The sequence below is a fragment of the Pelagicoccus mobilis genome (assembly GCF_016595505.1).
GTDB classification, from domain to species: domain Bacteria; phylum Verrucomicrobiota; class Verrucomicrobiia; order Opitutales; family Opitutaceae; genus Pelagicoccus; species Pelagicoccus mobilis.
This window is the reverse complement of record NZ_JAENIL010000015.1, coordinates 55,372-113,042: the sequence shown is the minus strand read 5'-3', so window position 1 is coordinate 113,042 and position 57,671 is coordinate 55,372. Positions and strand designations below refer to the sequence as shown.

Below are 57,671 nucleotides of genomic sequence, written 5' to 3'. Positions count from 1 at the left end.
AAGTTGCCTAGGGGACCCTTGGCAACTGCTCGCGCTTTAAGTTTCTTGTCCTTTTTGACGATGATTTCTTCTCCGGGGATTTTGCCGTCGAGGGTTAGCTCGAGGATGGGGCCGTTGGTGACGAAGCAGTTTCCGTTTTTCAGGGCGGTGAACCATTCGTCTGCATCCAGAGTTTGGTTACCGGTGTAGCAGAAGATGCGAACCTCGCCCATCATGTGGCTGTAGGGAACATCGCTTCCGCCGCCTGCAGCGAGCTCGTAGCCTAGATTGAGGAAGTCGTAGTAAAGCTGGGTTTCGAGGATGCCGGACTGGTGGATTTCGCCGAAATCGCCGAGGTCTTGCGGCATTAGTAGGGCCATGTCTCGGACGATGTTGAAGGTACCGAAGATCATGTGGGCGAAGCCGTAGAGTCCGCCTTGCTCATGAATGGTGCTCGCGACCCAATCGTTGTACAGGTACTTAGACGTGTCTCGGACGAGCGAAGTGATGTTGAGCCCGAGGGCATGGCCGTTGAAGTAGCGTGGGTCTTCCTGGCCGGGGACGAGGAAGCGTCCGTTTTGCTCCACGCGGAACTCGGGGCCGAAGCCACGCTGAGGGTAGAAGGTGCGCAGGTTGTTGCCCATGATCAGAATATTGCCGAGGTCGAGGTCGGTGGCTTCCATGAACTTGAAGAGGCGCTCCGCGTCGTCATCGCTCATGAGGCGCGAGTGGATGTGGTCGTCGCCGGAGAACCAGCCTTGAGCGGCCATATCGATCCAGCGGTCCATTTTGAGATCGACTTCGGTGGTCTTGTCTTTGGTGACGACAAAGGTGCGCTTCGTCGGAGTGTATTCGACACCTTTCCAGACTTTAATTGTCCAGGTTCCGATCGGCAGTGCCATGTGGAATGGGCGGTCGATGCAGTAGTACATGCCCCATGAGTCGCCCGGAATAGAAGCGATGTAAGGGACGCCTTGGCCGGCGTCAGGTCGCGAGTGATGGCGCACTGGAGTGCCAGCGATGTGGTCCATTTGCTCGCTAAACTCGACGGCTGTTGCCGGACGATAAATGTGATTGGTGCGAGCGGAGCGGAGCTCGACCATTGCGGGAGTCGGATTGCCGAACTCGTCGCGCACTACGAAGTCGAGGGTGCCGGTCGTTTCGCTGATGACGGTGATGGCTCCGTTTAGGACGTGGTCGCCTGACTTCGAGTCTTCGAGATTGAAAGTGACGATGCAGGACTCCAGCGGTGGGCGGAGCAAGCGGAGCAGGATCCAGGATTCGCCGTCGTGCAAATAAGGCAGGGCGAGCTGATCGTTGTGCTCTTGGTGCGTCTCGAGGTTGTGCTCGAGGGTGAAGCCGGCACGCTTACCGCTGGTACCGGCTTTGACGTGTAAGAGGACGAAACCGTCCTCGCGAGGGAGTGGGTATCGCTTTTTCCAATCGAGATCGAGCACTCCGTTTTCCACGGGAGCTTCGATTGCAAATCCTGAAGTTTCGAGGAAGCGTAGCAGGATCGCGTCACCTGCAGCCGTGAGTTCATGAGTCCGGCCTTCGTCAACTGCGGTAGGCAAGGTCGCGGCTGTGTAGAAGTCGTGACTCTTTTGCAACATGCGCAGGCTCTCGGCATCGAAGTTGTAAGTGCCGTGCTGGAGCAGCTCGCGAGCAATGGCGTCGAAACCAGATATAAGCTCGGTGTGCTCCAGTTCGTGCTCGTGAAGATCCCAGTCGTGGAGATCTTCACCGATGCCGTGACCGTTGACATTGAGGGCCGCCGCGAAGGCGAAGATAGCCGCCGCGGCGATGGATGCGATCAATCGATTCATGGAGGATTAAGCGTACGCCTAAACTATAGTTGGGAGCGGTTTGTGAGCTGCTCGCACTCTGGATAGTCCCAAGGGATTTCTGGATAGTTTTGCCACATCTTGACGTCCTTGGTGAGGCGTCCGTAGAGCTCTGGGCGGCGTTGATGCATGGTACGGAGGTGTTTGCGGTGGTGACGTAGTCCAGCGAGGTCAATTTCCGCGTGAACGCAAGCATCGCCGGCTTCTTTGATGCGAGGGAAGAGGCGTGATTCCTCCTTGTCGCCTTCGCCGCTGACGAAGTTCTGGAAGGGACCTGCGAATCCGGTGTTCTTGCCGTTGCTGATGTTGCCGCCAACCGCGCAACCGAAGGCGGAAGCTGCGGAGAGACAGTGGAAGTCTTCAACCATGCCATCGCGGCCGTTGATCCAGAGGATGATCTCGGCCCCCGCATAGGAAGTGGATGCCCATGCTTCTGGGAAGTAGCCATCGTAGCACTGGAGGATGCCGATCGGACCGAAGTCGAGGTGGAAGACCTTGAACTCGCTGCCGAGGATCCCGCGGGCTTCGCCGTCCCAATCCTTGATGGGTGGCCACCAGTGAGGACCAGGACCTGCTGCTGGATGAGCCTTGAGGTAGCGACCGATGATATTGCCGAAACGGTCAACGAGCAGGGCAGTGGTTGCCCCACGGTTGTCGTGCTTTTCGACGCAGCCAGCGATGGCGTACATGTTGTGCTTTTGGGCCAGTTCTCGGAATCGGACGATATTTTCGTGGTCCTCAGTGATGCCTTGGCCGAGAGTGTACTCAGGGAAGACGATGAGGTCCGACCCGTTTTGCGCTGCTTGCTCGAAGAACGCAGGCATGCGCTCGATGCTAGGAGCCTTTTCTGGCAGGTCCTGTAGTTGGACCATGGTGATACGTGCAGAGTTTTTCATTGTCTGAAATGGATCGATTTACTCGGTATCCGGATTTGAAATACCGGTGAAGATGAACTGTACCGAACCGTTCTTTTGGTCGGGCGCAGCGTCAATGGAAGTGCGGTCGTGGATTCCGACTTGTGCTTTGAAGCTCTCGAAATCGCCTTCGAGTTTGTAGACAATCTTGTCGATTGAGTGACTGCTGATACCGTCTTCGAATGCGATCCCACCGACACTGAGGGCGTCGCCTTCGTAGTTGCTGCTGTTTCGTTCGATGTCGAAGCGGATGGCTGAAGCAGGGGCGTACTGGGTCAAGCTTACTAACTCGCCTGATTCTCGTATGAAGCCAGCGTTACCAATGACTGACTGGTCATAGTGAGGTCCGTCTTGGGCGTCGGTGATCTCAATGATCAATTCGCTCAATCCAGCGAGATTGATATCCACCGAGTCTGGCTTATCACGTCCGCGAGTGATCGGAGAAGCATAGAGCGGGAGTTCGACTGAGATTGCAGCCTCGCTGATGTCGCTCACGCGCTTGCCGCTCTTGAAGGCGGCGGCCTTAATGGTGGATCCTTTTGTGAGCATGAATGGCTCGGTGTAGCTTGTTGAGTCCATTGTAGGTTCGCTGCCATCGAGGGTGTAGCGGATGGTCGCCTTCTTGTCGGCTACTGACAGGCTGACTGGTGCGTCGTGGGCGATACGTCCGCTGTTCGGGAAGATGAGCGGTACGTTTGGACGCATTTCCGGGATAACGGTCAGAAGAACTGATTCGGAAGTGGCGGGTAGGGTAAGTTCTTGTCCCTTGCTCGCTGGGAGCTCCTTGAGAAATTGTCCTTTGTCGTTGATGTAAACCGCTCGGAACTTGTTTCCACGCTCGAGGATTCCGCTCTTCTTGAGATTGAGAGTGACGTCCGTGGCACTCTTGTAACGGATGTTCCAGGTCTCGTTTGGCATCTCGTAAGTAGCGAGTTGACCTTGAAGCTTGGCAGCTCCGATTTGGCGTGAAGCATCAGCGTTTGTGGACGCGTAGAAGAAGTCATCGGATTCGATCAGAGTTTCTGTTGCTCCATCGATCCAGAGCTTGGATTGCTTGAAGCCATCGAACTCGGTGAAATAGCCATAAGGGGCGAGAGTCGCCTGCTTACCATTTGGCAGATCCACCTGTTGTGGCTGAGTGTCGAGGTTGGCTTGGATTATCGCTCCGGAGGAAAACTCGGATTGCTGCACCATTTGATTCTCGTTTAGGAAGGAGTGAGAAACCATGTCGTCGAATGCTAGGCGCTCGTGGAGGCGTGTTGTTGTGTAGATCGTTTCCATCATGCGGTCGCGATCGCGGTGCCAACCGTAGCCGAGGTGGTCGAGCCAAACCAGCGGCATGGTGGCGTGCAGGACGTTGAATGTGTCCTTCATGTCGCTCAGTTCAGGAGCGATGTCGTAGAAGTAGCCATTGGAGTCGCCCCAGTACCAAGTGCTGGCGATCTGGTCGTGGTAGATGAGGGACCAGAGAGGGATTCGGAGCGCTGGATCCATTCCGAATTTCATGTATTCGGGAGGGATCTCCTCGCGACTGTTGAGTCGAATGAGGTGTCCTGTATCCGAAAACCAGTAATAGGATCCACTCATGTTACCCTCGGTGTAATCGACGAAAGGGACGGACCAACCTTTTGCAGCTTCTCCTCCGGCTACGAGACCGAGTTCGCCGAGGTATCCATATAGGTCCTGGCGGTATTTCATATCTTGGCGACGATCCATCGGGTAGTCTGGATGGTAGCTCTCGAAGAATTGAATAGTAGAGTGAACGTCGAAGAATCGAGCGGTGTATGGATATTTTTCCAGCAGGGCTGGAATTACTGCTTCAGCGGCGCGGCGGGCGAAGCGAGGGGAGCGGTTGTAGTACTGAAGACCTTCCTTTGTTTTCCAGCCGAGGATGACTTTTCCGTCAGGGCCGTAGAGGCCTGCTTCCTCGATGTTGTCCTTGCTGTTGCCAAGTTTGCCTTCGGTGATGTCGCTGTAGTTGTCGTATTCGCCTAGTAGATACCCGAGATCACGGGTTTTTTCCATAGCCTCAACAGTGAAACGTCCGTTAAGCATCATACGATGGATACCATGTACAGGGGCTTCGTCTACAATCCCTTCGCCGATGTTGCCCCAAACGACTGCGGCACCCTTCATCCAATTGATGCGGTCGATCTTTTCGGCTTTCTCATGTAGAGTCCGTACCATGCCTTGGTCTTGTTCCCAGGCTCGGTAGCGGTTCGCCATTTCGACGTATCCACCATCATTTACAAAGTGCATTGAAACGCGACGGTCGTAGGTGAAGCCACCGAAGGAGTCGAACCAGATGATGTCAGGTTCGATGATACCTTTGTCGTTAGGTGTGATGTCTACAGTGACTTCGGTTGGTGTCTCGAAGACGAGCATGAGACCGTCTGCATTCGCACTGTCTAGAATACCGAAGAGCGGAATGTCGAGGGCTCCAGTGTTCGCGTAGCTGACGAGGCGCTTGTGCGGGTAGTCGAGCGTGTCGATTGGAAGGCGGATGCCGGAAGCACGGTTGCAGAAGATGAGGTGTCCATCATCCAATGCTGATTCAGGTACGACCGGGTAGAAGAGCTCGGTGAAGGGAGCCTTGGGATCGTCCGCGGCGATGTCGAAACTTAGCTTATCCTCGGCGAGAGTGACCTTTGAGGTGTAGGTTATCTTGCTATGACGATCTAGGAACTCCACACTGATCGTATCATCCGATGCTTGCTCGGCCTCGAGCATCTTGAAACGGCTCTCGAGTGGTTTCGCTTCCCAAGTCCTACCGGTGCGCTTGTCCTTTACGGTGTACGCGTGGTTTTTGCTTTTAAGCTCTAGCTTTATGGAGTCGGACTCCAGCTCGAGAGTCTTCGCGCTCAAGCTAACGCTCAGGGAAGTCGCCGCTACGGTGAAAGCCAAAATCGGTTTTCTGGTGATTGCCTTGAATCGTGAAATCATTGAAAGTGCGTAGTTATAGTGTGGTCGTTTGATAAATTATATTAGTCCTCTTTTTTAGGATCCGATTGGACCTTCTTGAGGTGTTTAAACATGGAGCCAAGGTCTCTGAAACCGCCCCATAGGAACCATATTGTGGTGCCGATGCCGACAAAGAGGAAGGTGCCAATGTTGAACTTCCAGAAGCTAATCCAGTCTTGCTCGGTAGTGCCGACGCTGAGGTGATATACGTTCCCGAATATAAAGACGGCTAGCCAGAAAAGCGTCCATACGAAGACGGAAATTACTACGAATTTGTCGCCCTTTGAGTACTCCTTGTTGATGCCGAGGAGACGCCAAATTCGGTTCGGATGCGGGTCCTCTTGCGTGTGCTCACCTGCGATGGTGTATTCGCCGCGGTGCAATAGGCGGTCCATGTCGAATCCAGGGGCGGGTTTAGTGATGAGAGAAAGAACAATATATGCCGCAATTGCTAGAGCGGAGGCGAAGAAGAAGAGCTCCATGCCATCGAGCCAGAAGGCATCCGGCAGATCCTGTAGCCACTGGCTGTCTGGGTTTTGCTCCTTCCACTTGGGAAGAAGTTTTGGCCAAATAATGTTGTTTATCAGAACTCCGGATACAGAGAGGGTGGAGCCGATGATCATGCCAGCCCAGGCTCCTGCGGTAGTTCCTCGTTTCCAATAGAAACCGCCAATGATGACGGAGCCTGCTCCACCCACGTAAATGGCTCCGGTGATAGCCCAATACATGAAGATGTATTCCTGTAGTGGGAAAAGCATACCGAAACACCATACGAATATGGCGACACCAAGAATAGATCGTTTGAGCCATTTGAGGTGTTGCTGCTTGTCGAGGGCCTTTTTCTTGAAGGGGAGGAGCACGTCTTGGATAAAAATACTCCCCCAGGAGTGTAGGTAAGTATCGTCCGTTGAGATCGCGGCGGCGAGCATGGATGCGACGAAGAGTCCCAGTACGCCAACCGGCAACATGGACTTGAGTACGATCGGCACAGTGAGCTGACGTTGCAGACCTTCATTGTCGAGGGCGTTGATTTCCGCTTGGACGACGGCGGCTTCCTCGGTGAATAGATCGCTATTGAGGAAGGTGTAAGCGAAAATCGGTATCAGTAAAATGACTACCCAGGTGGCACCGTAGCGCCAAGCTGCGAGGATTTTTGCCATTTTCGCATCGTGTGGCGTCTTAGCGGATGCGTTGTAGGCCTGATTGCCTTGCCATGCCATGTAGGTGTAGATGACGTTGAAGGCACTGATAAGGAAGAACGGAAGTGTGAAGTTCGGAATGTCGGCTTGATCGTAAGGATTGATCATGGACTGCCCTTCCGGAGCTTTCTGCAAGGTTTCGACAACGTTGGTGATGCCGAACTTTAGCAGCAGGGAAAATACCAGTATTATGAATACGATGTTTATGAACTGGGCTTGAAAGAAATCCGTTATCATGATCGCGATCTGACCGCCGCGGAAGGTGATCAGCAAGGCGGTGGCGAGCAGGATGGCCATCACGATGCCCAAGGTGAGGTTGAAATCGAAGGGCCCGACCGAAATGTACGTTTCTGGGATTTCGCAGAAGTGGATGAAGAATCGAGCGGTGACTTGCGGGAAGACTCCGTAGTTCACAATACCCGCGACCCACGCGAGGATGCCGGCGAATACCCGAAAGTTCTTGCTGTAACGCTTCTCGTAGAACTCCGCGATCGTGAGTACTCTGGTTTCACGAAAACGATAGATGATGAAACCTGTCAGTGGTAGGAGCAGCATGAGTGGAGCCATGATTCCACCCCACCAGCCAGGACCGAAGCCCGCTGTGTAGTTCTGCTGGAAGGACGCGATGATGCCGATGGCACCGAGGCCAGCCATTCCGTCCGATAGAGTCAGAAGGTATCTACCCGCACAACGATCTGCCGCAAGAAAGCCTGCAACTCCCCGTACATAACGTTTGGTCACAATCGCGACCAGCGCGAGAGCCGCAAAGACTCCCAGCACAATCCCCCAATCAATTAGCTGCATTTTTTTCCTTCTCTAGAGCTTCGAGGAGTTCGTCGTAGAGTCCTCTGACGAGCTTGGTGCGCTCGAAAATTTCGTCTGCTTGCTGGGCGATCAGTAGGTTTGAGAATTCAATCTCCGGGAGAGTTCCGTTCGCGTAGCGTTCCGCCTGCTTTTGGGTTATTTTCTCTATTTCTTCTATGGTTGCAAAGCGATCTTGGATAAGGTCGTAAGCCTTGTCTCGATTCCAGTGTCGGTATCCTTGTTTGGATACGTAGACTGGAGTCGTGTGGGCTTGAGTGCCATCTATGCCCACGGCAGTGGCGGCGATCCAGCAGCCGGTGCCAGGATCAAGGTCGAGTTCGATTGAAAGGTTTCCTTGTTCGGGCGAATTCGCTTGGACGGCCTTAACAGTCTCGCCGTTCTTTACGATGGAAAGCTGGTAGGGGGCGGTTGCACCTGGGATGCCGTCAGCGGTGACTTGAACCTTCAGCGGTTTGTTGTCACTTATGGTAATTGATTCGCCCGGCATGCGTCCTTCAACCTTGAAGTCGAGCATAGGGCCGTTGGTAACGAAAGTGTGCCCTTTTTTTACGGCATCAAACCAGGCGTCGGCACTAAATGGCTTGTCTCCAATATACGCATACAGTCGGGTTATGCCGACTGCACCGCCATAGGGCGTGTCGCTGCCTGCTGACGCGGTTAGCTTGAAACCGAGGTTGAGGAAGTCGTAGTAGCGTTTTGTCCCAAGGATGTTTTGCATGATGCTCCCAAAGTCGGATTTGCCACGTGGCATGAGCATGGTCATGTCGCGATGCACCCCGAGACCTCCTTCGCCCACGTGGGTGTGGCCGTAGAGTCCGCCTTGGCGGTGGATTTCGTCAGCTACCCAGTCGTTTAGCATGTACTTGTCGAAGTCGCGGGCGAGCTGGGTAAGATTCATGCCGATGGCGTGGCCCCAGTGGGAGCGTGGGTCCTCTTGGCCTGGGACGAGGACGTGTCCGTTTTCGTGGAAACGGTACTCTTTTCCAAAGCCACGTTGTTCGTAATAGGTTCGCATAGGGTCGCCCATTTCTAAAATGTTGGCGACCTTGATGTCAGCAGCGCGTACAAAGGCCATGACGTCCTTAGCGTCTTCGCTGCTCATGATGCGGGCATGCACGTGGTCATCGCCTGAATACCAACCCCGCTCTGGCATGCTGACCCAGCGTTTCAATTGGATTGCGGACTTCGTGCGTTTGTTCGGTTCGATGGTAAGGCTTTTCTTAACTGGGATGTATTCGATACCGTGCAGAATGTGGAGATCCCAATTTCCCGAGGGGAGGGCGGTTTCGAAGGGGCCCGGCACTACCCAGTAAGGACCTCGAATGCTCATGTCTTTGAAGTAGTGCATGTAGGGCTGCACCGCTTCGGTACGAGGCAGTCCTCGTACTCCCGTCATTATGGGCCAGAGGTCGACTGCGTTTGGTGGTGCCCAGAGCTTACCGGTATCCTTATTTACGATACGGACGAGGGCTGGGGTGCTTCGATTGGTTTCGTCCGTTATGTGGACGTCGAGGTTGCCAGGGGTAGGTGTTTCGAGCTTGAGGCCTGTCCAGTAACTTGGGTTCGCGTCGCCTTGCTTGCGGAGCGCGAAGATGAGTTTGCTGACATCGTTTGGAATCTCTTCGAAATTGATGAGAAGGTAAGTGGTGCCAGAGTTCGCGATCTCGAGAGTCGGTACGCCTGCATCACCGCTCTTGGCCACATTGATAGATTGGACAATGAGGTGGTCTGGACCGTCGCTAATATGAATCTTGTAGAATACGGAACCTTCAAGTGAGTTTAGTTGGAGGGTCTTGTGGGTGACAGGAGCGCTCGGGCCGGGGCGGAAGTCCAGTTCGATCAGGTCGGGGAGATCATGGTTGAGAAACTCAAACAGGTGGGTTTGGGCGATACCACGTTGGAAGTCGGCGTCGATTTTGGTGAAGCCCTGAACGGTGCCATCGAGGATCTCCCTTTCGAAGCGCAGGTGTTCGTCGATTTCCGTTAGATGCTCGAGCTGGTGAGCCGTGAACTGGTTACGGGAGTTTTTTGCGATAGCGGCGACGAAATCGTGGAGTCCTGGGGTGGCGGCTGGAATGCGTGCGATTTGGTGCTGGGTCGGTTTCGCTGGCTCCTTTCCGTGAGCGAAGACCATCTCTGTAGCGGTTAGAGCTGCTAGTAGCAGCGCACACGGGGTAGTTAACTTTTTAAGAGGGAAATACATGTTTCGTGTACTAGGTGCTTATGGGGGCTGTTCTTAATGGACGCCTCGGCTTCATGTGTGTCGAGCGATTGCTTAGGGGGACGCATGTTTGGGAATCTGGGCTTGACGAGCCGCTTCAGTTTCAGTTTTCCTCCTTCAAAGGAATCGATACCTATTTGTCAAGAAAAGGCCGGTTTTAAGCGAAAATCAAACAGCAAGAATTTTGAGTATGAGTATGTTTAACCAGATGAAGAGGCGTGAGTTTTTGAAGAAGGGACTGTTTGGTTTGGGGGCGGCTTCCGTCGCTCCTAACTTATTGTTGGCCAGTAAGGTAAAGAGTGCAAGCGCACCATCGCTTCGGTTTGCGGTGATTGGTGTGGGAGACATCACTCAGGTTCATTTTCCGTGGGTAAAGGACGGGGGCCATGACGTTACGATCCTTTGTGATGTGGATCAGCGTCGGCTGGATCCGGTGAATCCGATGATTTCGATTCCGGAGCGGAGCTTTCCGAAGGGCTACCCGAATGCAAAGCGCATGATCGACTACCGGGAGGTGTTTGCCAACCACTCTGACGAGTTCGACGCGGTTTTGTGTGGAGCGGTGGATCATCATCACTTCGGTGTGGCAGAACTCGCTTTGAAGCACGGTAAGCCCATCTATTGCGAGAAGCCGCTATGTTGGTCGACAGAGGAGGGCTTTCGTCTTCAAGAGCTGACCCTGGACGGCAATGTTCCTACTCAATTGGGTAACCAGGGTAACTCTGCCAATGGCTGGCGTTATGCGGATGGCTACTATCGCCAAGGTGATCTTGGCGACATTGTGGAGGTGCACGGTTGGATTCACTACGACAATGCGAAAGGTTCGTTTGGTCTTTATGGCTTCCCTCCATTTAGCGCACAGGTACCTGAGTTTTTGGATTGGGAGCGTTGGTTGGGGCCGGCTGGCGATTACCCGTTCATGGAGCATGGTGTGCATCCGGGTGGTTGGCGTTGGTGGGTGCCGTTTGGCGGTGGCTTGATTGGTGACTGGGGTTGCCACGTTTTTGGAGGAATCTTTAAAACGCTGGATTATCTTGGTTACCCATCTAAGGTTGAGGTTATCAAGGCGACTGAGATTGTTGATGGACGTTTTCCTGTGGGAATGACCGTCAAGTGGCACTTCGATGCGGTGAACGGAAAGCCTCCGGTCGATATGTATTTCCACACCTGTGTAGAAAACGACCCTGCATTCTATCCGCCGCGTCCGAAGGAGTTGGAGGACGATCGAAGTTGGCCTCCTTCAAAAGATGGCTGTTACTGGGTCGGTACCAAGGGAACCTTCGTGATGCACGAGGGGCACAACATGTACGGTGCTCTGATTCCGGAGCTGAAGCGTCGCAGTGCGGGTCGTCCGCAACTTCATTTCCCGCTGATGAAGGGAAATTGCGGAACTCTACACGGGCAGGAGTTCGTCGAAGCCGCGACAGGACTGCGCGAGTGGGATGATACAATTTCCAATTTCGACTATGGAGCTAAGCTCAGTGCGATCGTGCAGATGGGCAATGGCGCGATGAAGGCAGGGCATGCCGTTCAAATTGATACGAAGACTGGCTGGCCGGTTGATCCTGTGGATCATCAGTATTTCAAACGACAGAATGCCAACAAGGAGTGGTATTCACTTTAAGGATATCAGTTAAAAATGAGCGCTGTCATGAAATCATATCTTTGCTTCGCGATCCTCGCTGCGGCAGCTTTGTATCCTGCCAGCCTGGCAGCTAAATACGGTGGGTCGCCTGTTGAGGCTGCTCAATATGAGAATCCTGCTGATTTTCGTTTGATGGGCGATTGGGAGGGGCGCTGGCTAAACGCTACTCGTGGGGCGGAACAAGGTGACCCGCGTCTTGCAGCTCAAGTATTGCCGATGACTGACGGGATATACCGCGTCGCCTTTTTCGCCGAGCTCTATAATCGAGCTGTCCCGTATGTCGATGCTGTGGTCCCCGGGACAAAGGATCGGGTAAAATTCAAGCAGGGTGGGTTCGACGTCGTGTTTTCAGGTACTTCTGTAAAGGGGACGGCAATGTTGCACGGAGTGCCGACTGAGTTCGAACTCACGAAGGTAGAAAAGGCTTCTCCAACGCTTGGACTCGAAGCCCCCGAAGGAGCGATTGTGCTTTTTGATGGTTCCAATGTGGACGCATGGCAGCACCTCGACGGTCGTCCATTCAGTTGGGCGATTGTGGATAACGCGCTCGAAGTGAAGTCGGGCTTTTGGAATTCGAAAAAGAACCGAGAAGAGGGGATCGGCGGATTTATCGGAACGAAGCAAACATGGGCGAGTTTTCGCATGCACTTAGAGTTTCGCTATCCAGTGGAGCTGGGAGAGTCTGGTCAAATGCGTGGTAACTCAGGTCTCTTTCTGCATCCTGTAGGAGAAATACAGATACTAAATAGCTATCTTGGTAATGGCTACTGGGATGAATGCGGGGCTGTTTATCGAAAAGCCCCTGCTAAGGTCAATGCGGCTCGCCCACCTCTGCAGTGGCAGACGTATGATGTTGTTCTAGAGTATCCAGAAGTAGACGGTGAGTTTTGCTATCTTTCCGTGGAACTGAATGGTCATCCTATTCACAAAAGGCAACGTCTGGAGGCGACGGCCCAGCAAGTGCAGATCCTTTTGCAGGACCACATTAACCGTATCCAATTTAGGAATATATGGCTGCAGCCGCTTTGATTGCGGAAGTGGCTGTATCTCGATTTAGAATACGAAGCGGTGCCATGTGTCCTGGCACTGTTCCGAATTATCCGAACTCTAGTCGGATTGCCCCCAAAAAACTATAAACTAGGAGAATAGAAGTAACATGGCATTTGAGGACTGTACCCCACTATTAGATAATCCCGAAGCCTTGCGCCTCAAAGCGGAAGAAGACGGCTTTTTGTTTTTTAAAGGATTTCTCCCGAAGGAGGAAGTTTTAGAGCTTCGCCGCGAGTTTTTGTCTATCCTTGATAAGCATGGATATTTGTCGAAGGACGCAGCGTTGATGGATGGAATAGGCAATTTGGATACGATCGCGGAAATCCCGGAGGGGGAGTTGACCTTTGCCGGTACTGGTTGCCCGCCAGCCGTGTATCAGGATGTACAGCGTCTGGAGTTGTTTCACTCTCTGCCGCATCACCCGAAATTTAACAGCTTGTACGAGGCGTTGCTCGGATCTCCGGTCATGCCGCATCCACGTCATATCGCACGTTTGATGTTACCTGCAAAGTCGAATTCGCCAACGCCCTCGCATCAGGACTTTATTCATATTCAAGGTACCAAGCAGGTTTGGACTTCTTGGACTCCAATTGGCGATGCTCCACGAGCGATTGGAAATCTGACCATTCTCAAGGGATCACACAAACGAGGAGTGCTAGATATCAAGGCTGCGAAGGGAGCGGGTGGAGCCGAAGTATGGCTGTGTGATGTATCCGAAGATTGGGTAGAAGGAGATTATGAAGCCGGTGATATCGTAACATTCAACAGTCTAACGGTACACAAGTCCCTGCCACCAACCGAGTTCGGACGAGTGCGTCTCTCCTGCGATTATCGTTTCCAATCTGCCAAGGATGTTATTGATCCAAGCTCTCTTGGCGTTCACCACGACGTTCTTGATTGGGAAGATGTGTATAAGGGCTGGGACTCTGATGCATTGAAGTATTACTGGAGGAAGCTCGACCTCGAGTATTCCGAATGGGATGAGTCGATCCGTTGGCAAAAGGAGAATATCTGTTAGGGGAGAGTTTTTAGGTTCGGTCAAAGTGACCGAAAAAAACACGTGTTTTTAAGGTCGCCTCGGTTTTCCGAAGCGGCCTTTTGATTTTCGCATATCGTTTGATAGTGCGGTGAATGTGGTATTTGAAAAATTAAGACAAGCTTACTCGATTTGATGTAATGGTGAATACGATGATGTGTGCACTATTTTGATACACTGAGTGATTTTGAGCGCTTCGATTTCTGGGTATCCATTCGAAGGATTGGGAACCGTAGGCCAGTTTTAGGTTGTTGATGGTGTTTGTGCGGTTTTGGCGCACCCGCTGCTAGTGCCAAATATGAAGCATAGGAAACGATTCCTTACTTCGAGGTTTTGATACCTGAAAGCGAATAACTAGCTACATCCAAATAAACACCATGAACCCAAAATCCCACGAGGTGAACGATGTTCCTATCGATGCATCAACTGCCAAACGAACAGCCATTCGAGTCCTTATAGCAGGCTTACTCTCAAATTTCAGTGTGGGAATTCTCTACACATGGAGCAACTTGAAGGATGCCATCGAGTACAGTTTAGATCCGGTTACAGGCGAGCGGGTTTACTCCGCTTGGGACATAACTCAACTGAATGTTCCTTACTCGATCGGCGGCATGGTGTTTGCCATTATCTTGATGTTTGCGGGAGCTCTACAGGACAAAATTGGTCCTCGTAAGGTCATGTTGGCTGGCATCGTGATGGTGGGTGGAGGCACTATCCTCTCTGGAGTAGTAGTGCACTCTCCATCACTGTTCAACATTACCTTTGGTGTGATATTGGGAGTGGGGCTGGGCTTTGTGTATGCCTGTCCGCGTCCGGCTGCGATGAAGTGGTTTCATCCATCGAAAAAGGGAATGGTCAATGGTCTTGTCGTCACTGGTTTTGGCCTCGGCGCGATGTGGTTGGGACCCTTGGAGGTCTTGCTGCTTAAGAATCTGGGATTTTCGCTCGAGCAAACCCTATGGATTCTGGGCACTATGATTCTGATGATTGGTATACCATGTGCGTTGAATGTGATCGATCCGCCACAGGGATATAAGCCTCCTGCGCCTGCTGTTAAGGAAGGGCAGGTTGTTGAGGAGCAATCGCCATCCGTTTCCTTGGCTACAACAGCTAAGACCCCGCAAGCGTGGATGTTGTTAACGATCTACGCGTTCATGTGTTCTGCGGGTGCGATGGTGATTTCTAATGCCACTGATATAATGCGTATCCAAACTGGCGGAGAGAATGGAGTGTATGCTACTGCGGTAGCGGCGATTCTCGCATTCATGGTGCCACTGACCTCGCTATCCAACGCGAGCGGACGAACTGCGGGTGGCCTCGTATCCGATAAGATCGGACGAAAAGGGGCTTACCTCTTTGCTCACGCGATCGCAGGGCTCAACATGCTGTGCTTCTACTTCTTCTTCAACTCTCCTTCGTTGGTGGTTGTGGGGATCATCTTGGCTTGTTTCACTTATGGGTCCACACTTTCGATTACACCAACGATTACAGCTGACTACTTTGGTTTGAAAAACTACGGGGCTAACTACGGGCTCATTTACTACGGCTGGGGCTTCTCATTGATTATTGGCCCAACCATTTCCCAGGTGGTGAAATCTAAAACTGGGAACTACGACTACGCCTATCTGATCGCGTTTGGCCTTATCGTTAGCTCCGCTGTATTGGTCTACTTCTTAAAGCAGCCGAAATTCGCCTCGGAACAGATTGTGGATTTGGAGCACGCTCCTAATTCCGGTCCATCGGGGGTAGGAGTCCCAGTTGCGAGTCAGGCCTGATTTTATAGGTTCATTGATCGGTTAGTATCCGCAGCATTCGGGGCGTGGCCTCGCTATAGTAGTGGATGCTTCAGAGCCGTGCGCAGAGGGCGTGCGGCTCTGTTCTCACAAAACGTCCCCAAAAAGTCGGACGTTTTATTTTTGAAGTGGCGGAGTCCCGAGCGAAGCGACACTTGAGGAAATTTGTGACGAAACAAGGGATTCCCCGAACGGAGCTAGGCACAAAAAAACGCCACTTGGAAAGTGACGTTTTTTAAAGTGGCGGAGAGAGGGGGATTCGAACCCCCGGTACGCTTTACACGTACGACGATTTAGCAAACCGTTGCCTTAAGCCACTCAGCCATCTCTCCGCTAAGGTCTTGGAACAGTGTAAATTCGGTTTTGGAGATCAAGCCCTAAAAACGCTTTGGAGCTAAGATTTTCCAATTCTCTTAAAGTAGCTGATGGGGAAGCTTTTGGCTTTGATTTCAATGGTCCTTTTGCCGGAAATCGAGGCATGAAAATTTCCTTCATGGGTACAGGGACTTCTCAGGGCGTGCCAATGATTGGCTGCGATTGTCCGGTGTGTTCATCTTCGGACCCGAAAAACAAGCGGTACAGAACTCATATCCACGTGGAAATGGGCGATTTGAACATACAGGTAGATGCCGCCCCAGAGTTTCGCTTGAGTGCGATCGAAATGAGAATTCCGAAGGTGGATCTTGTTCTTCTCACCCACGGGCATGCGGACCACATTCAGGGGTTCGATGATTTGCGACGCTATTGCGAAGGCCGGGATGGGGAGGCGATCCCTGTCTACTCGAATGAGGATGGGTTGCAGCGGCTGAAGGATATCTATCCCTATGCGATGCGGGATAAGGCGGTTTTTAAGACCTACCCGGCGTTTCGAGGCCTAAAGATGCCTGAGGTGTTGGATCTTGGCGATGCCGGCAAGGTGTATTCGACCGTGCAAGATCATGGGAATTTCGAAACCTTAGGTTTGGTTTTTGAGGATGGGGCGTCGGGCAAGCGTTTCGCCTACTACACGGATTGCAATTCGGTGAGCGAAGAGGCGGAGCGTCTAGCGAAAGGTGCGGATGTGGTGGTGTTGGATGGGTTGCGTCCGATGTCGCATCCGTCGCATATGACGATCGATGAGGCTGTTGAGGCGGCTGGGCGAATTGGTGGGAAGCAGAGCTACCTTATCCACATGACGCACCACATAGATCATGAGAAAGTGGATACAAGTCTGCCGGATGGGGTGAGCTTGAGTTACGACGGGCTTGTCTTGGACGTGTGAATTATGATGGTGGGTGTGTCCGCTGAGGACAGCGGGCGCTACCTTGCGATAATTCCTAGAAGTCGATTTCGAAGGGCTGGTTTTCGCGGGGGAGGGTGACGGGCCAATTGAATTGTTCGCGGATGCGGATGCCAAATGCTTCCGAGGCTTCTGGTTGGCCGTGGGTGAGGAAGACGCGTTTGACGGGTTTGTTGAAGGCCATGAGCCAGGCGAGCATTTCGAGGTAGTCGGCGTGGCCTGAGAAACCGTCGATCGAGCGGATCTGGGCTCGTACGTCGACGTATTGGCCAAACATCTTGATTTGCGGTTTGCCTTCTCGGATGGCGTGGCCGCGCGTGCCTTCGGCTTGGTAGCCGACGAAGAGCACGGTTGCGTGGGGATTGGGTAGGTGTTGTCGGAGGTGGTGCAGGATGCGGCCTCCGGTGGCCATTCCGCTTCCGGCAATTATGATGCATTGGCCGTTTTGTCTGACGAGGGCTTTGGAGTCGGATTGTTTGGATACGAGCGTTAGGCGTTTGGGGCTGAATATGTCGGTACCGGAGAGGTAGTTGCGGCGGCAGGAGAGGTTGAGGTCGCGGATGTGGTTTTCGTGGGTTTGCAGGGCTTTTAGGGCCATAGGCGAATCTAGGAATACTGGTACGCTCGGGATCTCGCCAGCTTCTTCGAGTTCACGGATTAGGTAGAGCAAACTCTGGGAACGGCCGACTGCGAAGGACGGGATGAGGATGGGGGCCCCGCGAGTGAGGGCCTCGTTCAGGGCATCGCGGAGAGCGGATCGGACGTCGTCGGGATCGTGCAGACGATCGCCGTAGGTGGACTCCATGACGAGGTAGTCGACGTTGTAGGTCTGGGATGGCGGGCGAAGAATGACGTCGTGAGGACGGCCGATGTCTCCGGAGAAGAGGAGCTTTCTTTGTTCGTCTTCTCGGTCGGCGGTTTTCAGCCCTAGGAAGGCGGATCCAAGGATGTGTCCAACATCTCGATACTTAGTGATTATGCTGGAAATCGGTTCGAATTCGTCGCCGTAAGAAACTCCCCGGAGTAAATCCGTGGCTCGCTCGGCGTCTCGCTCAGTGTAGAGGGGGAGGGCGGGTTGGTGTTTGGAGTAGCCTTTTTTGTTGGCCCATTTGGCTTCTTCGGTTTGGAGATGGGCTGTGTCGCGAAGAAGGATATGGGCAAGTTCGACCGTTGGGTGAGTCGCGTAGACGGGGCCGCGGAAACCTTCTTTGACGAGTCGTGGCAGGTAACCGATGTGGTCGATGTGGGCGTGGGTCAGGAGGATGGCGTCAATACTTGAGGCGTCGATGGGAAACGGGTCCCAGTTTTTTAGCCGGTTTTGCTTGGGGCCCTGGAAGAGTCCGCAGTCTATGAGGAGGCGTTTGCCTCGTGTCTCAAGAAGATGGCGGGAGCCGGTGACGGTGCCTGCGGCTCCTAGGAAGGTTAGGGTGGATTTCATGGGGAGGGTGTTTTTGTGCCCACTAAGGGCACGAAGTATCACGAAGGAGGGGGGCTTTCTTCCAAAGTGTGGCGTGCTTGCTTAGCGAGCAACTGTTTCGCGGGACGGCGGGCGTAGTGGTGGATGTGTTTGAGATTGGAAATGAGGTCCGATTCTAGGCGAAAGAGCTCCATCCTATCGGGGTCTCGACCGACGAGACGGGAACGCAGTTGGTTTTCCGCGTAGTCTGCGAGTTTGTTGAAGGGGGCTTTTGTGGCTTTGAGAAGTTTGGCCTGAGCGATATCCTCTTCTGTGGTGACTAGAAGGGAGAGGCGTAGATCCCGTAGAAGGTTTTGATGAAGCTGGGCGAGGAGGTCTTTCGTTTCGTCGCTTATGGATAGGCCTGTTTTTAGTCTGTCGTGGCCGAGTGGCAGGACGTGGGAATCAAGGAGGTCTCCTACGTTTTCCCAGCAATTAACGAGGGTGATGACTTGGTTGAGGGCTTCCTGGTCTTTGCTGATGAGCTCGTCGGAGTCGATGCGGGAGAGGTAGTTTAGGATCGCGGTTTGCAGGTCGTCTACATCGTCGTCCCTTGTTTCTAGCTTCTTGAGACTCGCCTCGTCGCCTTGGATCGCGGCGATTGGGATTTCCTCAGCCATGCCGATTGCCAGAGTAGCGAGTCGTCCGCATTCCATGCGGGCTCGGTCGATCGCGAGGCTTGGGGTTTCGAGGAAGATGGCATCGAGGTAGATCGGCTGGGCGGCGTTGCTGGTTGCCCTTTGTTTTTCGGGGACGAGCTTGGTGGCAAGCTTTGCGAGCGGTCCGGTGAATCCTATGAAGAGGACGAGGTTGATGAGATTGAACGCAGTATGGGCGATGGCGACTTCGCGGCCGACGGAAGGATCGTGAAGTATCTTGTCGGTGATGATCTCGCTCGCGGAAGCGAGTTGTGGAATGAAGGCGAACCAGAGGGCGACGCCGAGCAGGTTGAATACGATATGGATGAAAACGATTCTCCAAGCCGCGGCGGGGCGGCCGATGGCAGCGAGGGCGGCGGTGATGCAGGTGCCGATGTTGGCTCCGAAGGCTATGGCTATGGCACTTTCTAGGGTGATGAGTTCGCCATTGGCGAAGATGATCGCTAGGCCGATGGTCGCTGCGGAGCTTTGTACTATGGCGGTGAATACGAGTCCGATTACGATTCCCCAGATCGGAGTTTCGATGGTTTGCATCGCTTCGAGAAATGCGGGGTAGCTGCGGAGCGGTCGGGTGGCGTCGCCCATCAGTTGCATGCCGAAGAAGATGGCTCCTAGGCCAAGCGTGAGGACTCCGAATTGAGAGAGGCGTGGGCGGTTCTTGGCGAAGGAGATGGCGAGACCGAGCGCCATGAGGATGGGGCCTGCGTCTGCTATTTTGAAGGCGATGATCTGCGCGGTGACCGTTGAGCCGAGATTGGCCCCGAAGATGACGCCGACGCTTTGGGCGACGGTGATTAGGCCTGCAGAGGAGAAGCCGACGAGCAGTACGGTGGTGACGGAGGAGGATTGGACAACTGCGGTGATGGCGGCTCCGGTGGTGGCTGCTGCGAAGCGATTGCGGGTAAAGGAAGAGAGCAAATCCTTCATGCGAGCTCCGGCGATGCTGTTGAGCGACTGGGTCATGAAACCCATGCCGATAATGAAGATCGCTAGGCCACCGGTGAGAGAGACGGCTATGGAAGAGAAGGAAGGCGTGTCCATTGGCAGTGTTTACTGTGAAATGTGGAGTGTATTGGGGAATGTGAAAAAGTAAAGCTGTGGCTGTTAGGTAGTTAGATGATTTTATTGTGGGTTCGTTTTAGGTTGCTTGGACATGAAAAATCCCCGTCGGTTAAGACGGGGATTGAGAAAGATTGAGATGCTATCGCGGCTAAAGGCCGCTTCTCACGAGACTACTGGTAGACTTCGCCACCACTGTCGCGGAATTCCTTGGACTTCTCGGCCATGCCGGCGGCGAGGGCTTCGTCTGGAGTTTCCATGCCTTGCTCTTCGGCGTACTTGCGGACGTCGTCGGTGATCTTCATTGAGCAGAAGTTCGGTCCGCACATGGAGCAGAAGTGAGCGGTCTTGGCGGCGTCTTGCGGAAGGGTTTCGTCGTGGTACTTCATCGCTGTCTCTGGATCGAGGCTGAGCGAGAATTGGTCTTCCCAACGGAATTCGAAACGGGCCTTTGAAAGAGCGTTGTCGCGGTATTGGGCGGCAGGGTGGCCCTTGGCGAGATCGGCAGCGTGGGCGGCGATCTTGTATGTGATTACTCCATACTTAACGTCGTCCTTGTTTGGTAGACCGAGGTGCTCCTTCGGAGTCACGTAGCAGAGCATCGCACAACCGTACCAGCCGATCATAGCGGCACCGATACCAGAAGTGATGTGATCGTAGCCAGGAGCAACGTCGGTGGTGAGCGGGCCGAGCGTGTAGAACGGGGCTTCGTGGCACCACTCGAGCTGCTTCTCCATGTTCTCTTGTATCATGTGCATGGGTACATGGCCGGGGCCTTCGTTCATGACCTGGCAGCCCTTGGCCCATGCGCGTTCAGTGAGTTCGCCTTGAACCTTGAGTTCCGCGAATTGCGGGTAGTCGTTGGCGTCTGCTACGGAACCTGGACGGAGGCCGTCGCCGATAGAGAAGGATACGTCGTAGGCAGCGCAGATGTCGCAGATCTCGTCCCAGTGCGTGTAGAGGAAGTTTTCCTTGTGGTGGCTGAGGCACCACTTTGCCATGATGGAACCGCCGCGGGAGACGATACCTGTCATGCGTTGAGCGGTTTGCGGGATGAACCGCAGGAGGACGCCGGCGTGGATGGTGAAATAGTCGACACCTTGCTCGCATTGCTCGATGAGGGTGTCGCGGTAGATTTCCCAAGTCAGGTCCTCGGCCTTGCCGTTTACCTTTTCGAGCGCTTGGTAGATCGGAACGGTTCCGATTGGCACTGGGGAGTTGCGGAGAATCCACTCGCGGGTTTGATGGATGTTCTTACCGGTGGAAAGGTCCATCACGGTGTCGCCGCCCCACTTGGTGGCCCAACGCATCTTTTCGACTTCTTCTTCGATGGAGGAAGCGATGGCGGAGTTGCCGATATTGGCATTGATCTTCACGAGGAAGTTGCGGCCAATGATCATCGGCTCTAGCTCGGTGTGGTTGACGTTGGCCGGGATGATGGCACGTCCGCGGGCGACTTCTTCGCGTACGAACTCAGGGGTGATCTCGTCCGGGATGTTCGCTCCCCATGGATTGCCCGGGTGTTGCTTGAGCAGGGAATTGCGAGGAGCGTTGGCGTTCATCTTGAGCGACTCCTTCGCGTTTTGCAGCTTCGCGTTCTCGCGGATGGCGATGAACTCCATCTCGGGAGTGATGATGCCTTCGCGGGCGTAGTGAAGTTGTGTGACTGGAGTGCCCTTGCTGGCGCGGAGCGGCTTGCGGTTGGAGGAGTCGAAGCGCTTGAGCTTGCCGGATTCGACGGCCTTTTCGCGGTGGACGTCGGAGAGGTAACCATCGTCTGAGGCCTTGAGCTCGCGGCCTTCGTACTCTTCGACATCGCCGCGCTCGAGGATCCACTGGCGGCGGATTTCTGGGAGACCTTTCTCTACGTCGCGGTGGTAATCTGGGTCGCCCCAAGGGCCGGAGCAGTCGTAAACGCGGACTGGTTCGTTGGGCTCGGTGGAACCGTCGGGCTTGCGTGTGTCAGAGAGCGAGATCTCGCGCATCGGTACGCGGATGTCTTCGCGGGAGCCGTTGATATAGATTCGGCGTGAGTTAGGGAGAGGCTCGAAAGCCGAGGGAGCGTTGTTTTCGGTGTCTGACATTGTGCTAAATGAAGAATGAAGAAGTGATTTTGCTTCTGCAGGCACATGTCGGGGAGGGCTCTGGTGGGGAGCTTACATTCCCTTCGACGGCATGACCCGCATCAGGTTCAGAGGGTTTGGGAGGCGTTCGTCCTCGGGTCTCGGCCCCTCGCGTGGGACTCCCCTATGTTTTGAAGGCTCGAAGGTGACGGGTATCGAGTGAAAGGGGAAGGGTTTTTTGAAGGATGAAGGATGAATTCTGAAAGATGAAGGGGTAGGGTACAGAAAAGCCCCGGAGCTGTGAGGCTGCCGGGGCTTGGGAAAAGGTTGATACGGCAACGACGGAGCGTTGCCCTCCTGTTTTAGTTGGAGACGGTGATTGGGATGACGACGTCGGAGTAGCCGCCGAGCTCGACGTAGAGATTGCCGGAGCCAGGATCGCCGCCTTCGACGCGAACGCTAGTGGAGCGTTGGCCAGCGGGAATGATGACTTCGGGCATGATTACGCTGTCTGGCACGTCGGTGGTGACTGTCACTGCGAGGCCGCCTGGAGGAGCTTCGGTGGGGATGGAGAACGCGAGGATACCGCGTTGTCCGGAGCGGAGGCTCAGGCTGCCTGGAGAGACGCGGATGCTGGAAGCGTCGATGCGGAGGCTGCCGGCGGAGAGCTCGCCGTTGAGGCCGAGGACGGTAACGTCGTAGTTGCGACCTTCCGGGAGGCTAGGGACGTAGAATGCGAGTGAGGTGGAGCTTTCCGCCTGAGTGACGGCTGGAGCCCCGCCGACCATGACCTTGTCGTCGCGGGTGAATCCGCGGCCGAGGATGGCGACACGTGTGCCGACTGGGGCACGGTTCACTTCGAGCTCTACGGAGTAGCGGTTTTCGACGGTGATGGTTTTAACCTCGGTCGGGATCTCCTTGGAGACGGTGGATGAAGCGGTTTTACGCTGGTAGCGAACGAGGATGTAGTAAGCGGCTTGGTTGCGACCTGGCGGCATGACGTAGTCGTATTCGTAGAGCGAGTCGCTTCCGGGAACACGTGTCATTTCCTGGGCTTGGCCGTCGATGATGATCTCCGGGCGAACGCTGCCGTCGATGACCGCGCTGTTCTTGACGGAGACTTGCGCGGTGATCGCGTAAGTGCGCGAGGGGTTGGCTTTGAGAGTCGACGGTGTGAGGTCGTTAAGCTTTATATCGCAACCTGCTAGGAATAGGGCGATCGGCGCGAGGAGGATCGCTAGCCATTTTCTTCGGTTGGTCTTGGAAATTCTCTTGTCCATATTTTCGGGCTGGTAGAGTGAACTAATGCCTGTATTGCAATCAGATAAAAGACTAGCGGTGAAGCAAATAGTTCACTGAGTGGGTGCGAATTGGGAAAAATGAAGGGTTTAAAGTGACTGAATCGTGTAACAGGCGGGGAATTGGGGATAAAAATGCGCCGCTTGGGCTGTATCTTCATGTACCGTTTTGCAGTACGGCCTGCGATTTTTGCGGCTTCTATCAGATTCAATCTGATCGGAAGGGGATTCTTCGCTATATCGATGGAGTGAAGCGCGAGCTGGAGCTCGTAGAGGCGGGTAACCGAAAACTCGATACGATGTTTTGGGGCGGAGGAACGCCCGGGCTGCTGCCGGCGAAGGACATGTTGGCAGTGGGGGGAGCGATCACGGGTGTGTTGGGTCAGCCAGAGGCGGAGTGGACGGTGGAGATGGCACCCTCCTCTGTGAAGAGGGACAAGCTGGAGGCGCTGAAGGAGGCAGGGGTGACACGTATTTCGATGGGAATCCAGAGCTTGGACGAGCGTTTGCTCGATGCTCTTGGGCGGCAGCACTCGGTGAAGCAGATCCACAAGGCCTATGATCTGATCCGCGAGGTTGGTTTTCGATCGGTTAACGTGGATCTTATTTTTGCGATTCCCACCCAGACGGAGGAGGAATGGCGGGCGGATGTGAGGGCTGCTTTGGCGCTCGAACCCGACCATTTGTCAACTTACTGTCTTACGTTTGAGGAGGATACGGCGCTTTTTTTGAAATTGCAGGAAGGCAAGGTGAGTATCGATCCTGAGAGGGAGGCTCGTTTCTATCATGCGATTTGGGAGGAAGCGGAGCGAGGAGGGTATTCCCAGTATGAGATTTCCAATTACGCGAAAGCCGGACACCAATGCCTCCACAATGTGAATACCTGGAAAATGGCGGAGTGGATCGGGATCGGTCCATCTGCCGCGAGTCAATGGGCTGGGAGCCGCCATACGAATACCCCGGACCTCGAGGCTTGGTTGTCAGGTTTGGAGAAGGGGGAGCGTGGCTTGGTGGATCGAGTTGAGCTCAGCGACGATCTGTTGCTTGAGGATTCGCTGGTTTTTGGGCTCCGAATGAATCAAGGGGTGGACTTGGCTGAGCTGGCGATTCGTTTTGGGCGAGATCTGGGGAGCCACCCTTTCTTGTTGCAGCTGATCGAGGAGGGGAAGGCGGAGCGTGTTGGATCGGCGCTTCGCTTGACGGACGATGGGCGGATGTTGGCCGACGCGGTCGGGGAAGCGTTGCTTGGCGAGTTTAGTGGTTGAAAGCTTTCAGTGGAACACTCTTCGCTTGCAACGGGGCAGGTCGAAACGGGATAGTCGAGGCGTGATGAAGAAGGGGTTCTACATATTGGCGGCACTGTTGTGGGGGATTGTCCTCGCTGGCTGCCAGTCAACGGGGATGGATGTTGGAGACTATTCGCGTGCTCGCTTCTTGCTGGAGTCGAGGAATGAGAACGACTTTGCGGCAATGGTTACCCTTCCGTTGAGCCAGGTTAAGATTCCAGTGCAGGGGCAGGCGGTTTTGTCCGAGTTTGACTATCAGTCGATCGACGTGGCGGAGGTCTCCTTGGGCAAATGTTTGGCGTTCACCTTGAAGGGGCCGGCTGCTCGGGAGTTTTACCAGATTTCGGTTGCGAACCAAGGGAGTCGGCTTGTTTTGGCGGTGGATGGTGATCCGGTCGGAGCGCGACGGATCAAGGGGCCGATTTCGGATGGGCGGATCTTTATTTTCTTAGAGTTGCCCGATGAGCAGCTCGATGAACTAGCGAAGAAATTGCAGGAGACGAATTTTGACATTCAGAAGAGACTTTCGAGTTAGCTTTGCCGTTTTGCTGGCAATGGTATCCGTCGCCTGGGGACATGCGAATGGGGCATTCCGTTTGGGCCCGCACTACTGGCCGACGCCAAATCCGGCGTTTCTCCATCACGGTAAGATGGAGGGCGTTTTGCAGCCAACGGTTTCAGGCAGGATAACTTCCGGTTTGTTTGGCTGCGTTCGCAATAGCGGGCATCGTTTCCATGAGGGGATCGACCTGAGGGCGATCGCGCGGGATCGAAGAAACGAAGCGACGGACCCGATTTTCGCCTTTGATGAGGGGGTGGTGCGGTATGTGAACCGCACGGCGGGCAATAGCAGCTACGGGCGGTACATTGTTATCGAACATCCGAAGATCGCTCCTGGATTTATCAGTTTGTATGCTCACTTGAGCACCGTTCCCGAGGGTATTGTTGAGGGAGTTAAGGTGAGCGGCGGGCAAGAGATTGCGATCATGGGGCGGAGCGCTGGCGGATATTCGATTCCGCGGAGTCGGGCGCATTTGCATTTTGAGCTCGGATTTTGGCTGGGGCCAAGGTTTCAGCGGTGGTATGACCAGCAGCCTTACGATTCCAAGAACGAGCATGGGGCATTTAATGGGATGAACATCATTGGGCTCGATACTTGGGAGCTTTGCGGAGCGCTGCGCCGAGGAGAGGCTGCCAGTGCTTGGGAATACATCATGAGCGAGCAAATCGCGGTGGAAGCCTTTGTAAGGGATACGCAAATTCCGGACTTGCTGAAGGTGAACCCGCACTTGATGGAGAATTCGGTGATTCCGGCGGATCATGTCGGATGGCGTGTCGAGCTGACTTGGTATGGTCTGCCGACGCGTTTCAAGGCTCTGACTGAATCTGAAATGTCAGGGTACGAGCGTTGGCTGACGGTGGAGGCGTTGCGTCCTGACCTGATTGAGGACAAGCTTTGCCTGGATCTGACTCGCCGGAACTACGGTGGGGCCGGTACTAAGGTGAACAACCTGATGAAGCGGATGTTCGTCAAATAGGTGTTTTCTAAGTGTGGGACGAAGCCCACGCTCTGCTTTTGGTTTTTAGCGGACGCAAAAAAACGCTGCCTCGAGGGGAGACAGCGTTTGGGAAATTGAAATGTTGGAGAGACTTACGCTTCTGGCTTGGTCTTCTTGAGGCCGGAGACGCGATCGCCGTCCTTCCATTCTCCACGCTTCTTCAGAAGCTCTACACGCTCGAAGCGCTTGAGGACGTTTCTCTTTGCGCCGGTTGAAGCGCTGGACTTGTAGCTAGGATGCTGTGACATGGTCGAAAATGGTTCCGGTTTAAATGAAGCCGCGGAGGTTGCACACTTCATTGGCCCATTTCAAGTACTTTTCTGAAACTTTTTCTGCTTCGATGCAGATCCATTTTGGGGTGTCGTAAGGGTGGTTTTCCGTCACGAATTTGGTTAATTCGTCGAGGGTTTGGGCGGGGGCGAAAATTTGCATGCGAATTTCTTCGTCTTGTTCGACCTTGCCTTTCCATCGGTAGAACGAGGTGACGGGCGAGTCGAGCTGCACGCAGGCGGCCAGCCGTTTTTCGACGATTTGGGAAGCGAGAGCCTGAGCTTCCCGCTTGTTTGAGACTGTAGTGAGGCACAGGTAGATCTTTTCCTTCTGTGACATGGCGTTGTGTTTGAGTTGAGTGGATTCCTGCCGCGGGCGTTCCCGCTCGGCGACGAAAGGCGGAATAAGCACTTGACGCACATGAGCAGCAAGGTAAAAGGGCGGATTCCAACAATTAGGAGGCCGCTTTGAGAGAAGATTACATAAAGGAAGCACGCAAGGTTATCACTGACCCAAACATTCTGATTAACGTCGTTTCACGTCGCGTTAAGCAGCTACGCCACGGCAATCGCCCGCTAGTTGAATCGCTCGAGAAGCTGAACCCTGAGGATATCGCTTTGCGCGAGATCATCGAGGGCAAGATCAGCTACGAGCTCGCCGAGTAGTATCGGCGGTACGAAGCGGAGGCTGGTTGAGCTGGCAATCCCTTTTCATCGAGCGCGGTAGACCTTGTCCGCCGCGCCTTTTTTTACCCGGATCGCAGGAATTTCCCAGAAATGGCAGGCAAAAAGAAGAAAGGCGGCAACCCGCAGGAGATCCGCAACGCGAAGGTCCACCGCGACTACATTGTCGAGGACACTTTCGAGGCGGGTATTGTTTTGACGGGTACGGAAGTTAAGTCGATCCGTGCGGGAAAGGCGCAGATATCCGACGGCTTTTGTCGATTCAACCGAGGAGAGTTCTTCATCAATGGTCTGCACATCGACGAGTACGCGTTTGGGAATATCAATAACCACATCCCGCGTCGGGAGCGGAAGCTGCTCCTGAAGAAGTCCGAGTTGCGTAAGATCGAGCGTGCTCTTGAGGCTGGCGGTAAGTCAGCGATTCCTACCCGCATCTATTTTAAAGAAGCCCTGATCAAGATCGAGATAGGCATTTGCACGGGCAAAAAGCTCTTTGACAAGCGGGAGGACCTGAAGAAGAAAGCGCAGATGCGAGACGCGGACCGCGACTTGAAGTCTTATCGGGTCCGGTAGTTTCGTCGAATTTAGTCAATTTCTCCTATCCCTATGCCTAGTCTTTCTCGCGTCATCTGCAAAGTCCCCGGAAGCACTTCGAATTGTGGCTCTGGGTTCGATACTCTTGGAATGGCGGTTTCGTTGTACAATGAAATTGCGGTCGAAAGAGCGGATGGGGCGGGGGATGAGTCGTTTGGTCCGGATATCTTTCCGGTGAGCGAGATGACTCGTCATACGGTAGCTACTTTTTTTGAGGAGAGCGGAATTGATCCGTTTGACGTCAGAATCCGGATACGTGGCGACGTGCCTCAGGCTCGTGGTTTAGGATCGAGCGTTACTGTGCGCGGAGGGATTTTGGGCGGCCTCGTTGAGCTTGCTGGAGTTGACTGGGATCGTGAAAAGCTGGTGGAAGTCATCACGATGCTGGAAGGGCATCCGGACAATGCGAGCGCTTCCGTTCTTGGCGGATTCACTGTATCCAGATTTTTAGAGACTCCGGCAAAGGTCGAGGCTGTTAACAAGATTGAGGTAGCGGATACGCTGCGACTTGTCGTGGTCTCGCCTGAATTCGAGGTTTTGACTTCAGCCTCCCGAGGGGTGCTGCCTAAGTCGCTTGATTTTGCGTCCGCCGTTTCGAGCATTAATAGTGTTTCGTGCGTTGTGGGGGCATTGGCTTCTGGCGAGTATGAAGCCCTAGCTAACGCGGTACACGACAGTATTCACGAGCCTTATCGCTTGAAGAATATACCGGGCGCTTCTGCGGCGATCGCTGCGGGAATCGAAGCGGGAGCTTACACTGGGTGGCTTAGCGGGAGCGGTTCGAGCGTTTTGTGCGCTTGCACGGTAGAGTCTGTGGATTCGGTGATGGCGGCAATGCAGGCGGCATTTAAAGACGAAGGTCTAGAGAGCGTAGGTCGCAATCTCTGTGCTGATAACTCTGGTTTGCAGATTGTTTACAGTGAGTAGCCCGCTTCTACACGTCGTTTTGTTTCAGCCGGAAATCCCTCAGAACACAGGGAATATCGGTCGCACTTGCGCGATCACCAATTCGCGGCTTCATCTGATTCACCCCTTGGGCTTTGTTATCAAGGACAAGCACTTGAAGCGTTCGGGGATGGACTACTGGAAATCTCTGGACGTACATCACCACGAGAATTGGGAAGCCTTCAAGCAGAGCGATGTGGGGCCTAAGCGCTTGTTTTTGTTCACTACAAAGTCGAGTCAACCGTACTGGGATGTCCAATACGAGGATGGTGACGGGCTTTTGTTTGGAAATGAAGGCTATGGCGCTCCCGATTGGTTGCACAACGAGATTGGCGAGGAGAACCGCCTAAACATTCCTCAGTACAACAAGGATTTGCGTTCCTTGAATTTGGCGACATCTGCGGGAATTGCGGTGTTTGAGGTGATGCGTCAACTGCGCGGAGGAACCTGATCATGCGAGGTGCGAAGGTCCTAGTTTTGATGACCTCGCCGCTCGACAAGATCGTGCACGCGCTCAGGGTGGTGGAGTCGATCAAGCGTCAAAAGCCGGAGCTCGAGATCACTTGGGTGGTGCGCCGGGTTTACGAGCCACTGGTGGCGTCTTTCGAATTTGTTGATCAGACAATCGTTTTCCAAAGAAGCGAGGCTCTGATGACATTTGCGGGGTTGGTTCGAGATATCCGAAGGGAGGTCTACGATTTTGTGCTCGATTTCGAGGGGCATGCTCGAACGGGGGCGATGTGTTTTTTCGCTAGGGCGAAGCGAAAGATCGGCCTGAGATCCGCCAAGGAAGGGGCGACGATTTGTTACAAGGAAGTGATCGCTGCGGGCGGCGGGGAAGGCAGCCATTTTGTGGAGGAACTTCGGGCGTTTGGCTCCGTTTTCGGGGTGGAGGTGGAAGTGGGCGAGGTGCTTCGTTTTCCCCGCGGAGTCGAGTTGCCTGAATCTGTTTCAGGAGCGTTGTCTACGAGTTGGAAGCGTGTGTGCTTGTTTCCGGGGCGCTTCAAGAAGAAGCGGGCTTGGCGCGGAATGGTGGATCTGGCGAAGCGTTTGGTCGAGGTGAGACCCGATGTGCAAGTTCTGCTGTTGGGGATGGTGCCGGTCGTAGTTGAGGAGGAACTACCAGATCGGGTGCTAGACTTGCAGGAAAGGTTGAGCTGGGGGGAGCTTTGCCAGGTTGTAAGCGAATCGGACGTCGTTGTGGCGAATGACAATGGCCCGGCCCAGTTGGCGGGGGCCCTTGGCTGTCGTAATTTGACGCTGTACAGCTTTGTTTCGCCAGCAAGTCGTGGATCCTATCCGCTAGAGCGGGAAGCGAACGCGATTTTGAGAGCTCCGGAAGGGGATGTGGACCGTCTCGATCCAAAATCCGTGTTTAGCGCGGTCGAAAAGCTGCTTGCCCTCTGAGCTGGCTTGACTCTGCTCGGGTGGCGCCGATAAGCGGATGGCTTGATTTTTGGGTAGAATTCGCCCGTGAAATCCATCTTTAGCCCAATCGAAAATGATCGATCCTAAGTTCCTCAGAGAAAACCCGGACGCTGTTCGAGCTGGAATTGCTAAGAAGCACATCAAGTGCGACTTGGATGCAATCCTAGCGCTCGACGAGAAGCGTCGTACCCTGATCGCTGAAGCGGAAGCCCTCCGTGCTAAGCAGAAAGCCGCTAACAATGACATGTCCAAGCTCGCCAAGGGCAGCCCTGAGTTCATTGCCAAGGTGCAGGAGATGAAGGCGGTTTCTTCGGAGGTTAAGGCGAAGGACGCTGAGCTGAATGCGGCTGAAGGGGAGTGGAACGAGAGTATCCTGAATATTCCGAACTTGCCGGACGCGAGCGTCCCAGAGGGCAAGGACGAGTCGGAGAACGTGGTGGTTCGCGAATTTGGCGAAGTGCCTGCGGATGCGGAGCATCAAGTTGCCCACTACGATTTGGAGTGGATCGAGCAGATTCTCGATTTGCGTCGTGGAGCCAAGGTTAGCGGAGCCGGTTTCCCGTTTTTTGTTGGAGACGGAGCGAAGCTTGCTCGCGGTTTGATCAATTTCTTTCTGAACGAAGCGGCGGACGCTGGGTATCAGGAGATTGGGGTTCCGTTTTTGGTGAACGCAGACAGCGCGACGGCTACAGGTCAGCTTCCCGACAAGGAGGGGCAGATGTATCAGACGGTTGAGGACGGGCTTTACGCGATCCCGACTGCCGAGGTGCCGCTGACGAATTTTTTCCGCGACGAGATCCTCGATGAAGCGGACCTGCCGGTGTATCGTTGCGGTCATTCAGCCTGTTTCCGTCGCGAGGCGGGTAGCCATGGCAAGGAAGTGCGTGGACTGAACCGTGTTCATCAGTTCGATAAGGTTGAACTTCTCAAATGGGTGAAGCCGGAAACAAGCATGGACGAACTTGAGTCGCTTCGTGGATACGCGGAGTCCTTGCTCGAGAAGCTGGAGCTTCCATTCCGTACTTTGTTGATGTGTGGCGGCGATATGGGCTTCACTAATTGCAAGCAGTATGATCTAGAGGTTTATGCGGCTGGGCAAAAGCGTTGGTTAGAGGTTTCTAGCTGCAGTAACTTTGGCTCGTTCCAGGCTCGTCGCGCAAAGATCCGCTACCGGAATCCTGAAAGCGGAAAGCCCGAGATCGTGCATACTCTGAACGGTTCTGGCTTGGCGGTGCCGCGTGTTTTTGTGGCGATCATCGAGAACGGGCTTCAGGAGGACGGACGTATTCGTCTGCCGGATGCGCTTGTTCCGTATGTGGGCAAGCAATACATCGAGAAATCCTAGTCGGAGATCGTCGCTTTGGATTGGGGAGCAGCAGCTACTCGACTTGAGTCGAGCGTGGACTTCTCCCTGATTCCGAACTCGGTTGGTCGCCGCTTGGGTGCTTGCGGTCCGGTATATGTCGCTTGCTCGGGCGGGGCTGATTCCGTCTACGCTCTGTTGTTGGTCTACCTGTTTCTGAAAAGAAACAGGAGGGGGAGCGATCTCAGGGTGCTGCACTTTGATCATGCCTTGCGTGGAGAGGATTCAAGGAATGATGCTCGATTCGTACATGGAATCGGCGAGTCGTTGGAGATTCCTGTTCTTGAAGGTGTGGCGAAATGGCCGGATGGCGTTTCGAAGGTCAACGAGGCGGATGCTCGTGACGCTCGCTTGGCTTTTTTTCGCCAAGTTTGCGGGCCCGAACCTCAGATCGTGACCGGACATCATGCGGATGACGTGGTGGAAACGCTGCTGATGCGTTTGTCCCGAGGCGCTGGCGTGCAGGGTTTGAGCGCTCCCCGAGAGGTCTCTGAGGCGGGAGGAGGCTTGGTCTTTTTGCGTCCGCTTTTGAATGTTGGGCGTGAGCAAATTCGTCAGCAACTTCGAGCGGCTGGCGCTGATTGGCGGGAAGATGTTACGAATGCTTCTGACGCGAACTATCGGGCTCGTTTGAGAAAAACGGCTTTGCCGGCTTGGGAGCAGGCTGCGGATCGTTCCGTTCGAGCGGGGGTGAGTCGCAGTCGCAGACTATTAGAAGAAGATGCCGAGGCGCTGGAAAAATGGGCGGACGAACTCTGGGAGCTCGCTTGGGATGAAGGGAGAAAGGCTCTGAAGCGGCGGGAATTGGAGAAAATGCCGAAGGCCATGCGTCGACGAATACTATCGCGTTTGCCGGGGGGCGAGGGAATTGCTGCAACTGCATTGGAGAAGGTTTTAAGTGCCCTGGATGAAAGGACTCGATTGGTCGTAGAGGCGAAGCGGGGCTTGTTTTACGAATTGCGAGAGGATTCTGTGGGATTGCTTAAACGCGAGCCAGATGCCCCGGAGTGGGGGGCGTTCCAATTGCCTCTAGGGACCAGCGCTTTTTTGCCTGGTGGGGAGAGGGTTTCGTTCGGATGGGTGGAAATGGACGCTTTTCTGTGGGAAAAACTAAGCTCCGGAAGTAACGATGATGGTGAAGTTGTGTACTTGAGTGCGGCCGGGAACTCTTTGACTGGGGTAACTGTCCGTTCCAGAATAGCCGGAGACGCATTCAAGCCGCTGGGCAAATCGTCGCCAAAGAAACTGAAAGACTTATTTATCGAACGTAAGATCGAGCGAAGGGATCGGGGGAATTTGCCGATATTCGTGGGAGGAGATTCGGGCATTTTATGGGTGCCGGGGTTGCCGCCAAACGCGAATATGAAGCTAGAGCCCGGCTCTCGAACTGCCTTGCGATTGACTTACGAAAGATGAGACTCAACCTACTGGTCTCCATTAAATTTTAATGCCCGACAATAATAGTAACAATCGACGCGGTCCTGCAAAAGGCGGGCCCGAGCGTTTCCAACCCAAGGTAATCATTTTCTGGGTGATCCTCATCGCGCTGATGCTGATCATCTGGCAGAACTCAAGCAGCAAGATCGACGCTGAACCGGTCTCCATGGTCGAGGTCGTCCGCTACGCTGAGGAAGGTCGCGTAGCCGGTGGCAAGATCTCTCCCATGCCAAATGGAGGCATGGACTGGTACGAGGTGTCAGGAACGGTTTCAGAAGAGCCGATCGAGGTTTTGACCGATGTGGTCAACGGGAAGGCATTCGTGGCGAAGGGGTGGATTTCGGATGAGAATTATCAAATTCTCCAGTCCAGCGGACGTTTCAACGAAACGAGCCCAAATACTTTTCTGCCTCAGCTTTTGGCGGGAATTATCCCGTTTTTGCTGGTGATCGGCCTGCTGTACTTCCTTTTCGTTCGCCAACTTCGTATGGCTGGCAAGGGAGCGATGAGCTTCGGCAAGAGCAAGGCGAAGCTGCTGACTCGCGACAAGGACAAGGTGACTTTCGCGAATGTGGCTGGCTGTGACGAGGCGAAGGAAGAGGTCAGCGAGGTTATTGATTTCCTCAAGGATCCTAAGAAGTTCCAACGCATGGGCGGCAAGATTCCTAAGGGAATCTTGATGGTGGGCCCTCCAGGTACGGGTAAGACTCTTTTGGCTAAGGCTGTTGCGGGCGAGGCGGATGTGCCGTTTTTCTCGATCAGCGGTTCTGATTTCGTGGAAATGTTTGTCGGTGTCGGCGCGAGCCGTGTTCGCGACATGTTCGAGCAAGGTCGCAAGAATGCTCCGTGTTTGATCTTCGTCGACGAAATCGACGCCGTCGGACGCCAGCGTGGGGCAGGCCTCGGCGGGGGTAACGATGAGCGTGAGCAGACCTTGAACTCCCTTCTGGTTGAGATGGACGGTTTCGACACTACTGAAGGTGTCATTATCATCGCGGCTACCAACCGTCCTGACGTCCTCGATAAGGCGCTGCTTCGTCCGGGGCGTTTCGATCGACAGGTCGTAGTTGACCTTCCCGACCTCAAGGGGCGTGAGGAAATTCTCGGTGTGCACGCGAAGAAGATTCGCCTGAGTGATGAGGTCGATCTCGGAGCGCTGGCCCGCGTGACTCCCGGTTTCTCTGGCGCTGATCTCGCCAATTTGCTGAATGAGGGGGCGTTGACAGCCGCTCGAAAGAGCAAGGATCAGGTCGAACGCATCGATATTGATGAAGCTCGCGACAAGATTTCATATGGCCGTGAGCGCCGTCGCGTCATGGACGAGGAGGATCTTCGTTCTACCGCTTATCACGAGGCAGGGCACGCTTTGGTTCACAAGATCGTCAAGGACAAGCACTTCGATCTGCACAAAGTGACGATTCTTCCTCGCGGTCGTGCTTTGGGGATGGCGATGTACGCTCCGACCAAGGAAATTCTTGGCCAGACTAAGGATCAGATTACGAACTACATCGCGGTTTGCATGGCCGGACGTCTCGGGGAAGAAATAGTGACGGGCGACTACAGCACTGGTGCTTCAGGTGACATTTCCCAAGCGACTTCAGCTGCGCGCGACATGGTTTGCCAGTACGGCATGAGTAAGCTTGGTCCAATCGCATTTAAGGAAAACCAAGATCAGGTCTTCTTGGGACGTGAGATAAATCGTACTCAAGACCACAGCGAGCGCACGGCTGAACAGATTGATGACGCTGTGAGTGAAATCATTCACGAGCAGTTTGAGCGTGCGAAGACGATCATCACCGATCACAAGAAGGAGTTGATCGCTATCGCTGAGGCTCTTCTTAAGTACGAGACCATCGAAGGTAAGCACGTGGACGAGATTCTCGAGTTTGGAGAAATTCGTTCTGAAGTTGTTTCCTCGAAGACGGAACTCGACGACAAGCTGGAGGCTGAGCGTCAGGAAAAAGAGAATGCCGAAAAGGCGGAAGAGAAGAAGGAAGACGTTCCTCCTCCCGCAGTGGACGGCACTCCCTCGATCGCTTAAGCGGTCTCGATTAATCTCTCTTGAATTCTTTAGACAGTGGCGAATGATTCGCCGCTGTCTTTTGTTTTAGAAGCTCATGTCTCTCACGTTTTCAAAATTAGGCGCCAGACAAACGGAATCCGATATCGCTCGATTAATGACCTTGGCGATTCAGCAGCCGCATTTGCTTAGTCTTGCAGCTGGTTTCACTGATAATGCTACTTTGCCGCTTGAGGAGATTTCGAAGATTGCGGTCGAGTTGGGCGAGCAGGGGGATCGAAGCGTGCTTCAGTATGGAGCAAACCAGGGGAGTCTCGAGCTGCGAGAGATTCTGACGAGGCGTTTGAGTGATCAGGACAGGTTCGAAACTCCTTTGGATGTTTCCAGTTCTCTCATCACCAACGGTTCTCAACAGGCTTTGTATCTTGCCGTGCAGGCTCTGTGTGATGAGGGGGATATCGTTCTGGTCGAGCAGCCGACTTATTTTGTATTTCTGGAGATGTTGCGTGGTTTAGGCGTTGAGGCTGTGTCCATGCCTATGTCCTCTAATGGCGATGTCGACGTGGATGGTCTAAAGGCTCAACTGTCTAATTTCGAAAAGGCGGGGAAGATTAATCGGGTAAAGGCTGTGTATTTGGTTAGCTACTACGCAAATCCAAGTGGGCACAGCGTTTCGCGGAGTTGTAAATCTGGCGTGTTAAAAGCGCTCGAGGCGTATGGCGGGCAGATCGCTCTGTTCGAGGATGCAGCGTATCGGGAATTGTATTACGAAACTCCTTTTGAATCTGAGAGTTGTCTGGCGTTGAGCGAGGGAGCGGAGAGTGTGCCTGTTTTCTATTCCACTACGCTGACCAAGCCGTTTGCGACGGGACTTAAGGTTGGTTTTAGCTATTGCACGCACGCTGAATGGCTCGCTCGGATGCTGGCTATTAAGGGGCAGCAGGACTTTGGTACCGCGAACTACAACCAAGCGTTGTTGGCGAGAGCCTTCAAGAAGGGAGTTTTCGACAGCCATCTTTCGATGCTTAGGAAGTCTTACCATGAGAAAATGGTTGTTCTGGACTCCGTACTTTCCGGGCCTCTAAGCGAAGTTGGTTGGACTTGGGAGCGGCCGAGTGGGGGGCTTTACCTTTGGTTGACTGCTCCAGAGGGAACGGAGACTGGCTTTGATTCCGATTTTCACAAGGCGGCGATAGAGGCGGGCGTTTTGTACGTTCCAGGTGAACTTTGCCACGCTCAGGTTGAGCCAAGAAATAAGGTGCGATTGAGCTTTGGTGTCTTGAGTGGTGAGGAACTCGTGCAAGCGGCGGAGCGTTTCCTGGCTGCGGTTAAACGATTTTCCCTCGCCGAAATTTCCTGAAAACAGAGTTGACTGAGAAGCAACATTTCGAAATCACCTTTAAACTCTCTTAACTTTACTAAGATATGCAAGATTACTCAGTAACGCACTTGAAGCAGCTCGAAAGCGAAGCGATCTACATCCTTCGCGAGACGGCTGCGCAGTTCGAGCGTCCGGTGCTCCTCTTCTCGGGGGGCAAGGATTCCATCGTGATGACGCATCTTGCGATGAAGGCATTCTGGCCGGCCAAGATCCCTTTCCCTCTTCTGCACGTGGACACCGGGCACAACTTCCCGGAGACCATCCAGTACCGCGACGACCTCGTCGCCAAGCTAGGCGCCAACCTCGTGGTCGGCTCTGTGGAAGAGGCCATCAAGGACGGCCGCGTGGTCGAGGAGAAGGGGCCAAACGCTTCCCGCAACATGCTGCAGATCCAAACCCTGCTCGATGCCCTCGAGGATGGTCAGTATGACGCGGCTCTCGGCGGCGCTCGCCGCGACGAGGAGAAGGCCCGCGCCAAGGAGCGCTTCTTCAGTCACCGCGACGAGTTCGGCCAGTGGGACCCGAAGAACCAGCGCCCCGAGCTCTGGAACATATTCAACGGCCGCATGGCCCAGGGTGAGCACTTCCGCGTGTTCCCGCTCTCGAATTGGACCGAGATGGATGTGTGGCAGTACATGAAGTACGAGAACATCGAGCTTCCGAGCCTCTACTACGCACACGAGCGCGAGACGGTCACCCGCAACGGCACCATCCTCGCCGTTTCCGAGTTCGTCGAGCCACGCGAAGGCGAAACGGTTGAAGTGAAGCAGATCCGCTTCCGCACCATGGGCGACGCGACCATCACTGGCGCGGTCGAGTCCGACGCGGACACGATGGACAAGATCATCGAGGAAGTCGCTGCCGCCCGCCAGACTGAGCGCGGCAACCGTGCCGACGACAAGCGAAGCGAGAGTGCCATGGAAGACCGCAAGAAGGCGGGCTACTTTTGATCCCTTGGCAGCGTAACCACACTATAATTACAGATTTCCAAATAAAGTTATGAGCACAGAAGAAAGCTCTCAGGAAAAAGGCTACCTCGACATGGATCTCCTCCGTTTTACTACCGCAGGTTCGGTGGATGACGGAAAGTCGACCCTCATCGGTCGTCTCATGTACGACTCCAAAGCGATTTTCGAGGACCAGCTCGAGTCCATCGAAAACACCTCCAAGCAGCGTGGCGACGAGCACGTGAACCTCGCTCTTCTCACCGACGGCCTTCGCGCCGAGCGCGAGCAGGGAATCACGATCGACGTGGCCTACCGCTACTTCGCGACGCCTCGCCGCAAGTTCATCATCGCCGACACGCCGGGTCACATCCAGTACACCCGCAACATGGTGACCGGCGCGTCCACGGCCAATCTCGCCATCATTCTCGTCGACGCCCGCAAGGGGGTCATCGAGCAGACCTGCCGCCACAGCTTCATCGCGAACCTGCTTCGTATCCAGCACGTGGTGATCGCCGTCAACAAGATGGACTTGGTTGATTGGTCTGAAGATACGTTCAATAAGATCAAAGAGGACTTCCAGAAGTTCGCGTCCCGTTTGGACAATATCGTCGAGATTTCCTTCATCCCGATTTCCGCACTGAAGGGCGACAACGTGGTCGAGAAGTCAGAGAACATGACCTGGTACCAAGGGCCGACGCTTCTCTACCACCTCGAAACCCTCTATGTCGGACCAGACGCAAACCACATCGACTCCCGCCTTCCTGTCCAGTGGGTTATCCGTCCGCACAGCGACGAGTACCACGATTTCCGCGGTTACGCGGGCCGCGTAGCGGGCGGCGTTTTCAAGCCAGGTGACGACGTGGTCGTTTATCCGTCCGGCTTCGAGGCGAAGGTCAAGGCTCTGCATACAGCGGATGGCGAACTCGAGGAGGCGTACTCGCCCCTGAGCATTTCCATGACGCTCGACCGCGAGATCGACATCAGCCGCGGTGATATGATTGCCAAGCCGAACAACCCGCCTTCGGTCGGGCAGGACATCGACGCGATGATCTGCTGGTTTTCGGACAAGCCGCTCAATCCACGTGGCAAGTTCGTTATCCGCCACTGCGCCAAGGAGGCCAAGGCTCTGATCCGTGACGTGAAGTACAAGGTGGACATCAACACGCTGCACAAGATCGAGGGCGACAACGAGTTTAAGCTCAACGACATTGGCCGCATCACTATCCGTACCGCGGCTCCGCTTTGCTACGATAGCTACAAGCGCAACCGTGTGACTGGCTCCTTCGTGTTGGTGGACGCGTTCACCAACGAGACGGTCGCTGCGGGTATGATCCGTTAGCTTGGTCGAAAATCGGTAAACATTTTCAAGGCGTCGGATTCCTTAGTGGGGTTCGGCGCCTTTTTGCGTTTATTGCTCAGGCCTTCCCCTAGGCTACATCCTTGTTTACAAAGTCTTTACAGAACTGCGTTTGCATGAGTTAAATCTTGTTTATGCAAAAGGCCGATGAAAGCCCACTGACGATCGATGAGATCGCAACTCGACTGAAATGTTCGCGAGGGTGGGTGCAGCTTTCATTGGATGCTGGGTGTCCGACTAACGCGGATGGGCGAGTGAGCGTTCGAGATTTCATGATCTTCCAGCTTACCAACATCAAAGAAATCCGCGCATTGGCGGGGCTGCCGGAGTTGGAAACAAAGGGAACAGCGGAGGACTTGCGTCCAAACGTGAAAGCGATTCTCACCACCCAGCTTGAGTGGTTGCAGATCCGTTCGACCCGGAGTGCGGTAAAGACGGCGGCGAAGTTGGTTTGCGACCGGATTAACGCTTTTAGCTGATTCCGCGATTGGAATTCTGAATTAGCTAGGGTCCAAAACTTTTGGATACGTGTTTGCTTCGTTTTTGACGGGGTGTTGCGTCGATTTCACAAACTCTTCTTGGATTTGTAGTTGTGAAGTCACGCATTACGGATAGGGTATACTACGGAAGTCTCTGATTCCGAATCCTCTTAGAGAAAATCATGCACAAAAAAGCAATCGCCGTAATTATGGGTGGGGGCCGTGGCACCCGCTTGTATCCTCTGACCAAAGAACGTTGTAAGCCTGCTGTACCGCTTGCTGGCAAATATCGCCTCGTCGATATCCCGATCAGCAACTGTCTGAATTCAGGTATCAACAACATCTATTTGCTGACTCAGTTCAACACGGCCTCGTTGCATCGGCACATTCAGGAGACCTACCGCTTTGATCCGTTTGCTGGAGGGACTGTTGATATCCTCTCGGCGGAACAGACGGAAAAGGGTGACAGTTGGTACCAAGGCACTGCGGACGCTGTTCGACAGAACATCCATCACTTTACTGGTAGCGACTACGATTACGTTATTATCCTTTCGGGAGACCAGTTGTATCGTATGGACTACGACAAGATCATCGAGGAGCACATCGAGAGCGGCTCGGACGTGACGGTCGCCGCGATTCCGTTCCCTGCTGACAGCGTCGAAGGCCTCGGTCTGATGCGTGTATCGAAGTCGCAGGAAATCACGGAGTTTGTCGAAAAGCCAAGCGACCCGAAGGTGATTGAGGGCTTGAAAATCCCAAGTGAGATCGCGGGGGATTTGAAGACTAAGAATGCGGAAGACTGCTGTTTGGCGTCGATGGGCATTTATGTCTTCAATCGCGAGACCATGATCGACGCGCTCGACAATTCGATGACTGACTTCGGCAAGGAAGTTATCCCCTCGCTTTTGGGCAACTCCAAGCTACGCGCTCATGTGTTCGAAGGATACTGGGAAGATATCGGAACGGTTAAGGCGTTCTTCGACGCGAATCTGCAGCTCGCAGATCCGATGCCGCAGTTCAACTTCTTCTCCCGTGGACGTCCTATTTTCACTCGCGCTAGATATTTGCCGGCGAGCAAGATCAACCGCTGCTCCATCAACCACGTGATTATCGGCGATGGTTGTATTATCACTGACTCCTATTTGAAGCGCTGCGTAATCGGTATCCGTTCAGTCCTGCGCGAAGGCACGCGTCTGGAGAACGTGATTATGATGGGAGCGGATTCTTTCGAAAGTTCGAGCGATCGCAGAAAGAACAAGGAGCTCGGGCGACCTGACATAGGCGTTGGGCTCAATTGCGAGATCAAGAACGCGATCATCGATAAAGGCGCTCGAATCGGCGACAATGTGAAGCTGAACCCGGAGGGCAAAGCGGACATGTACGAAAAGAACGGCATCTTCGTGAGAGATGGCGTGGTGATAGTGACCAAGAATACGGTCGTTCCTTCCAATACAATTTTCTAACGTTAATGTAGTCCAATGAAGATTCTCGCCTGTATCGACGGCTCCCAATACTCGCAAAGTTGCTGCGAATACGCGGCTTGGGCAGCTCAACGACTGGAGGCGTCAATCGACATTGTTTACGTCACGGATCTGCGACAATTCGAAGTTCCTTTTGTCGCGGATCTGAGTGGCAGTCTTGGCCTGCAGCCCTACCAGTCGATCATGGGAGAGCTGCAGCAGCTGGAAGAGCAAAAGGCGAAGCTAGTTCTCGAGCAGGCGGAATCGCAGATGCGATCCTCTGGATACGAAGGGGAGATCACTCGTATCCACAAGACAGGTTTTCTGGTCGATTCCTTGAGTGACCTTGAGGAGTCGGCAGAGCTTGTGGTCATTGGAAAGCGTGGCGAAAACGCGAATTTTGCTGCCGAACATTTGGGTTCGACGATGGAACGAGTCGTCCGTGCTTCTGGGCGACCTTGTCTAGTGGCTTCGCGTTCGTTTCAGCCCGTGGAGAAGCTGCTTCTCGCGTATGAGAATGTTCCGAGCTGCAATGCTGCCGTGGATTACCTGTGCAATTCTGATGCGTTTTCGGATATCGAGCTGCACTTGGTCAGTGTATCCAAAAAAGATGGCGAGTCGGAAGTGTTGGCGGAATTGAAGGCAGCTGAAGACCGTTTGCGCTCTGCTGGATTGAGCGTGAATTGCCAAATGCTGCACGGAGCTATCGCTCCGACTTTATCCGAGTACGCACAAGAGATGGGAATCAACATGCTCGCCATGGGGGCGTATGGTCACTCGAAAATCCGTCACTTGATTATCGGAAGCACGACAACTGAAATCCTGCGTGATTGCCGTTTGCCTACCTTGCTTTTCCGCTAAGTACGGTCTGCTAGATAGGCGAGCAAGGTTCGGGCTGAAATTCGCTCCAAGAACCCCTCCTAAAGCAACGGGAGGCGATTAAATGAGATCTGGTTGATCAAGCTGTCGTAGAGACGGGGCTTTTCCATGGGTTGCTGCTTGATCTGTTTGATGGTCGCATCAGACAGTTCAGCAATCTGTTCGCCATTGAGAGTCATCTCCGTTTGGAGGTCCGCCAGTTCGCAACGATACACGAGCCAATCTGCCTTGAATTGGAGGGCGTGGTATTGGTTGCCGACTTCCTTTTCGATCTTCCGGCAGATCTTGTCGGAGTGGGTGCCTTCCAGCATTTCGTTTACGCGGGAGACCTGGGCGAGCTCGACGTAGCTAAGCTTGTCGGTTTCGACGCCGCAGAGGGCGCAACGAAGATTGAGGAGAGTTTCGCGGATTTCGCTTGTGCGTGTTCTCAGGGAGAGTTTTAGCGCTTTGTGGCTCCAATCATGGAATACGCGAGCGACGAGGAGGAAGCGGCCATCATGGCTCAAGCCGTTGAGCACTTTATGGACGCCGTCAAAGCTTGGAACGGCCTGCTCTTGTGAGCGCTCCAGACGGACCTGGAGAAAGCGTTCGAAGTCGGAAACGCGTCGAGTGTAGGGAAGGTAGCGCCAGCAATCGCAAAGCACGCGAGTAAGCTCGAGGAGGCGCGCTTTTTGTTCAGTGAAGCCGGCGAGGTAAAGATACTCTGAGACGAGGCTCATGTACGGCGTCACCGCCTGCATGAATGCGTGTACATTGCCACGGGATGCCTTGCGAAGGAGGGAGCGGGTTTGTCTGCGTTCTGGACAGAGGGCTCCTTGGATCAAAGCGGATACCTTAGATCTCTTTTGAGTCATGGCGGTTTAGGAATAGGATCGTGGGTGGGTGGAGGAGGTGGGTTGGCTAAGGAAGCGCGGCCGGTGGGGGCAGGAGCCTAGTCTTCCTCTGAGCCTCTCGCGATGGTCGCTCGACAATCGGAGGTGACTCGTAGCCAGATTTCTCGAATGTCGAAAAGGCGAATTCGAGCGTGTTTCGCGTAGAGCGAGACGGCTTCGATCTGCAGGGAGTCGAAGTCGGAGAGCATGCCGAGCGCTTTGTTGAGCGAGACCATACCTCGTTTGAAGTAGGCGATCGCCAAAGCGAAATCATCTATATCTAGGGCAGTCACTGCTAGAAGGCCGTAGTAGTCCGACTCGGTTAGAGTAGACTGGTACGCGAGCGCTGAACTTGCGTCGACGGCTTCAGGGGCGAGTGAGATACGACGTCCCCATTGTTCGATGAGCCAGCCGTGAAGGGCTTTGCTGGATACGAACAGAGGATGGCGGTGCAAAGTGTAGGGGTGAGTCGCCTTGGGGCTCTCTTCTTGCGGGCGTTCTGGATCTTGATTGTCCGCATTTGGTTGCCAGCCCATGTAGAGGGCCACTTCGTCGAGCCTGTTGGCGCTACGGATCAGCTTGCTGTAGATGGCCTGGTATTTGGTAACCTCTTGGCCTTCGGCCTGGAGATACTGTTCCCAGCTAAATTCGTTATAGCCGGTTTCCCAGCTATCTTCCCATTCTTCGTTTGGATTGGCGTCGCTTTCGTAGTTTCCCATGCGTCTGTTGACAGGCTTTTTAAAAAGACGCGGGAACGTATGGGGATGCCCTCAGCGATGCAACCGAATACTTTTAGTTATTATTTCTGATACGTTATTCACATAGTTATTAGTTCCTGTGAATTTTCATAATGGAGAAAATTCGCTGGAGGTTCGTGTTTATAGCTGTTTATAAGGGGCTTATGAACGATCCAGACTCGACGTTTTTTCTTCTCGCCTACTTTTCGGGCCACGTGCAAGGAGTGGGGTTCCGGTACTCGACGGCTCAAATCGCCAAAGGGTACGAAGTTACGGGGTTTGTTAAGAATTTGGCGGATGGTCGAGTAGAGCTGGAGATCGAGGGAGAAGAGTCTGAGTGCCGTGGCATGATCGCCACGATCGAAGACGAACTGGACGCTTTTGTGCGAAAGACCGAGTTGAGCGACGGGATTCGTCACAAAGTCTTCACAACCTTCCGCATCGCTTAGTTGGCAAACGAGGTCCAGGCGATTGAGCTAGAAGGGCTCACTAAGGACTTCTCGCTCGCAGAGCGAGGGAAGTATTTGCGGGCCGTTGATCATTTGACGCTCTCGATTCGAGAAAATTCCGTCTACGGACTCCTTGGTCCGAACGGTTCTGGAAAGAGCACCACCATTCGAATGTTGCTAGGCTTATCGAAGCCTTCTGCCGGGAGTGCTTCGATCTTTGGCTTGTCTCCGGATTCCCGTGAGGCTCGCTCTCGGATCGGCTACCTGCCGGACGCGCCCTATTATCATAGCTTTCTAAGCGGTCGTGAGTTGATGCGTTTTTTCGGAACGTTGCTTGGTATAAAGAAGAGACTGTTGGAAGAGCGGATCGTGGAGTTGCTTGTTCGATTTGGCCTCGAGGACGCTATGGATCGAAAGGTGGGCACTTATTCGAAAGGGATGTTGCAGCGTCTTGGGTTTGCTCAGGCACTGGTTGGGGATCCCGATATCCTGATTTTAGACGAGCCGACCGCTGGAGTGGATCCGGTCGGGGCGGCGGAAGTGGGGGAGTTTGTCGTTTCGCTTAAGAAGCAGGGGAAGACGGTGCTGCTTTGTTCGCATTTGCTGACGCAAGTGCAGGATCTGTGTGATCACGTGGGAATCCTTAATAGGGGGCGATTGCTGGCCCACGGCAAAATCGAAGATCTCCTTGGAGATGGCGATGACTCTGCTTTGGAATTGGATGGCTTGGATGAGAGGGAGCGCCAGGAAGTGGTAAGCTTCGCTCGAGAGAGAGGTGGACGCGTGAGACCGGGACGAAACGATCTTGAGGACCTTTTCCGACGATTGGTGAGAGAAGATTCGAATCAGGAGGAGGGCGAGTGAGGGCCGCAATTCAGAGGACGCTCGCGATTGCGGGGAACACGTTTCGAGAAGCGATTCGGATGCGCCTGTTCTTGCTGCTGCTTGTTACTGGAGTTGTATCGTTGGCCGGCGGCTTGTATTTTCAGGAGTTCAACCTCGGGAGCGGTGAGCTTCGATTCATCGCTGACTTCGGCTTTGGGGCGATGACCTTGTTTGGCTCGATCGTAGCGGTAGTGGCTACAGTGCAGTTGATTTTTGGGGAGATCGAGCATCGCACAGTACTTCCGATTTTGGCGAAACCTGTTTCGCGAGGAGAGTTCTTGCTTGGGAAACTGATTGGCGCGTGGGGGACGGTTTGCTGTTTCGTCGGCATGCTCGCTTTGGCGTTGATATTGGCTTTGTGGATACGGGAGTCTCAGATAATCGCCCGATCGGGTAGCGAAATCGCGAGCGAGGATTCGATCAATTATCTGGGAGTATTGCTTTTCGCGGCGATGCAGTGTATGCGGCTGATGGTCTTGGCGTGTATCACTGCATTTTTCTCAAGCTACGCCAGCTCTTCAATGTTTGCTGTGTTCATGGGATTTTTTGCGTGGATAATCGGTCAATTGAGGGGCGTGTTGGTAGAGCAATGGAACCAGGGGGAGGCGTCTTTGTTTTCGGTTTCTGGCTTTCTCTCGTTGATCGTTCCTGACTTGAGGCTATTTGATTTGGGAGCGGCAGCATTTGGGGCCTCCTCTTTTGATGGAGGCCAGGTTGTTGGTTTAGTTCTGTATGCTGGCGTTTACGCTACATTGTATGGATGTCTTGCGGCGTTAGTACTGAAGAATCGTGAGTTTTAGGGTGCGGCTTTTTCTCGTCTGGTTGGCAGCTTCGCTTTTGGTGGGGGTGCTGGTTCGGCCGTTGGAGCGGGAGGTTGCGAGAGAGTCGGATGTTCAGGTTTTGGCGGGATTGTCCGGAAACTTAGGGCAAGGCGTTTCCTTGGCTGTGCTAGGAGGCTACCGCAATGTGGCGGCGAATCTCGTTTGGATCGCGATGTATGGTGAGTGGCAGTACCGACGGGTAAACGAAGTCTTGGAGAAGATGCAGCTAGCGGTCGCTCTCAACCCGAACTCGCTTTATTTCTGGATAGATGGAGCTCGAATCATTGCGAACGACATGCCCGTGTGGCAGGTGGGCGATGACGAGATGGAGCGGCTCTATGACGAATCGGATGCTGAAGGAGTCGCCATCCGTTTGAAGCAAGGCAGGCGCGCTTTAAGATTTTTGGATAAAGCACCGGCGGAATTGGAGGACCGGTATGAGATTCCTTTGGAGCGGGGCACTATTTACTGGCAGAAGTTGGGGGATCTGGAAAATGCGATCGCTCAGTTCGGCGAGGCGTTGGAAAAGAGCAATTCTCCGTATTTCGTGAGTCGTGTATACGCGGAACTCCTCGTCGAGAATGGTCGAACTCTCGAAGCGTACGAGTATCTGAAAAAACACTACGCGACTTTACCTGATGACGATCATTCGGCATTGAAGCCTTTGGTAGCGCAGAGGATTGCGGAAATCGGCGCCGTGCTTGGCCGGAGTGATTAGCTTCGCGTCTTAGGCTTGCGCTTGGACGTGCTTCGCAGAGTATTCGCAGCAGATATGGACGAGAATTTACACCCGATTTCTGACCGACTTCTCACTCAGGCGGACCGAGAGGTTTCATTAGGCCAAAAAGGAAAAGTGGTTTGGCTGTGCGGTTTATCAGGTTCTGGCAAAAGCACCTTGGCAATCGCTTTGGAGAAATCCCTCTACAATGCAGGGAAGCACGTGTACGTGCTGGACGGGGACAATATCCGCACGGGATTGAACGCGGGGCTTGGATTCAGCGAGGACGACCGACGGGAAAACATCCGACGAATCGCCGAAGTTTCGAAGCTTTTTGCGGATTCGGGGATGATCACTCTCAATTCGTTTATCACTCCGACCGAAGAGCTCCGCACGCTCGCTCGGGAGGTTATCGGCAAGGAGAATCTGATCGAGATTTACGTGAAGGCGTCGTTCGAAACATGCAAGGAGCGGGACGTGAAGGGGCTTTATGCGAAGGTAGAGAAAGGGCTGGTTCCAAATTTCACGGGCAAGGATTCTGGATTTGAGGAGCCGGAGACGAGCGACTTGGTAATCGATACAGAAGCCCAGAGCGTAGAGGAGTCGTTGCAGAGCCTTCTGGAGTTCGTTGCTCCGAGAGTCGAACGCGACGTCTAGATCTATATTTATTGATGAAGCGATGCCGCTGATTCTGCTTAAGTTTGCCAAATGGTTTCTGGGGAAGGGAATCGTTTGGGCGACTGTAGCGGCATTGGCCATCGGTGTATTCGCTCTCTGGATATTCGTTAAGCGGAGCTATTCAGACGAAGGAGAGCGGGTCGCGGAGCTTTCTCAACTGCAAGAGCGAGCAAGCGTGGTTTATGCGGAGTTAGAGACTTCGCATAAGCGTCTGATTGAGCTCGGCGAGGAAATCGAGTCGGCTCGTCGAAACATCGAGGCTTTGGAGCGTGCTATAGAGTTTCGTGACGGGATTTTGAAGAGCATTGAACGTCTGTTTACGATGAGTTCCGAAGAGCGAGCGGAAGTCGAAGCCGAGTTGGAGCAAGCGAAGGCGGACAGGCTAACGGAGATCGAGCGTCGTAAGAAGCTTACCTCTGAGCAATCGCAGGAAAGGATAGATCGAATCGCCTTTAGCGATGAAGCTCGGGGACTCGAGGGGAGGATCAGTGAGCTTGAAGGTGAGTCTTCTCGCTTTGTCGAACATCTCGAGGAAGCGTGGGTACGGATGAAGCCCTATCTTGTGGTGGCGCTGGCAAGCGCGATTTTGCTGCCTGTATTGTGGAAGCTCTTTGCGTTCTATCTTTGGGCTCCCGTTCTGGCTATCGCGGGGCCGATTCGACTTTGGAAAGAAACGCTGCCGCTTCCGGAGCTTTCGGAAGCGGGGGTGTCCGCGTCTGTAAATTTGGAGAAAGGTCAGAAGCTTTGGGTGAAGGAGTCCTATCTTCAAGCGTCGGACGAGTGCTTGTCCAAGCAAACTCGCTTTGTACTGGATTGGTCGATACCTGCAACTTGCTTAGCGGCGGGCCTGACCGAAATGGTGGAATTTTCGGGAATGGATGGGAACGCAGGGAATGTCACGGTTTCGCCTCAACGTCGGGCGGAGCTAGAGGTAGCGATCGTGGAGATTCCAGAAGGGGGAAAGATGGTGATTCGGCCGAGTTCTGTTGCTGGCTTGATTTCGCGTAGCGGCGAGAGGGTGAAAATTACTCGGCGTTGGCGTTTGTTTCACCCTCAGGCTTGGTTGAGTTTCCAGTTTCGCTATTTCATTTTCGAAGGCGCGAGTGCGGTCGTCGTTAGCGGAGTTCGCGGCGTACGATTTGAGGAAATGAATACGGGGTCCGAGCAAGGACGGCGCTCAAATCAGATCGCGACGATCGGGTTCACTCCAGATCTTGGATACGGGGTTGTTCGGGCGGAAACGTTTTGGTCGTATTTTCGAGGATTTAACCCATTGTTCGATGATGTTTTTCGAGGAAAAGGAGCGTTTATCTGTCAGGAGATCACAGAAGAGGAAGCGAATCAGGCCTCTCGCTTTTGGAGAGGTTTGTGGAGTGGCGTTTTGAAGGTGTTGGGTGTTTAGGAGCGAATAGGCATGGAAAAGGAAATTGGATTTATTTTCGACTGGGACGGGGTTGTCGTCGATTCGTCTCAGCAGCATGAAGAGAGCTGGGAGGTCGTGGCGGAACGCAATGGGCTTCCGCTGTTTGAGGGGCATTTCAAGCTAGGCTTCGGTAAGCGGAACGAATTGATCATTCCAACTTTGCTCAAGTGGTCGGAGGATCCGGATGAGATCAAGCGGCTCGGCGACGAGAAGGAAGCGGCGTACCGCGAGATCGTACGGCGCAGTGGCCTGCAGCCGCTGCCGGGAGTGCAGGCTTTTCTGGAATCGTTGGTGAAAGGGGACATGGCCAGAGCGGTTGGCTCGTCGACTCCTCGTGAGAATATTGACGCGGTGACCGAGATCATCGGCTTGTCGGGGATGTTCGAACAAGTGGTGGCGGCTGGAGACGTGTCGCGTGGCAAGCCGGATCCGGAGGTGTTTTTAAAGGCGGCTGAGAGAATAGGGAGAGATCCTGCAAACTGCGTGGTGTTTGAGGACTCGTTCTCTGGGATTGAAGCAGGATTGGCTGCGGGAATGACGGTTGTGGGTATCGCGACGACTAATCCGCTTTCGTCTTTGCTCGATGTTGGCGTTGCTCTTGCTGTAAATAGTTTTGAAGAGATCGACCTAAAGTCCTTGATAGATACTGTCTTTCGGAAAAGGTCCAAATTCTAGGAACACGCTATGGAAATTTCTAACTCGAAACTGACCCGCAACATTTTGATCGCGATGGTTCTTGGCCTTGTGCTTGGAATCATTGTTAACCAATTGGGCTGGCAAGAGGAGCCGCTGGTAAGGCACCAGATATTGGGCGGCCTCTTGAAGATGGTGGGCGACATTTTTATCAGCTCCTTGAAGCTTCTCGTCGTTCCGTTGGTCTTCGTCTCTCTGGTCTGTGGTACGGCGGCGATGGATGATGTGCGAAAGCTGGGTAAGATCGGGCTTAAAACCGTTTCTCTTTACCTGCTCACTACCTGTATCGCGATTTCGATAGCGATGGCTTTGGCGTTCGTTTTCAAACCAGGCGTTGGCCTGGAGTCGATCGACTCCGGAAGCGCGGTTGCCGTGGAGGAAGCTCCGACGATTTGCCAGGTGATTACGAATATGTTTCCGACGAATCCGGTAAAGGCGATGGCGGAAGGAAACATGCTTCAGATTATCGTTTTTTCCATCCTGTTTGGCTTGGCGATGGTTGTATCCGGCGAGCCAGGACAACGTGTATTGAAGCTGTTTGAGGACCTTAACGAGATCGTGCTTAAGCTCGTGACCGTTTTGATGCTGATCGCTCCTTACGGCGTATTTGCTAAGATTACGGTGGTGTTCGCAAATGAGGGCTTAGGAGCGATTGCCCAGTTGGGAATGTACTTCGGCTTGGTGATACTGGCGTTGATTGTTCATGCTCTGGTTGTTTACCCAAGTTTGCTCAAGCTGCTGAGCGGTTTGAGCCCTATTCAGTTCTTAAAGAATTTCTACAAGGTGCAGATCTTCGCGTTCAGTACGGCGAGCAGCAACGCGACTTTGCCGGTGACTCTGGAGACTGCGGAGAAGAAGCTTGGGGTGAAAAACTCCACCGCCTCTTTCACGGTTCCGCTCGGCGCTACGATCAATATGGATGGAACTGCTATCATGCAGGGAGTCGCGACGGTGTTTATCGCTCAGCTTTCTGGAATCGACCTTTCTGTGGGCCAGATTTTGATGGTGATCGTTACGGCGACACTGGCGTCGATCGGTACTGCCGGAGTTCCGGGAGTAGGCTTAGTGATGCTCACCATGGTCCTCAATCAGGTAGGCTTGCCCATCGAGAAGATTAGTTTGATCGTGGGGATCGACCGAATTCTGGACATGTTACGCACAGCGGTGAACGTGACCGGTGACGCGGCTGTGACCTGTATCGTGGCAAAGAGTGAAGGGCAGCTGGACGAAGAGGTCTACGATTCTGATCCGGATGCGGTCTCGTAGGCTCGCTATTCGTTCCGTATAGGATGGGGCTTTTTAAGTTAAACTCTGATTATCAGCCAACTGGCGACCAGCCGGTGGCCATCGAGACGCTGCTCGATTCGATTCGTGATGGGAACCAATACCAGACGCTGCTTGGCGTGACTGGTTCCGGGAAGACGTTCTCAATGGCGAATCTCATTGCTGAGTTGGATCGCCCGGCGCTTATCATTTCCCATAATAAGACTCTAGCGGCTCAGCTGTATTCAGAATTTAAGCGCTTCTTTCCGGAGAATGCGGTCGAGTATTTCGTCAGCTATTACGACTACTACCAGCCGGAGGCGTATGTGCCTTCTTCTGATACTTACATCGAGAAGGATTCATCGATCAACGATGAGATCGATCGCCTTCGAATCTCGACCACAAGTAGCCTGATCAGTCGCAGAGATGTCATTGTGATCGCTAGCGTATCTTGCATCTATGGTCTTGGTTCGCCTGATGACTTTCAGGAGTTGATGATCCCTTTGAAGGTTGGCGAGGAGTTGGGGCGCGAGAAGCTTTTAAACGGCTTGGTAGAGATTCTCTACGAGCGTAATGACATCAATCTAGAACGAGGCCGGTTCAGAGTGCGTGGCGACGTGGTGGATATTATGCCCGCGTATTTGGAAAAAGGCTTACGAGTCGAGTTTTGGGGTGATGAGATCGAGCGTATTTCGGAATTTGATCCGCTGACTGGAAATGTGCTGCAGGACTTGGAGGAGTTTCACCTGTATCCAGCAAACCAGTTCGTTACCACTCGCGAGAAGATGGAGAATGCGGTGGGACACATTAAGTCGGAGCTCAAGGAGCGTATTGCGGAATTTGAGTCGAAGGGACAATTGCTGGAAGCTCAGCGGCTGAGCATGCGGACGAACTACGACATCGAGATGATGCAGGAGGTCGGGTTTTGCAGTGGCATTGAGAACTATTCCATGCATTTGTCAGGCCGAACTCCTGGCGAGCGGCCATTCTGTCTGATCGACTTTTTCCAGAAGGATTTCCTGCTCTTTGTAGACGAGAGTCATGTGACGATTCCTCAGGTTGGGGCGATGTACGCGGGTGACAGGTCGCGTAAGACGACTTTGGTTGATCACGGGTTCAGACTTCCGTCGGCTCTGGAAAATCGCCCTATGAACTTTCAGGAGTTCATGGAGGTCACCGGGCAGACTGTTTATGTGACAGCGACTCCTGCTAAATTCGAGAAAGAGAAGAGCTCCGTTGTCGCGGAACAGGTGATACGTCCGACTGGGTTGTTGGATCCGCTGATTACGATCCGTCCGACGAAAGGACAGGTTGAGGACTTGATAGCCGAAATTAAAAAGGCTATCGAGAAAGGCGAACGTGTATTGGTCACGACGCTTACGAAGCGTCTGAGCGAGGATATTACCGCGTTCCTTCGCGAGAAGGATATCAGCGTAGAGTATTTGCACTCCGATATCGATGCCTTGGAGCGTGTGGAAATCTTGCGACGCTTGAGGGCGGGTAAATTCGATGTGCTGGTGGGAATCAATCTGCTGCGTGAAGGGCTTGATTTGCCGGAGGTCGCTTTGGTGGCGATTTTAGACGCGGATAAGGAAGGCTTTCTGCGGAGTGAAACGAGCTTAGTGCAGACTGCTGGGCGAGCGGCTCGACATGAAGAAGGTCGCGTTATTTTTTACGCGGATGTGATAACGGATTCGATTCGCCGTACGGTTGAAACGACTGAGTACCGTCGGTCCAAGCAAATCGAATACAACACAGAGCATGGAATTACGCCTCGAAGCGTTAAGCGAGGTGATCAGGAGAGCTTGCGCGAATTGCTCGAGGAAGAGGATTCGACTGCTGCTGCACTGGTTGGCGAGGATGACGATGTACAGGCGGTCATCGACGAGTTGACTGTCGAAATGGACGAAGCGGCGGCGAAGCTGGAGTTTGAGCGGGCTGCCTTGTTGCGCGACCAGATTGATTCCCTCAAAAATGGCGGGGCCGAGGCGAAGTCAGGGAGACGTGGATACGGTCGTCGGAAGCGGCGGTAGTGTGGTTCTTGATGAGGGCGCGGCAACCACGGAGCGTTGCCCTCCAGCACAAAAAAAAGCGGAGGCCGAAGCCTCCGCTGAAATATTGACTAAGAACAAATTGTTTGGGTCCGACTAGAGACCGAGCGATGCGATGTGTACCTTACGTACTTGCTCGAGGTAGCGGCCGATGTGGTCTTGTGGGTCAAGAACCTGGATGCGCTCGAGCTTTGGAATCGCCTTGCCGAACTGCTCGCGAGCAACGTAGGAACGTGCCCAGGAGAGTAGTGCGCGAACTTCCCACTCGCGTACCTTTTCGGCACGGCCGTAGTAGAGGTCAGCACGGTTGTAGCCATCGACTGTTCCCTTGTTCGAGTTGAACTCGGCGAGAAGAAGGAGGGCTTGGCCGTCCATTGGATCACGCTCGATGAGTTCTTCGAGGATTGGGATCACCTTTTCGCCTTGGCCTGTTGCGAGAGCGATTTGGGCTTCGAGGCGTAGGATGCTGAGCTTGTTATCGTCGTCGAGCTTGGTGCCGAAGCTGGAGCGGATGTCGGAGATAACGGAAGTCGCTTCGTCGTATGTACCGCGAGCTGTCATTGTTTCCGCGATGGAAACGTAAACGTCCGGATCTTGGTTCTTGTCCTTCTTGATCGCACGCTGGAAGTAAGTCAGCGCGAGTTCGTTGAGGCTGCGGGACATGTAGATGTTGCCCATGAAGATGAGCGTATCCGGAGTAGACTTGCCGAGGCGGTCAACGATTTCCTGGATCGCAACTGCTGTTTCAGCGTCCTCGAGGCCGAGGTAAGCGTTTGCAGCGGAAGACCAGAGGATGTCGTTTTCTGGATCGTCTACGAGGATCTGCTCGAGTACCGCGATGCCTTCTTCGTACTTCTGCTGTTGGAGAAGTGACTTCGCGAGACCGACTTGCCAGTCCTTAACGGTTGGATCGAGAACGATCGCTTCGCGGTAGGCAGTTTCAGCGGAGAAGTACTTTTCGGTGTTCACGTAGCAGAGGCCGAGAAGACCCATTGTAGTGGTGTCCTTGGCTCCGAGCTCAATGGCTTTGGTGAAGTCCTTGAGGGCTGCTTCGTAGCGACCTTCCTTAACCTTCATGATCGCTCCGTTACGGATTGCACGAAGGAAGCTTGGGTGCTTCTTGGCTGCGCTGTCGTAGTACTTGATTGCGTTCTTCAGGTCGCTCTTTTCGGCGTAGAAGTTGGCGGCGATGAAGTCGAGAGCGGCGCTTGCTTCAGGAGTGATGGCGGCGAGAATCATGGTGAGCGCCTGATTCTTGTCTGCCTTTACGCCTGTCGCTGGGTCTCCTTGAAGGGCGGTCAGAACGTTTTTAACAACGAGCTGTTCCTCTTCGGTGAGGTCCGGCTCAGTTTTCGCTTTGATGGAGTAGGAGGCCGCGAAGGTCTTCTGAATGTGTGGCTGGTTCCAGAACTTTTCGTCTGTTTTGAACTGAGCAGACACGGATGCGGCACCCGCTAGGCCTGCTAGGCAGATTAAGCCAGAGGCTGCTGCTTTGATTGTTTTGCTGCTAATCATTTTAACTGCTTTTCTTTAAATTTACGTGATGGGTCTTATTCGGATACGGCTTTCATGGTCACTTGAGGAGCTCCTCCTGATTCGCAGGCATCGATGACTGCGACGACCAGGGCCATGCGGGCTTGGGGCTCTACGTTGACTGTGATGGGGTGTTCGTCCTGGCGCATGGCGGGAGCCACGATGCCAGAGACGCCACCGACGCCGACGTCTTTTTCCTTGTAGATAACTTGTCCGTTGCGACGGACGAGGAAGCTAACGAGCTCTTTGTCTTCGTTGTTTTCCGGGTTGCTGGTCGGGTCTGGCGTATTTGCGGCTAGACCGGACTCTTCAACGAACACGGTAGTGACAATGAAGAAGATCAGGAGAATGAAGACCATGTCGATCAACGGGGAAATGTTGATGTCGGTAGCTTCGTCCCCACCGTTTAGGTTTTTGCGGTTTCTCATGTCTTCGAGCTAGTTTAAGGTTGAGACGTAGATGCGGGTGGCCTTGGCCAACTTGCACTCGTCTACGAGACGAACAATTGTCCCGGCTTGAGCGTTCTGATCCGCTTGGATAATTACTGGATAGCTTTCGTTGCCTGCGAGGACACGTCGAACTTGTGAGCGAATGCCGCCGAGTCCGTAGTCCTTGCCTCCGTAGAAGACGTTGTTCTGATCGGTTACCGCGATGAGAATGACGTTCTTGGGGAGGTCGAGGGAGTTTACGGCGGAAGGCTTTTCGATTTCGACGCCTGGCTCTTTAACGAATACAGTAGTTACAATAAAGAAGATCAGAAGAATGAACACCATATCGATGAGCGGGGAGATGTTGATATCTCCTGCTGCTTCACCCGCCGAGGCGGATTTCTTATTCTTCATCATGGTCGTTTAATTCCTTCTGTTTAGTTCCCGATTGAATCTGGCGGAGCGGGTTGAGCGGACCGCCTGATTTGCGTTGGGTGTGTTGATCTTCCGGACTACTTCTTGTTGTTGAGGCCGTTAACGAAGGCTACAGAGGCTTGCTCCATTTCGCCGAGCTTGCCCTTCGCGATGCGAGTGAGCAGTGCCTGACAGAGCAAACATGGGATCGCTACGATAAGACCGTACTCTGTGGTGATAAGCGCCACGGAGATACCATCGGAGAGGGTAGCTGGGTCACCAGTACCGAAAACAGTGATCGCCTTGAAGGTATCGATCATACCGGTAACCGTACCGAGAAGACCGAGAAGTGGAGATGCCGCTGCGGTGAGGGCGATGAAGGCGATGAAGCGCTCGAGCTTCGGCTGAGCAGCGAGGAGGCGTTCGTAGAGAACTTCCTCGAGGACTTCCTTATCTTCGTCAGCGTGTTCAACACCTGCTACGAGGAGGTCGCCGAATGGACCGTCAACTGAGTTGGCGGCTTCGAGAGCTTGCTGCTTGTTGCCTGAGTTGAGGCTGTCGAGGATGCGCTGGAGCGTACCTGCCTTCGGGCTCTTGACGGACTTGATTTCGAAGAACTTCAAGATTGAGAGGAGGATCGCTACGAAGAACATGCCGAGGAGCGGGAACATTACGACGCCACCCTTTTTGATGTGCTCGATGAGAGTTTCGCTAACGAGGGCGATCTTGATCGCGTCACCTTCCGTTGGGTCAACTGGGTGAGCGCCAGTGCCTGTAGCAGTGAGGTTGCCGATTGTCGCGAGTACTTCTGGTGGAACACCGCGGTTGACGACGAGTGGGTAACCGATGTTTGTGTGGTCACCTTCTGCGAAACCGATGTTTTCGCCACCGTCACCGAAGTAAGCGAATGGTCCAGCGAGTACGAAGGTACCGGAAACTTGGAGACCGTTCTTACCAAGAGCGTCGCCCTTGATTGTTGTGCCGCCCATGATGTTCTTAACGCGCTTGAGGGAGGCCTTGAGGACTTCCAACTGAGCGGTGAACTTCTCGGAGTCGGTCGCTGTTTCGTTTTCTGCAAGGTGTTCCGCTGTGTCAGCGATTTCCTTGTAGTCCTGAAGTTCAGCGGCGTGGATACGAGTGGAGAACTGCTTTACGTAGGCAGCCATCGTATTGCGAAGGTAGATATTTTCGTCGCTGCGAAGCTTAACTTTCTTACGGAGGTCTTCGAGACGGAGGTCGCTGCTGTCGCGGGAGGACTTCATCTCGTCGCGTTCCTTACGGAATTCGAGAACCTTGCTTTCGAGCGTGGTTAGCTCGTTGGAGAGAGGAATCTTCTCGTTCGCGATTTGGTTGCGAAGGTCAGCGAGTTCCTGTTCTGCCGCTTTGAGTTCAGCCTTCGCTTCAGCGGTTACTTGGGCGAAAGTCTTCTGTGCGTTCGCTGTGCCGGCTGCGATGAGTGCGGCGATAGCGATTGATGTGATTTTCAAAGTCTTCATCTAAAATTGATCCTTTTGAAGTGGTTTCGAGTACGTGCTTATTCGACTTCCGTAACGGTGAGTGGGAGGTCGACGAAGCGTACTGTCGCTTCGCGCTTCTGCATGGCGACTGCGTCGGCGATGTCGTTAGCGAGTGAATTGTCTTCGAAACGCTTCCAGCCGTCCTTAGCCGGAACCATGTAGCCTGCTTCGCTTCGTGTACCGTCGACGTAGTAAGCGATGGAGAGACCAACGTAGAGAGTGTCAACACGGACGCGCTCGCCCTTGATGTCGCTGATTTCGTTCACGACGGTGAGCTGGCTGTTGAACTTTTCGATTTCGGTAAGAACACCGATGATGTTCATCACGCGAACTGAAAGAGTGGAAGCGTCCATTTCACGCTTCGTCTTAGGGATGCGCTGAGTGATGATGGATAGCTTGTCTTGGAGGGAAGTCGGGAGGTACTTGACGATGTCGAGTACGGCGGCTTCGAGGTCTACGATCTCAGTCTTGATGATCGCGGACGCTTGCTTGAGTTCGTTTTCTTCCGCAGTGAGGTCGTCACGAGCCTTTTCTGCGTCAGTCGCTTCAGCCTCGTAGGACTCGATCGCTGTTTCGATCTTTTCGATTTCGTCTTCGAGGAGCTCGATCGATTCCTGGAGCGTCTGTTTTTCGACAGCCCAGTCGTTCTTCTCCTCGGAAACGATTTTCTTGAGTTCTACCCATTCTTTTAGGGTTGAACGCGTTTCTGCGAGTTGAGGCGCCGCGCTGAGTGCGGCTGTGCCGGCGAGTGCGATACCCGCGGCGATTAACTTTACTACTTTGTTCTTAGTCATAGTACGGTCTACGTTTAGTCGTAAGGATTTTCGATAGCTATAGTCTTGAAACTTTAGGGTGGGTTGCGCCCGATGCTGCTGCTGCGAAAGCCGAAACCGCAGTTAGCGGGCCTGTTAATACGGGAAATCGGAAATGCTAATAGTTTCTCCTGTCGGCCAAAAGGGGCTCGGTTGGAGACTGGTTTGGCGGGGTGTTGGGCGTTGCTGGGTTCAGTTCTCGGCCAGGAGAAGCAACGGAAACTAAGGTGAACTTTTCTGGGATCAAAGGGGAACTGGGTTGTTGGGGGGTGGAAAACTGGAGAAAGCTGAACAAAAAGGCGCTGCGGTGGGGTGACTGCAAGTCTTTAGCGCTTCCTTAATTCCTTCACTTGTAGGAGCTGCGAATGTTTGTCAATAACGAGCTGAGAAAGATCCATTTTAAAGGGGTGTTTTGCTTAAATGTTTAATTCGCTCGAGGGGGCGGCTTTCTGCTTCATCCCTTTTGTTTAGGGCTTTGGGAGGGGCTGGGGTCGTATCCGGAATTGGAGACAATTATTTTAATAAAGTAGGGTGTCTGGTGGCGATCGGGGAGGAAGCGTATCGGCTTCTGGAAGCCGTTGAGGGCCTAGTGGTTATGTTTGGAGGCGGTTCCTAAGCGTTCATTTAAGCTCAATGAGCACGCGTGTCTCCACGGCTGAGTTGAGGGGCAGCCCGTTTGAGGATAGGGCCACTCGAGTGTGGCGGCCGGCGTCGCCAAACAGTTCCACGGAGAGGTCGGAGGCTCCGTTGATGATTTTTGGGGCGTCGGTAAAGCCGTCTACTCCGTTTACGAATCCGTCGATATGGAGAACGCGACTGAATTTTTCGAAGTCCTCTGTTGCGACTCTGGCGTGGGCGAGGGCGTTCAGGAAGCACCAGCGCGCCGCTTCGTAGCCGTCTTCGATGCTTAGGTCTCCTCCGATTCGCCCAGTGATTATGGCGCCGTCCTTGACTGGCAGGCTGCCGGAGAGCGAGAGCAGGTTTCCGCTGATCGCGTAAGGCAGGTAG

50 protein-coding genes, 1 tRNA gene and 1 riboswitch (2 of these 52 only partly in view) are annotated in these 57,671 nt (G+C 53.8%); of the genes, 31 read left to right on the top strand and 20 right to left on the bottom strand.

All coding sequences use genetic code 11. The annotated features are described in order from the left end of the window. The 5 genes in view from JIN87_RS09935 to JIN87_RS09915 are tightly spaced (at most 41 nt apart) and all read right to left on the bottom strand, a layout consistent with a single transcriptional unit that may run on beyond the window. Window positions 1-1,805 carry the 5' portion of a CehA/McbA family metallohydrolase gene (locus JIN87_RS09935; protein WP_200355400.1) on the bottom strand. It extends 448 nt beyond the left edge of the window, so 1,805 of the gene's 2,253 nt are visible here — the first part of the coding sequence; the start codon lies at window positions 1,803-1,805; the stop codon falls past the left edge of the window. A gap of 23 nt (window positions 1,806-1,828) precedes the next feature. Next, window positions 1,829-2,719: a carbon-nitrogen hydrolase family protein gene (locus JIN87_RS09930; RefSeq protein ID WP_200355399.1), complete on the bottom strand. Its 891-nt coding sequence runs from the start codon at window positions 2,717-2,719 to the stop codon at window positions 1,829-1,831. 18 nt (window positions 2,720-2,737) lie between these two features. Beyond that, on the bottom strand, window positions 2,738-5,680 hold the full coding sequence (locus JIN87_RS09925; RefSeq protein WP_200355398.1) for a glycoside hydrolase: 2,943 nt from the start codon (window positions 5,678-5,680) through the stop codon (window positions 2,738-2,740). A 41-nt stretch (window positions 5,681-5,721) separates the two neighbouring features. Further along, window positions 5,722-7,701, bottom strand: a complete 1,980-nt coding sequence (locus JIN87_RS09920) for a sodium:solute symporter family protein (RefSeq protein WP_200355397.1) — start codon at window positions 7,699-7,701, stop codon at window positions 5,722-5,724. Beyond that, complete coding sequence (locus JIN87_RS09915) at window positions 7,688-9,856, bottom strand: CehA/McbA family metallohydrolase (protein WP_200355396.1); 2,169 nt, start codon at window positions 9,854-9,856, stop codon at window positions 7,688-7,690. Before JIN87_RS09915 ends, JIN87_RS09920 begins: the two co-directional genes overlap by 14 nt. A gap of 277 nt (window positions 9,857-10,133) precedes the next feature. Here JIN87_RS09915 and JIN87_RS09910 point away from each other — a divergent pair, with 277 nt between their 5' ends. The 4 genes from JIN87_RS09910 to JIN87_RS09895 all read left to right on the top strand — a co-directional run bounded on the left by JIN87_RS09910 (window position 10,134) and on the right by JIN87_RS09895 (window position 15,449). Then, on the top strand, window positions 10,134-11,567 hold the full coding sequence (locus JIN87_RS09910; protein WP_200355395.1) for a Gfo/Idh/MocA family oxidoreductase: 1,434 nt from the start codon (window positions 10,134-10,136) through the stop codon (window positions 11,565-11,567). Between the two features lie 27 nt (window positions 11,568-11,594). Further along, complete coding sequence (locus tag JIN87_RS09905; RefSeq protein WP_200355394.1) at window positions 11,595-12,617, top strand: 3-keto-disaccharide hydrolase; 1,023 nt, start codon at window positions 11,595-11,597, stop codon at window positions 12,615-12,617. A 127-nt stretch (window positions 12,618-12,744) separates the two neighbouring features. Next, entirely contained in the window at window positions 12,745-13,656 is a 912-nt protein-coding gene (locus tag JIN87_RS09900) for a phytanoyl-CoA dioxygenase family protein (RefSeq protein WP_200355393.1), read from the top strand. A gap of 395 nt (window positions 13,657-14,051) precedes the next feature. After that, window positions 14,052-15,449 carry an L-lactate MFS transporter gene (locus JIN87_RS09895; RefSeq protein WP_200355392.1) on the top strand — a complete coding sequence of 466 codons (1,398 nt, stop codon included), beginning with the start codon at window positions 14,052-14,054 and terminating at the stop codon, window positions 15,447-15,449. A gap of 259 nt (window positions 15,450-15,708) precedes the next feature. On the opposite strand, the gene JIN87_RS09890 is transcribed toward JIN87_RS09895, so the two are convergent. Beyond that, window positions 15,709-15,799, bottom strand: a tRNA-Ser gene (locus JIN87_RS09890). Between the two features lie 146 nt (window positions 15,800-15,945). On the opposite strand from JIN87_RS09890, the gene JIN87_RS09885 reads away from it, so the two are divergent. Then, window positions 15,946-16,728, top strand: a complete 783-nt coding sequence (locus JIN87_RS09885; RefSeq protein WP_200355391.1) for an MBL fold metallo-hydrolase — start codon at window positions 15,946-15,948, stop codon at window positions 16,726-16,728. A 55-nt stretch (window positions 16,729-16,783) separates the two neighbouring features. Here the strand turns inward: JIN87_RS09885 and JIN87_RS09880 are convergent, their stop codons facing one another. The 4 genes from JIN87_RS09880 to JIN87_RS09865 form a co-directional block, all read right to left on the bottom strand. Next, complete coding sequence (locus JIN87_RS09880) at window positions 16,784-18,184, bottom strand: MBL fold metallo-hydrolase RNA specificity domain-containing protein (protein ID WP_200355390.1); 1,401 nt, start codon at window positions 18,182-18,184, stop codon at window positions 16,784-16,786. Between the two features lie 38 nt (window positions 18,185-18,222). Continuing rightward, window positions 18,223-19,902, bottom strand: coding sequence for a Na/Pi cotransporter family protein (locus tag JIN87_RS09875; RefSeq protein WP_200355389.1), 1,680 nt, complete (start codon window positions 19,900-19,902; stop codon window positions 18,223-18,225). Window positions 19,903-20,093: 191 nt separating this feature from the next. Then, window positions 20,094-22,004, bottom strand: a complete 1,911-nt coding sequence (gene thiC / locus JIN87_RS09870; protein WP_200355388.1) for a phosphomethylpyrimidine synthase ThiC — start codon at window positions 22,002-22,004, stop codon at window positions 20,094-20,096. Between the two features lie 61 nt (window positions 22,005-22,065). Continuing rightward, a riboswitch (TPP riboswitch) is annotated at window positions 22,066-22,179 on the bottom strand. A gap of 166 nt (window positions 22,180-22,345) precedes the next feature. After that, a complete protein-coding gene (locus JIN87_RS09865; protein WP_200355387.1) occupies window positions 22,346-23,263 on the bottom strand; it encodes an IPT/TIG domain-containing protein in 918 nt (305 codons plus the stop codon). Between the two features lie 113 nt (window positions 23,264-23,376). Between JIN87_RS09865 and hemW the strand changes: the two genes are divergently transcribed. The 3 genes from hemW to JIN87_RS09850 all read left to right on the top strand — a co-directional run bounded on the left by hemW (window position 23,377) and on the right by JIN87_RS09850 (window position 26,105). Further along, window positions 23,377-24,546, top strand: a complete 1,170-nt coding sequence (gene hemW / locus JIN87_RS09860) for a radical SAM family heme chaperone HemW (RefSeq protein WP_325176374.1) — start codon at window positions 23,377-23,379, stop codon at window positions 24,544-24,546. A 64-nt stretch (window positions 24,547-24,610) separates the two neighbouring features. Further along, on the top strand, window positions 24,611-25,102 hold the full coding sequence (locus tag JIN87_RS09855; RefSeq protein WP_200355386.1) for a hypothetical protein: 492 nt from the start codon (window positions 24,611-24,613) through the stop codon (window positions 25,100-25,102). Continuing rightward, window positions 25,074-26,105 carry a M23 family metallopeptidase gene (locus JIN87_RS09850; RefSeq protein ID WP_200355385.1) on the top strand — a complete coding sequence of 344 codons (1,032 nt, stop codon included), beginning with the start codon at window positions 25,074-25,076 and terminating at the stop codon, window positions 26,103-26,105. The genes JIN87_RS09855 and JIN87_RS09850 overlap by 29 nt, the downstream gene beginning before the upstream one ends. A gap of 113 nt (window positions 26,106-26,218) precedes the next feature. Here the strand turns inward: JIN87_RS09850 and JIN87_RS09845 are convergent, their stop codons facing one another. Together JIN87_RS09845 and cutA are read right to left on the bottom strand one after the other, a co-directional pair. Further along, window positions 26,219-26,374 carry a small basic protein gene (locus JIN87_RS09845; RefSeq protein ID WP_200355384.1) on the bottom strand — a complete coding sequence of 52 codons (156 nt, stop codon included), beginning with the start codon at window positions 26,372-26,374 and terminating at the stop codon, window positions 26,219-26,221. Window positions 26,375-26,393: 19 nt separating this feature from the next. Next, on the bottom strand, window positions 26,394-26,735 hold the full coding sequence (gene cutA, locus JIN87_RS09840) for a divalent-cation tolerance protein CutA (RefSeq protein WP_200355383.1): 342 nt from the start codon (window positions 26,733-26,735) through the stop codon (window positions 26,394-26,396). Window positions 26,736-26,863: 128 nt separating this feature from the next. Here cutA and JIN87_RS09835 point away from each other — a divergent pair, with 128 nt between their 5' ends. From JIN87_RS09835 to JIN87_RS09770, 14 genes are all read left to right on the top strand, one after another. Further along, window positions 26,864-27,061, top strand: a complete 198-nt coding sequence (locus JIN87_RS09835) for a DNA-directed RNA polymerase subunit omega (protein ID WP_040897501.1) — start codon at window positions 26,864-26,866, stop codon at window positions 27,059-27,061. A gap of 111 nt (window positions 27,062-27,172) precedes the next feature. Then, entirely contained in the window at window positions 27,173-27,652 is a 480-nt protein-coding gene (smpB, locus tag JIN87_RS09830) for an SsrA-binding protein SmpB (RefSeq protein ID WP_200355382.1), read from the top strand. A gap of 33 nt (window positions 27,653-27,685) precedes the next feature. Then, entirely contained in the window at window positions 27,686-28,600 is a 915-nt protein-coding gene (gene thrB, locus JIN87_RS09825) for a homoserine kinase (protein WP_200355381.1), read from the top strand. Then, window positions 28,593-29,069 (top strand): tRNA (cytidine(34)-2'-O)-methyltransferase, encoded by a 477-nt coding sequence (locus JIN87_RS09820; protein WP_200355380.1) that lies wholly within the window; start codon window positions 28,593-28,595, stop codon window positions 29,067-29,069. The genes thrB and JIN87_RS09820 overlap by 8 nt, the downstream gene beginning before the upstream one ends. 29 nt (window positions 29,070-29,098) lie before the next feature. Beyond that, the gene (locus tag JIN87_RS09815) at window positions 29,099-30,025 is read left to right on the top strand and encodes a glycosyltransferase family 9 protein (protein ID WP_200355379.1); all 927 of its coding nucleotides are present in this window, start codon (window positions 29,099-29,101) and stop codon (window positions 30,023-30,025) included. Window positions 30,026-30,119: 94 nt separating this feature from the next. Further along, on the top strand, window positions 30,120-31,391 hold the full coding sequence (gene serS, locus JIN87_RS09810; RefSeq protein ID WP_200355378.1) for a serine--tRNA ligase: 1,272 nt from the start codon (window positions 30,120-30,122) through the stop codon (window positions 31,389-31,391). A 54-nt stretch (window positions 31,392-31,445) separates the two neighbouring features. After that, window positions 31,446-32,825, top strand: coding sequence for a tRNA lysidine(34) synthetase TilS (gene tilS, locus JIN87_RS09805; RefSeq protein ID WP_200355377.1), 1,380 nt, complete (start codon window positions 31,446-31,448; stop codon window positions 32,823-32,825). Window positions 32,826-32,856: 31 nt separating this feature from the next. Next, entirely contained in the window at window positions 32,857-34,887 is a 2,031-nt protein-coding gene (gene ftsH, locus JIN87_RS09800; RefSeq protein ID WP_200355376.1) for an ATP-dependent zinc metalloprotease FtsH, read from the top strand. 136 nt (window positions 34,888-35,023) lie between these two features. Then, entirely contained in the window at window positions 35,024-36,226 is a 1,203-nt protein-coding gene (locus JIN87_RS09795) for an aminotransferase-like domain-containing protein (RefSeq protein ID WP_200355375.1), read from the top strand. 65 nt (window positions 36,227-36,291) lie between these two features. Next, entirely contained in the window at window positions 36,292-37,197 is a 906-nt protein-coding gene (cysD, locus tag JIN87_RS09790; protein ID WP_200355374.1) for a sulfate adenylyltransferase subunit CysD, read from the top strand. 49 nt (window positions 37,198-37,246) lie between these two features. Further along, window positions 37,247-38,533, top strand: coding sequence for a sulfate adenylyltransferase subunit 1 (locus JIN87_RS09785; protein ID WP_200355373.1), 1,287 nt, complete (start codon window positions 37,247-37,249; stop codon window positions 38,531-38,533). 152 nt (window positions 38,534-38,685) lie between these two features. After that, a complete protein-coding gene (locus JIN87_RS09780; protein ID WP_200355372.1) occupies window positions 38,686-39,030 on the top strand; it encodes a hypothetical protein in 345 nt (114 codons plus the stop codon). A 182-nt stretch (window positions 39,031-39,212) separates the two neighbouring features. Continuing rightward, the gene (locus JIN87_RS09775) at window positions 39,213-40,493 is read left to right on the top strand and encodes a glucose-1-phosphate adenylyltransferase (protein ID WP_234033328.1); all 1,281 of its coding nucleotides are present in this window, start codon (window positions 39,213-39,215) and stop codon (window positions 40,491-40,493) included. 15 nt (window positions 40,494-40,508) lie between these two features. After that, on the top strand, window positions 40,509-41,351 hold the full coding sequence (locus tag JIN87_RS09770) for a universal stress protein (protein ID WP_200355371.1): 843 nt from the start codon (window positions 40,509-40,511) through the stop codon (window positions 41,349-41,351). Between the two features lie 59 nt (window positions 41,352-41,410). Here the strand turns inward: JIN87_RS09770 and JIN87_RS09765 are convergent, their stop codons facing one another. Both JIN87_RS09765 and JIN87_RS09760 read right to left on the bottom strand, forming a co-directional pair. Continuing rightward, the gene (locus tag JIN87_RS09765; protein ID WP_200355370.1) at window positions 41,411-42,223 is read right to left on the bottom strand and encodes a hypothetical protein; all 813 of its coding nucleotides are present in this window, start codon (window positions 42,221-42,223) and stop codon (window positions 41,411-41,413) included. Window positions 42,224-42,300: 77 nt separating this feature from the next. Beyond that, complete coding sequence (locus JIN87_RS09760; RefSeq protein ID WP_200355369.1) at window positions 42,301-42,960, bottom strand: hypothetical protein; 660 nt, start codon at window positions 42,958-42,960, stop codon at window positions 42,301-42,303. Between the two features lie 182 nt (window positions 42,961-43,142). On the opposite strand from JIN87_RS09760, the gene JIN87_RS09755 reads away from it, so the two are divergent. The 9 genes from JIN87_RS09755 to uvrB are packed head-to-tail and all read left to right on the top strand — an operon-like array spanning window position 43,143 to window position 51,941. Continuing rightward, a complete protein-coding gene (locus JIN87_RS09755) occupies window positions 43,143-43,427 on the top strand; it encodes an acylphosphatase (RefSeq protein WP_200355368.1) in 285 nt (94 codons plus the stop codon). Further along, a complete protein-coding gene (locus tag JIN87_RS09750) occupies window positions 43,428-44,291 on the top strand; it encodes an ABC transporter ATP-binding protein (RefSeq protein ID WP_200355367.1) in 864 nt (287 codons plus the stop codon). It begins immediately after the preceding gene. Further along, window positions 44,288-45,112, top strand: a complete 825-nt coding sequence (locus JIN87_RS09745) for an ABC transporter permease (protein WP_200355366.1) — start codon at window positions 44,288-44,290, stop codon at window positions 45,110-45,112. The genes JIN87_RS09750 and JIN87_RS09745 overlap by 4 nt, the downstream gene beginning before the upstream one ends. Next, window positions 45,102-45,851: a tetratricopeptide repeat protein gene (locus tag JIN87_RS09740; protein WP_200355365.1), complete on the top strand. Its 750-nt coding sequence runs from the start codon at window positions 45,102-45,104 to the stop codon at window positions 45,849-45,851. The genes JIN87_RS09745 and JIN87_RS09740 overlap by 11 nt, the downstream gene beginning before the upstream one ends. A 54-nt stretch (window positions 45,852-45,905) precedes the next feature. Further along, window positions 45,906-46,508: an adenylyl-sulfate kinase gene (gene cysC / locus JIN87_RS09735; RefSeq protein WP_200355364.1), complete on the top strand. Its 603-nt coding sequence runs from the start codon at window positions 45,906-45,908 to the stop codon at window positions 46,506-46,508. 22 nt (window positions 46,509-46,530) lie between these two features. Beyond that, window positions 46,531-47,931 carry a hypothetical protein gene (locus tag JIN87_RS09730; protein WP_200355363.1) on the top strand — a complete coding sequence of 467 codons (1,401 nt, stop codon included), beginning with the start codon at window positions 46,531-46,533 and terminating at the stop codon, window positions 47,929-47,931. 12 nt (window positions 47,932-47,943) lie between these two features. After that, entirely contained in the window at window positions 47,944-48,627 is a 684-nt protein-coding gene (locus JIN87_RS09725; protein ID WP_200355362.1) for an HAD family hydrolase, read from the top strand. 9 nt (window positions 48,628-48,636) lie between these two features. After that, entirely contained in the window at window positions 48,637-49,911 is a 1,275-nt protein-coding gene (locus JIN87_RS09720) for a dicarboxylate/amino acid:cation symporter (RefSeq protein ID WP_200355361.1), read from the top strand. A gap of 23 nt (window positions 49,912-49,934) precedes the next feature. Then, window positions 49,935-51,941 (top strand): excinuclease ABC subunit UvrB, encoded by a 2,007-nt coding sequence (gene uvrB / locus JIN87_RS09715; RefSeq protein WP_200355360.1) that lies wholly within the window; start codon window positions 49,935-49,937, stop codon window positions 51,939-51,941. Between the two features lie 114 nt (window positions 51,942-52,055). Here uvrB and JIN87_RS09710 read toward each other — a convergent pair whose 3' ends face one another. From JIN87_RS09710 to JIN87_RS09685, 6 genes are all read right to left on the bottom strand, one after another. Beyond that, window positions 52,056-53,474, bottom strand: a complete 1,419-nt coding sequence (locus JIN87_RS09710; protein WP_200355359.1) for a tetratricopeptide repeat protein — start codon at window positions 53,472-53,474, stop codon at window positions 52,056-52,058. Between the two features lie 35 nt (window positions 53,475-53,509). Beyond that, window positions 53,510-53,920, bottom strand: coding sequence for an ExbD/TolR family protein (locus JIN87_RS09705; protein WP_200355358.1), 411 nt, complete (start codon window positions 53,918-53,920; stop codon window positions 53,510-53,512). A gap of 9 nt (window positions 53,921-53,929) precedes the next feature. Continuing rightward, window positions 53,930-54,337, bottom strand: a complete 408-nt coding sequence (locus tag JIN87_RS09700; protein WP_234033327.1) for an ExbD/TolR family protein — start codon at window positions 54,335-54,337, stop codon at window positions 53,930-53,932. Window positions 54,338-54,432: 95 nt separating this feature from the next. Then, window positions 54,433-55,830: a MotA/TolQ/ExbB proton channel family protein gene (locus tag JIN87_RS09695; RefSeq protein ID WP_200355357.1), complete on the bottom strand. Its 1,398-nt coding sequence runs from the start codon at window positions 55,828-55,830 to the stop codon at window positions 54,433-54,435. Window positions 55,831-55,868: 38 nt separating this feature from the next. Then, window positions 55,869-56,645, bottom strand: a complete 777-nt coding sequence (locus tag JIN87_RS09690; protein WP_200355356.1) for a DUF3450 family protein — start codon at window positions 56,643-56,645, stop codon at window positions 55,869-55,871. A 638-nt stretch (window positions 56,646-57,283) separates the two neighbouring features. After that, window positions 57,284-57,671: the 3' portion of a RidA family protein gene (locus JIN87_RS09685; protein ID WP_200355355.1), read on the bottom strand. Its footprint extends 74 nt past the window's final position; 388 of the gene's 462 nt are visible here — the last part of the coding sequence; the start codon falls outside the window, past its right edge; the stop codon is at window positions 57,284-57,286.

Excerpts from the sequence above, each read along its gene's own strand:
- JIN87_RS09885 (WP_200355391.1), top strand. The coding sequence starts at position 15,946 with ATGAAAATTTCCTTCATGGGTACAGGGACTTCTCAGGGCGTGCCAATG.
- JIN87_RS09880 (WP_200355390.1), bottom strand. The coding sequence starts at position 18,184 with ATGAAATCCACCCTAACCTTCCTAGGAGCCGCAGGCACCGTCACCGGC.
- thiC (WP_200355388.1), bottom strand. The coding sequence starts at position 22,004 with ATGTCAGACACCGAAAACAACGCTCCCTCGGCTTTCGAGCCTCTCCCT.
- JIN87_RS09770 (WP_200355371.1), top strand. The coding sequence starts at position 40,509 with ATGAAGATTCTCGCCTGTATCGACGGCTCCCAATACTCGCAAAGTTGC.
- JIN87_RS09920 (WP_200355397.1), bottom strand. The coding sequence starts at position 7,701 with ATGCAGCTAATTGATTGGGGGATTGTGCTGGGAGTCTTTGCGGCTCTC.
- uvrB (WP_200355360.1), top strand. The coding sequence starts at position 49,935 with ATGGGGCTTTTTAAGTTAAACTCTGATTATCAGCCAACTGGCGACCAG.
- JIN87_RS09700 (WP_234033327.1), bottom strand. The coding sequence starts at position 54,337 with ATGATGAAGAATAAGAAATCCGCCTCGGCGGGTGAAGCAGCAGGAGAT.
- JIN87_RS09695 (WP_200355357.1), bottom strand. The coding sequence starts at position 55,830 with ATGAAGACTTTGAAAATCACATCAATCGCTATCGCCGCACTCATCGCA.
- smpB (WP_200355382.1), top strand. The coding sequence starts at position 27,173 with ATGGCAGGCAAAAAGAAGAAAGGCGGCAACCCGCAGGAGATCCGCAAC.
- JIN87_RS09845 (WP_200355384.1), bottom strand. The coding sequence starts at position 26,374 with ATGTCACAGCATCCTAGCTACAAGTCCAGCGCTTCAACCGGCGCAAAG.
- JIN87_RS09785 (WP_200355373.1), top strand. The coding sequence starts at position 37,247 with ATGAGCACAGAAGAAAGCTCTCAGGAAAAAGGCTACCTCGACATGGAT.
- JIN87_RS09930 (WP_200355399.1), bottom strand. The coding sequence starts at position 2,719 with ATGAAAAACTCTGCACGTATCACCATGGTCCAACTACAGGACCTGCCA.
- JIN87_RS09855 (WP_200355386.1), top strand. The coding sequence starts at position 24,611 with ATGAAGAAGGGGTTCTACATATTGGCGGCACTGTTGTGGGGGATTGTC.
- JIN87_RS09915 (WP_200355396.1), bottom strand. The coding sequence starts at position 9,856 with ATGGTCTTCGCTCACGGAAAGGAGCCAGCGAAACCGACCCAGCACCAA.
- JIN87_RS09760 (WP_200355369.1), bottom strand. The coding sequence starts at position 42,960 with ATGGGAAACTACGAAAGCGACGCCAATCCAAACGAAGAATGGGAAGAT.
- serS (WP_200355378.1), top strand. The coding sequence starts at position 30,120 with ATGATCGATCCTAAGTTCCTCAGAGAAAACCCGGACGCTGTTCGAGCT.
- JIN87_RS09815 (WP_200355379.1), top strand. The coding sequence starts at position 29,099 with ATGACCTCGCCGCTCGACAAGATCGTGCACGCGCTCAGGGTGGTGGAG.
- cutA (WP_200355383.1), bottom strand. The coding sequence starts at position 26,735 with ATGTCACAGAAGGAAAAGATCTACCTGTGCCTCACTACAGTCTCAAAC.
- JIN87_RS09895 (WP_200355392.1), top strand. The coding sequence starts at position 14,052 with ATGAACCCAAAATCCCACGAGGTGAACGATGTTCCTATCGATGCATCA.
- JIN87_RS09865 (WP_200355387.1), bottom strand. The coding sequence starts at position 23,263 with ATGGACAAGAGAATTTCCAAGACCAACCGAAGAAAATGGCTAGCGATC.
- JIN87_RS09900 (WP_200355393.1), top strand. The coding sequence starts at position 12,745 with ATGGCATTTGAGGACTGTACCCCACTATTAGATAATCCCGAAGCCTTG.
- thrB (WP_200355381.1), top strand. The coding sequence starts at position 27,686 with ATGCCTAGTCTTTCTCGCGTCATCTGCAAAGTCCCCGGAAGCACTTCG.
- JIN87_RS09925 (WP_200355398.1), bottom strand. The coding sequence starts at position 5,680 with ATGATTTCACGATTCAAGGCAATCACCAGAAAACCGATTTTGGCTTTC.
- JIN87_RS09720 (WP_200355361.1), top strand. The coding sequence starts at position 48,637 with ATGGAAATTTCTAACTCGAAACTGACCCGCAACATTTTGATCGCGATG.
- ftsH (WP_200355376.1), top strand. The coding sequence starts at position 32,857 with ATGCCCGACAATAATAGTAACAATCGACGCGGTCCTGCAAAAGGCGGG.
- JIN87_RS09725 (WP_200355362.1), top strand. The coding sequence starts at position 47,944 with ATGGAAAAGGAAATTGGATTTATTTTCGACTGGGACGGGGTTGTCGTC.
- cysC (WP_200355364.1), top strand. The coding sequence starts at position 45,906 with ATGGACGAGAATTTACACCCGATTTCTGACCGACTTCTCACTCAGGCG.
- JIN87_RS09730 (WP_200355363.1), top strand. The coding sequence starts at position 46,531 with ATGCCGCTGATTCTGCTTAAGTTTGCCAAATGGTTTCTGGGGAAGGGA.
- JIN87_RS09690 (WP_200355356.1), bottom strand. The coding sequence starts at position 56,645 with ATGACTAAGAACAAAGTAGTAAAGTTAATCGCCGCGGGTATCGCACTC.
- JIN87_RS09875 (WP_200355389.1), bottom strand. The coding sequence starts at position 19,902 with ATGGACACGCCTTCCTTCTCTTCCATAGCCGTCTCTCTCACCGGTGGC.
- JIN87_RS09795 (WP_200355375.1), top strand. The coding sequence starts at position 35,024 with ATGACCTTGGCGATTCAGCAGCCGCATTTGCTTAGTCTTGCAGCTGGT.
- JIN87_RS09780 (WP_200355372.1), top strand. The coding sequence starts at position 38,686 with ATGCAAAAGGCCGATGAAAGCCCACTGACGATCGATGAGATCGCAACT.
- JIN87_RS09775 (WP_234033328.1), top strand. The coding sequence starts at position 39,213 with ATGCACAAAAAAGCAATCGCCGTAATTATGGGTGGGGGCCGTGGCACC.
- JIN87_RS09905 (WP_200355394.1), top strand. The coding sequence starts at position 11,595 with ATGAAATCATATCTTTGCTTCGCGATCCTCGCTGCGGCAGCTTTGTAT.
- JIN87_RS09705 (WP_200355358.1), bottom strand. The coding sequence starts at position 53,920 with ATGAGAAACCGCAAAAACCTAAACGGTGGGGACGAAGCTACCGACATC.
- JIN87_RS09765 (WP_200355370.1), bottom strand. The coding sequence starts at position 42,223 with ATGACTCAAAAGAGATCTAAGGTATCCGCTTTGATCCAAGGAGCCCTC.
- cysD (WP_200355374.1), top strand. The coding sequence starts at position 36,292 with ATGCAAGATTACTCAGTAACGCACTTGAAGCAGCTCGAAAGCGAAGCG.
- JIN87_RS09710 (WP_200355359.1), bottom strand. The coding sequence starts at position 53,474 with ATGATTAGCAGCAAAACAATCAAAGCAGCAGCCTCTGGCTTAATCTGC.
- JIN87_RS09910 (WP_200355395.1), top strand. The coding sequence starts at position 10,134 with ATGAGTATGTTTAACCAGATGAAGAGGCGTGAGTTTTTGAAGAAGGGA.
- JIN87_RS09755 (WP_200355368.1), top strand. The coding sequence starts at position 43,143 with ATGAACGATCCAGACTCGACGTTTTTTCTTCTCGCCTACTTTTCGGGC.